Raw genomic sequence first — 55523 nt, 5'->3', positions numbered from 1 at the left:
GGGATCGATGAGGGCCGGCAGCTGGCCGAAGAGTTCGGCCTCCAACATGCCGACATTCTCCATATGGCGGCAGAGCCATTCTCCCTTTTCGGTGGCCGTGCAGGGCGTGCCCCGGACGATGAGGACGGTGCCGAGACGCTCTTCGAGCTGCTTGACACGCTGCGAGATGGCCGAGGGCGTGACATTAAGGATAGCGGCGGCTCGTTCGAAGCTGCCGGTTTGGACGATGGTTGCGACGGCGCGCAGGGCGGGATAGTCGAGCATGGATTAGTTTCACTTAATTCAGATAAGATCGATTAATTAGACTAATTCGACCACCGACGCTATCGCAACCCTCACCGAAAAGTGGGGCATTGCCGAAGCGATGAGTTTTCCGATCTTTTTTACCGGCCTGATGATGGGCCTCAGCCTGATCGTCGCGATCGGGGCGCAGAATGCCTTCATCCTCCGCCAGGGGCTGCGCAACGAACATGTCTTCGCCGTGTGCCTCACCTGCGCGCTTTCCGACGCGGCGCTGATCCTGCTCGGGGTGACCAGCCTCCAGCAGATCGCCAGTCTGCTGCCATGGCTCGATCCGGTCATGCGTTATGGAGGCGCGGCGTTTCTGGCCTGGTACGGAGCCAAGAGCCTCTATTCCGCTCTGCGGTCATCCGCCACTCTCACGGCGGCGGAGGCCAAGACGGCGAGCTTTCGGCAGACGCTTGCGACCTGCCTCGCGCTCACCTGGCTCAATCCGCATGTCTATCTCGATACGGTCGTGCTGCTCGGCACGATTTCGACGCGCTATCCCGGCCAGCAGGCCTCTTTCGCCGCAGGCGCGGTGACCGGCTCCTTCCTGTTCTTCTTCGCCCTCGGCTATGGCGCGACATGGCTGCGGCCGATCTTCTCGAAGCCGGCGTCCTGGCGGACGCTGGAGACGCTCGTCGCCGTGACGATGTGGATCATCGCGTTCAAGCTCATTGGCGGGATGTGATCAGGGCGGGAGGAGTGGGATCACGCAAGACTGGATCGAACGGGCGAGCGCTTAGAGCCACGATACGCAGTCTTGGAAGCCGAAGAGTCGCCGATTGGCGAGCCGCGCCTTAGGCGCGGCTCGGCGATTCCACTATCCTCAGTGCCCGCCGCGGCCGTATGACCGTCTTCAGAGGGGGTAGTTCGATTTCGCGCTGGCAATCCGCCATCAGGTGCGACGGGAATCGCTTCAACTCCCGCAGCGCATGTTCATGGTTCGCGTCCCTGCGCCGGCGTGACTTGAACGCGGAGAGGGCTTGTACGATATTCCATGTGCTTGTTTGTGCCATGTCCGGTCTCCTTTGCTGCATCAGTTGCCGATACGCAAACTATGGGGGCCGATTGACATTCAATCAAACAAAATGATATGGCTTTATAAATCAGAAAAATTGAAAGATGCGACGATGAGCCTACCCTTTCGCCGTCCCATTCCTTTGCTTGACAACGATGTGCTGCGCACCTTCGTCGCCATCGCCGAAACGGGCAATTTTTCCACTGCCGCCGAAGCGGTCTTCCGCACGCCGTCGGCGGTCTCCATGCAGATCAAGAAGCTCGAGGAGCAGCTCGGCGCGACGCTGTTTTTGCGCGACGCCCGCTCGGTGACGCTGACGCGCCATGGCGAGATGCTGCTTTCCTACGCGCGCAACATATTGGCGCTTTCGAACGAGGCGGTGTCGCGCTTCATCATGCCGGAGCTGACCGGCGTCGTCAGGCTCGGCGCGCCCGAGGATATCGGCGAGCGGCTGCTGCCAAGAATCCTGAAGAGTTTTGCCGAAAGCTATCCCGGCATCATGGTCGACGTGACCATCGACATGAGCGTCGGCCTGAAGAAGCGCATGGAGGAGCAGCGGCTGGATCTCGCGCTGATCAACTGCGCGACCCGGCCGTTCCCGACCGGCGGTGAGGTGGTGTTCCGCGAGCGGCTGGTCTGGGCCGGCGCAAGGTGCGGTTCGGCCCACCGGCGCGATCCCCTGCCGATCTCGATCTGGGAGGATGGCTGCATCTGGCGGCAGGAGGCGCTCGCCCAGCTCGAGCGCAACAAGCGGCCTTATCGCGTCGCCTATCTCAGCGGCCACACGATGGCGCAGCGCGCCGCTGTGCTCTCCGATCTGGCCATCGCGCCGCTGCCGCTTTCTTATGTCAGCGAGGACATGGCGATCCTCGGCCTGCAGGAAGGACTGCCTGAACTCGCCTCCTTCGACATCCGGCTGCTGACCGCCTCGCAGATGTCGGGACCGATCGAAACGGTGGCCGACAGCATTCGCGATGCTTTTGCCGAAAGAGCCAAGGCGGTCGCCGCCTGAGGATATCGTCCAGCGGCTGAACCTTTTGTTCGCTTGTGCGTTATCGGCGCGGATGGCATGAGTGCCGTTCGGGGTTGATTTCAAACAAGGATATTCGAAATGACGACAACGGCCAAAATTGCCGCAGCCTTCATGGTTCTTCTTGCTCTTTCCTCCTGCGGCAACACGATCCGCGGCGTGGGAAAGGATACGGCGAACGCCGTCAACGCCACGCAGGATGCCGGGCGCTCGGTTGATCGCGCTGCGAAGAAGTAAGCGGTAGACGTTAGGTCTGAGCCTGAAACCGGACCACTCTGGCAAGTGGCCGGGATCGGGCCGGGGTCCGGACCACTCTAACGAGTGACCGGGGCCGGACCACCTTATCAGGTGGCCGGGGGATGTGCTCTTTCGAGGCCGCCGGATCGGCTGAGGCCGGTCCGGAAGGCCTGGTAGGCCGGGTGCTGGCTGGAGCGGGCCGTTTCCATCAGCCGGATTTGCAGGCGGTCCGGCGCCTGGGTCCCCAGCCACAATCCAAGATTTTCGAGTTTTAGCGAGTTCAGGAAACGCGATCCCGCGGCAAGATCGAGGTGGCGGCGCAGGCCGTCGAGCAGGTTGTCGTCCTGGGCGGCATTTTCCATGAGGAGCGTCAGGTAGGATTTGTCGGGCTCCGACAGCGCGGCGAGCTTTTCCGCAACGGTATCGCGGTCGGGAAAGGGAACGTTGCCAGTCATCTCGAATCGTCCGGTCGTTGATCGTCTCCCGCGTTTATAAGCTCGCCTTGACCTTCTCGGCTACATCGGCCGGCACCCATTTCGTCCAAAGGCTCTCGTAATTGCGCAGGAAGTGGATCGCGGCATTCTCGTTGCTTTCGCGGTTTTCGTCCTGCCAGGCGAGCACCTGGTTGATCGTCGCATTGTCCCATTTGCGGATTTTGAGATAGGCGGTAACAGGCCCGGCGCGGCTGGCGAAGGATCTGGTCATCAGCGTGAATGCACGCGAGACCGGGTAGGAATTGAGCTGCGGCCTGGTGCAGCCGGCAACGGCAGTGCAGCCGTCCCATTCGCTCTTGTCATGGCCGACGCCGAAGCTCAGGCGCGTCATGTCGTATTTGCCGAGGACGGCAGTCGGCGCCCAATAATAGCCGAGCCAGCCGACCTTGTTCTCGAAGGCGCGGGCGATCGATGCGTCGAGCCGTTCGGGACTGCCGGTCTCGACGAGCTCGAAGCCCTTCTTGTCCGCGGCAAGCGCCCGGAAAAGGTTGGTGGTCGATATGTGGCAGCTCCAGTCGGCCGGGCAATTGTAGATTGCGCCCTTGGATGGATCCTCTTCGCCGGGAAAAAGCTCGGGATGCTTCAGCGCATCCTCGACCGAGCGAATGTCGGGATTGGCGTCGGCGATGAATTTCGGAATGAACCAGCCCTCGACGGCGCCATCGGCAAGGATCTCGGCGCCCTGCACCAGCCGGCCGGTTTTGACAGCCTGATCGAGCAGGGCCCTGACGGAATTGATCCAATATTCCGAAGCGATGTCGGGCGTGCCTTTCTCGTTCATCGAGGCGAAGGTCGGCAGCGTGTCGCCATCGACGATGGTGACGGAACAGCCATAGCCCTTTTCCAGGATGATCTTGTCGAAGTTTGCCGCAATGCCGGCCGAGGCCCATTTCATCTCGGCGATCGTCATCTGGCCGCAGTCGGCGGCGGCCGCCGGCGCGGTAATGGAAAAAGCCGCGGCAAAGACGGCCGAAATCAGAAGCGTCTTCATCGTCATTCCCCGAATCTTCGTTGCTCGGACGCGCCGCCTTGTAAAAATCGTCAGCAAAGCTTTGCGGCGCCCGAAAGGGAGGAGGCCTGCCGGGCGATGGCTCAGCAGGCCTTCCTGTTCACGGACGCCGTTCATCCTTGCGGCTTCGCGGCGGGTCGCAGGTCATGTTCAACAATGGCGCATTTTGGCCAAGCCTACGCGTTCGCCCGCAGAAATCAACCGTCTTCTGCTCATGGTTGCGCCACTAAATGATTGAATTCGAAGAATTTATGTCAATAGCCCGAAAATGGAGACACGGATGGGGCTCGCCACCGGCGAGGGGGCTTCGCCAGAAAAATCGACGGAAATGCCGAAAAAGGTCAAAATTAACATTTGCGTAAGCCTTCAATAACTCTCCGGTAAGAATGTGCCGCTATCAGTGAGGTCGCAGCCGGAACAACTGCTGCTTCTCTGGTTCAGGTAGTGCGTACCGGAGAAAGCGAGCTTCGCCGCGTAGAGGGTGAAGACGCCAGAGTTTTCGGCAAACCGCGCAGAGCCAAGGCCATGCGCGGTTTTCGCGTTTTTAGGCCAAGCATTCCCAGCCCCTGCAAGTCTTGACCCGGGATTGGCGCCCATTGTAGGCCTCGCCTCAACGAAAGGCGGCCGCCATGGCAAGAGCGATCATGCTGCAGGGAACCGGCTCGGATGTCGGCAAGACGGTGCTGGTCGCGGGCCTCTGCCGGCTGGCGGCCAATCGCGGGCGCATCGTCCGGCCGTTCAAGCCGCAGAACATGTCGAACAATGCGGCGGTCGCCGATGACGGCGGTGAGATCGGCCGGGCGCAGTGGCTGCAATCGCTTGCTGCCCGCACGCCGTCCTCGGTGCACATGAACCCGGTGCTGCTGAAGCCGCAATCGGAAAACGGCAGCCAGATCATCGTCCAGGGCAAGGTCTTCGGACAGGCAAAAGGGCGGGACTATCAGCGGTTGAAACCTCAACTGCTCGGCGCGGTGCTTGCAAGCTTCGAAAAAGTTGCCGACGGCGCCGATCTCATCATCGTCGAGGGCGCCGGATCGCCGGCCGAAATCAATCTGAGGCCCGGCGACATCGCCAATATGGGCTTTGCGACACGGGCTGATGTGCCGGTCGTGCTGGTCGGCGATATCGACCGGGGCGGCGTCATCGCGTCGCTCGTCGGCACGCATGCGATCCTCAAGGCGGGCGACCGGGCGATGATCGCGGGCTATATCATCAACAAGTTCCGCGGCGACGTTTCGCTCTTCGATGACGGCATCCGCGCCATCGAAGGCTTCACCGGCTGGCCGTGCTTCGGCGTCGTGCCGTGGCTGGCAGGTGCCGCGCGTCTGCCGGCCGAGGATTCGGTCGTGCTCGAACGTCTGGCAAAGGGCGGGGCGGGTGCCTTGAAGATCGCGGTGCCGGTGCTGCCGCGTATCGCCAATTTCGACGATCTCGATCCGTTGCGCGCCGAGCCGGATGTCGAGCTGGTTTTCGTGCGATCGGGCGAGCGGCTGCCAGCCGATGCCGGCCTCGTCATTCTTCCCGGCTCGAAATCGACGATTTCCGATCTTGCCGATTTCAGAGCCGCGGGCTGGGATCGCGATCTCGACATGCATGTGAGACGCGGCGGCCGGGTGATCGGCATTTGCGGCGGCTACCAGATGCTCGGCCGCACCGTGCACGATCCGCTTGGGCTCGAAGGCGGGACGCTGGAGACGCCGGGCCTCGGGCTTCTCGATGTCGAGACCGAGATGGCGCCCGAGAAGACCGTGCGCAACAGCCAGGCCCGCTCGACCGAATATGACGCGCCGCTTTCCGGCTACCAGATCCATCTCGGCATTACCCGCGGCCCGGATTGCACCAGGCCTTCGGCGATCGTCGACGGCGCGCCCGACGGAGCAGTGTCGGCGGACGGCCGGATCATGGGAAGCTACCTGCATGGGCTCTTCGGCAGCGATGCCTACCGGGCCAGGCTGCTGGAAAGCTTCGGCCTGTCGGGCGAGCGGAGGAACTACCGCGAGAGCGTGGAGCGGGCGCTGGATGAGATCGCCGGGGAATTGGAACGTCACCTCGATGCGCGCTGGCTTGCGGGGTTGCTGGAGTAGGGATGGAATGTGGGTCGAGTCGTCTGACTTCGTAGGGTGAGAATGGGCAAGACGCTGCCACTTGTCCCTTCTCCCCGAGGGGAGAAGAGGCACCAAGTCGGGCCTCTATCATCCCACAGATAGCGTTTCATTCCGCTCTTGCCAAATTAGTTGACTGAGTCCATTAATTGCCGTGGCAGGCCCCGTTGAGAGCGATGAATCATGAGCATATTCGATAGATTTTCCCTGGCGGATCAGGTGGCGCTCGTGACCGGCGGCGGGCGTGGTCTCGGTTTCGAGATGGCGCGCGCCCTTGCCGAGGCCGGCGCGCATGTGATCGTTACAGGACGGACCGCCTCAACGCTGGACGATGCCGTGATGGCCATTCGCGCCGCAGGCGGTACGGCGGAGGCTGCCGTGTTCGACGTTGCCGACCGCGAGGCCCAGCGTGCATTGATGGCCGATATCGAAAAGACCTACGGCCGTCTCGATATATTGATCAACAATGTCGGCGCCCGCGACAGGCGGCCGCTCGCCGAATTCGACGACGATGCCATCATCGAGCTGCTGCGCACGGATCTCGCCGCGGCGATGACGCTTTCACGCGACGCCGCCGTGCTGATGAAGCGGCGCAATTACGGCCGTCTGATCGCGGTGACTTCGATCAGCGGTCATGTCGTGATGCCCGGCGATTGCGTTTATCCCGCTGCCAAGCAGGGACTCACCGGCCTTATGCGCGGCATGGCGGTCGAATTCGGCCCGTATGGGATCACCAGCAATGCGATTGCGCCCGGCTGGTTCGCGACTGAGACGAACGCGGCAATGGCTGAGAACGAGGAACTCATGCCCTTCGTGCGCCAGCGCATCCCTGTCCAGCGCTGGGGACGCCCGGATGAAATCGCCGGCGCGGCGCTCTATCTCGCCAGCGCCGCCGCCTCCTTCGTCAACGGCCATGTCCTGACTGTCGATGGCGGAATGACCGTCAGAATGTGAACGGTGATGCCCGCAGGCGTTGTGGCGCCGGCTTGCTGACGAAAGGACTTTCCATCGTCCACGGCTGGGATTATCGGTAGGGCGCGGCTATCAATCGAGATGAAGCCAGCCGGTTCGGCATTGTCGCCGATTTGCCCGATTTTTCAATCATAAGATCGCGCCGGCTCACGCGGAGGTTTCCAAAATTAACGATCATATTCATTGGCTTATAGAGCAGGGAATTACCAGCGAGCATATCGGCGATCTCGTCACCGGCTTGTGTGAACGGCTGATCGCGGCGGGATTTCCTATCTGGCGGGCGAGCATCAGGATGCCGTCGCTGCACCCGATGTATCGCGGCGTATCGGCCAATTTCTCGCGCGGCGGCGTCACGATCATCGAAACCGCCGAACATGGCAGCGAGACGGAACGCAACTTCGAGCAGACGCCGATATTCTACCTTCTGAACCGCGGCGAGAAGACGGGGCGGTGGAACCTGGCGAAGGGCGAGGGCCTGCACTATACCGAGCTGCACGAATTCGCGCTCGACGGGGGCACGGACCACGTGATCAGCATCTTCGAATTCCCGAAGGAAGTTGCGCTGCGCGGGCTCGGCTTCTCGCTGACCAGCGACGCGCCGGACGGATTTTCCGATGAACAGCTGGCGGCCATCCAGGCACTTTTCCCGGCGCTGGGGCTTGCTGCCTACCGGGTCGCGACCTCGAAAACCGCCAGCGATATCCTTGCCGTCTATACTGGCGCCAGGACGAGCGCGCGAATTCTGGCGGGTGAAACCCGCAGAGGAACGGGCGGCTCGATCAATGCTGCGATCCTGCTTGCCGACCTTCGCAATTTCACCGCCTTGACCGAGGTCTATCAGCCGGGGGAGATCGTCGGCTTTCTGAACGATCACTTCGAGCTGATCGACCGGCATGTCGAGGAGAATTCCGGCGAGATCCTGAAATTCATGGGCGACAGCGTGCTGGCCATCTTTCCGACCGACGCGGACGATCCGCAGACGGCCTGCTTGGCCGCGCTGGCATCCGCCAGGAGCCTGCTGAAGGCGAACGAGGAACTCAATCGCGAGCGCACGCTGATCGGCGGCCCCGATATCGGCGTCGATGTCGTGCTGCATCTCGGCGAGGTTTTCTACGGCAATGTCGGCGCCAAGGGCAGGCTCGATTTCACGGTGATCGGCAAGGCGGTCAACGAGGCTTCCCGGCTCGAAAAGCTGTGCGGCATGCTCGAGCAGCATCTGTTGATGTCGGAGAGCTTTGCGACGACCTGCGCCGTACCCTGCGAATATCTCGGATCGTTCGATCTGCGCGGCGTTTCGAAGAAGGCCGAGGTCTTCAGGCTCGCCGAAGCGTCCTAAAAATCAGATCTCACCCGACACCTCGCGGCGGCGGCGGTCGAGTTCCTCGCTGTAGCGGCGCAGCGTGTGGCTTTCGCTGAGCTGGCCGACCACCTTGCGCTCGATCAGATTGTTGACGACGGCGAGCGCTTCGCTTTCGCTCTTGTCGAAGATCGCCGCCGCCTGCCTGGCATTCATCTGCGGCTGCAGGAAATCGTTGCGGTAGCGGATGAAATCGGCAAGCGTCGTGCCTTCGTCCTGGACATCGGTCGGATTGGCGTAGATCTCCGGCACCAGCACGAGGCCCGCATATTTGTCGCTCTCCTCGACGAGGATGACGCGCTGGGTCGAGCCGATTGGAAAGGCCTGCTTGAATTCCTCCAGCGAGATGCCGGCTTTCGCTGTCTTGACGTCGGAGCGCATCAGCTTGTCGACCGTCAGATTGCGGATCCAGCCGACATCATGGGCGCTGCGGATGCTTTCACCGCGCAGATGGAAACGCCATGTGGCGAAAGAGTAACCGAAGGTCGAGCGCACGACGAGCGAGGAGGTGATGACGGCGGCAAGCACCAGCGCCGTGATCGGAAAGTCGCCGGTGATTTCGAGCGCCAGGAACGTCATCGTCAGCGGTCCGCCGATGACGGCGACGGCAAGCGAACTCATGCCGACCACGGCATAGATGACCGGCGTCAGCGTCGCATCGGCGAAATAGGGACCGCAATAGGCAAAGAGCTTGCCGAGCAGGGCGCCCATGAACAGCGAGGCGAAGAACAGGCCGCCCCTGAAGCCGGAGCCGATCGAGATCGCCGAGGCAAGGGATTTCAGGAGGAAAAGGCCGATCAGCGCGGGAATCGCCACCTCGCGCGCGAGGTTGAGATGCAGCGCGCCGTGGCCAGCCGAAAGCACCTGCGGCGAGATCATCGCCAGCAGCCCGACGATGATGCCGCCGAGGGCGGGACGGAAGGGCGGGGCGATCGAGCTCTTGCGGGCCAGTTCCTCGATGAAGGCGACGCCCTGCATGAGGAGGATGCCCACGCCGGCGCAGAAGACCCCGAGCAGCAGTGCCGGAACATAGTCGGCCGGGACGACCGAGCCGAAACTGCCGATATCGATGGTGAAATCGCCCTCCGCGAGCAGCCGTGCCACGAGGGTCGATACGAGGGCGGAGACGACGACCGGGGTCAGCGACACGATCGTATAGGTGCCGATGATCAGCTCGAAGGCATAGAAGGCGCCGGTCAGCGGCGCGTTGAAGGCGGCGGCGATGGCGCCGGCCGCGCCGCAGCCAACGAGGATGCGCAGGTCAGAGCGGCGAAGCTGCAGCTTCAGGCCGAATTTCGAGGCGAGGCCGGCGGCAAGCTGGGTATAACCGGCCTCCAGGCCGACGGAGGCGCCGAAACCGTTGGAGATGAGGTTCTGCACGGCGACGATGATGCTGTCGGTCAGCGACAGGCGGCCGCCATGCAGCGCATTGGCCTCGATCGGATCGACCATCGGCTTCTTGCGCCGTTTGGCCAGGATGAAGAGCAACAGGCCGAGCAGGATGCCGCCCATGACAGGAGCGGTGAGCAGCAGCAGCTTGTCGTCGATCAGCGACGAGCTCAGCCTTTCCTCGTCGGCGATGCCGAAGATCAGCTGGTGCAGCTCGTTGGAAGCAAGGCTCATGCCGGTGACGGCAAGCCCGGAGGCGATGCCGACGACGGCACCCGCCAGCGACAGGCCGACTTCGCTGCGGCGGGTCAGCGCGCGCAGCCGCCCCGGGTCGAAGAAAACACGCAGCGCCCGCAGGCGGCGCCGATCCAATTTCATAAGCATGGCTAGGACAATTAGGCGGGGAGAAGCCCGGTCAAGGGCGGCGGCGCAGTCGGCTTGCAATGCAATTGCGGCGAAAAGCCGGCGCGCCGATCAAATTTTCATGACGTAAATCACTGATAAAAGACGATATTTCCGGTAGGGTCAGTCGTAATGGTCCGGTAGCCCTGAGACGATCCGGCGCGGGGACGGCGGCGAAGGCCGTTGACTTCAATCACCGGCTTGCCTAACCATCTTTCCTATACGGATGGTCGCCTGACCATCCCGCTATAACGGATGGTTCCGGATCGGCGGTGCGCCCTTCCGGATGAAAAGGGAATGTGACGGGGCGGACCCATTCCGGGCGCCTTCATCACAGCCGACCCCGCGACTGTAGAGCGGTCAGGGTCTTCCATCCGGCATTCAGCCCTTTCCGCCGGCAGCCAGCAATGGTGCGGGCGGGTGGAACGGACGAGATGCCGGAAAAGCCACTGGAAATGCATGGTGATCAACCGGGGTCGGACGCCTCTATTTCTACGAATCGTCCACCTCTTCACCGAAGCAGCCGGGAAGGCGAGGCAGATCCGCCGGCACGATCAGGGCGACCGGTTTCCGGTCCGCCCCGATCGCGGCCGATATCCGCGAGCCAGGAGACCTGCCATCCCGTGCCGGGCGAAAAGCCCAACCCTGGGCAAAGAGCCCGCTGCCAGCACGGAGGTTGTTTTGGCTGAACGAATGAATTCGGCGCTGCCTTGTGTGGCGCGACGGTGGGGTCTCCCCTTCTCCCCAGCGGGGAGAAGGTGGCCCGAAGGGTCGGATGAGGGGGCCGCACGGCAACTCCGTTCATTTGCCCTTCGCTTGCGCTCAGTGCATTCGCGGCTTCGCCGCTCACCCCCTCAACCGCCTGCCGGCACCTTCTCCCCGCTGGGGAGAAGGGAAACGTGGCACCGCCTCACCCTCCCTAGCGGGAGCGTCGCGGCATGACCGATCTCCTCTCCAATTCCACTCTTGTGCTCGGCGGCGCGCGCTCCGGCAAATCGCGCTTCGCCGAAAACCTCATCACATCGAGCGGCCTCGAGCGCCATTACATCGCGACCGGCCGGGCGTGGGACGACGAGATGCAGGCGCGGATCGACCAGCACAAGGCCGATCGCGGCGGCTCCTGGACCACGCATGAGGAGCCGCTTGATCTCGCCGAACGACTTAAGGCCATCGATGGCGCGGGCAGGGCGATCATCGTCGATTGTCTGACGCTGTGGCTCACCAATCTGATGATGGAGGGGCGCGATATCGCGCTACAGGCAGCCGCGCTTGCAGCGTGGCTGCCGCAGGCAAAGGCGAAACTTGTCATCGTTTCCAATGAAGTCGGTCTCGGCATCGTGCCGGAGAACCGCATGGCGCGGGAGTTCCGCGACCATGCCGGCCGGCTGCACCAGATGATCGCGGCGAAAGCCGACGAAGTTTATTTCATCGCGGCGGGACTGCCGCTGAAAATGAAGGGTTGAAGTTCCATGAACCAGCAGAAAATTCCCGCAACGGTCATCACCGGCTTCCTCGGCGCCGGCAAGACGACGATGATCCGCAACCTGCTCACCAATGCCGGCGGCAAGAAGATCGCGCTCATCATCAACGAGTTCGGCGATCTCGGCGTCGACGGCGATGTGCTGAAGGGCTGCGGGGCGGAGAACTGCACGGAGGACGATATTATCGAGCTCACCAATGGCTGCATCTGCTGCACGGTGGCCGACGATTTCATTCCGACCATGACCAAGCTTCTGGAGCGCGACCAGCGCCCCGACCATATCGTCATCGAGACCTCGGGCCTTGCGCTGCCGCAGCCGCTGGTCGCCGCCTTCAACTGGCCGGATATCCGCAGCGAAGTCACCGTCGACGGCGTCATCACCGTGGTCGATAGCGCCGCCGTTGCCGCCGGCCGTTTCGCCGACGATCACGATGCCGTCGATGCGCGCCGCGTCGAGGATGAATCGCTCGATCACGAAAGCCCGATCGAGGAGCTCTTCGAGGATCAGCTGACCTGCGCCGATCTGATCGTGCTCAACAAGACCGATCTCATCGACACGGACGGGCTCGGCCGCGTGAAGAGCGAAGTCGCCTCGCGCATCGCCCGCAAGCCGGTGATGATCGAGGCCAGGAACGGCGAGGTGCCGGCCAGCGTGCTGCTCGGCCTCGGTATCGGCACGGAAGACGATATCGTCAACCGCAAGTCCCATCACGAGATGGAACACGAGGCTGGCGAGCCGCACGATCACGACGAATTCGACAGTTTTGTCGTCGAGCTTGGGGCGATTGCCGATACCGCTGCCTTCGTCGAGAAGCTGAAAGGCATCATCGCCGAACATGACGTGCTGCGCCTGAAGGGCTTCATCGACGTCTCCGGCAAGCCGATGCGGCTGCAGCTGCAGGCCGTCGGCAGCCGCATCGACCAGTATTTCGACCGCGCCTGGACGCCTGGTGAAGCGCGGCGCACGCGCCTTGTCGTCATCGGTCTGCACGAGATGGATCAGGATGCGGTGAGGGCGGCGATCGAGGCACTGGCATAAGCCCATGCATCTGCTTCTGGCCCAGCAGGGAACGATCAGCGACGGCGACGAGGCCATCGATCTCGGCCAGTCGCCGGGCGATATCCTGTTCCTGTCTGCCGCTGACACCGAGCTTGCGGCGATCGCCGCGGCCCGTGCCGGCGGGGCGATGGGGCATTCGCTGCGGCTTGCGAGCCTGATGAGCCTAAAGCACCCGATGTCGGTCGATACCTATGTCGAACGCACGGCGCGGCATGCGAAGCTGATCATCGTGCGGGCCCTGGGCGGGGCGAGCTATTTCCACTATGCGCTGGAGGCGCTGCACGCGGCGGCGGCCCGCAGCGGAGCCTTGATTGCGGTGCTACCGGGCGATGCGAAACCGGATGCGGGGCTGACGCCGTTTTCGAATGTCGCGCTGGAGGATCTCAATGCGCTCTGGGCCTATCTAATCGAGGGTGGCGACGCCAATGCGCGGGGCTTTCTCGCCTATGCCTCGGCGATGCTTTCGGGTGAGGAGAAGCCGGCGCCGGCTGCGCCGCTGATGAAGGCGGGGATATGGTGGCCGGGGCGGGGACTGGTTGGAATCGACGGATGGAAGAGGCTTGTCTCGGGGGTTTCTTCCGCAGGCGTCGAGAGTGTGGCACCCCACTCTGTCCTGCCGGACATCTCCCCCACAAGGGGGGAGATCGGCAAGCGGCAGGACCATCGCCCTACATCGGTTGTTTGGGGAGAAGCCCTCCACGATTCAATCTCCCCCCTTGTGGGGGAGATGTCCGGCAGGACAGAGGGGGGTATGGTAGCGGAGGAGGGATTTGAACCCCCGACAGTCGCCATCGCCTTCTATCGCGCCCTAGTGCAAAGCGGCGAAACCCGCCCCGTCGAAGCCATGATCGAAGCTTTGCAGGCTCAGGGTTTTCGCCCGCTGCCGGTCTTTGCCTACAGCCTTAAGGACCCGGTCTCCAAAGGTATTCTCGAATCCATCTTCGCCGAGCTGAAACCCGACGTCGTCATCAACACGACGGGCTTTGCCGTCTCCGCCCCCGGCGCCGATCGTCAGCCGACGGTGCTGGAGGCCAATGACGCCGTCATACTGCAGGCGATCTTTTCCGCTTCGTCGCGGGAAGCCTGGGCGGTCTCTTCGCAAGGGCTGTCGGCCCGCGATCTCGGCATGAATGTAGCCTTGCCGGAGGTGGATGGGCGTGTGCTGTCGCGCGCCGTCTCCTTCAAGGCGGCTGCCCGCTATGACGCTGCGGTCGAGGCCAATATCGTTTCCAGCGAACCGGATGCCGGGCGCATGGCCTATGTCGCAGCCCTTGCCGGCAATTGGGCGCGGCTGCGGCGAAAAACAACTGCCGAGCGGCGCGTCGCGCTGGTCATGGCGAATTATCCGAACCGTGACGGGCGGCTCGGCAATGGCGTCGGTCTCGATACGCCGGCGGGCACGATCGAGGTGATGCGGGCGATGGAGAAGGACGGTTATCCCGTCGCCGACATCCCCACCGATGGCGACGCGCTCATGCGGCATCTGATGGAGGGGCCGACCAATTCCGGCTTCGACGGCAAGGTGGTGCGCGAGACGCTTTCCCTGAGTCGATACAAGAGCTTCTTTGCATCTCTTCACAAACAGATTCAGCATGAGGTGACGGCGCGCTGGGGCGATCCCGAGGCCGATCCCTATCTGCGCGAGGGCGCTTTCGCTCTGCCATTTGCCCGGTTTGGCGGGCTGCTCGTCGGCATCCAGCCGGCGCGGGGCTACAACATAGACCCGAAGGAGAGTTACCATTCGCCGGACCTGGTGCCGCCGCATGGCTATTTCGCTTTCTATGCGTTTCTGCGCCAGGAGTTCGGGGCCGATGCTATCATTCACATGGGAAAGCACGGCAATCTGGAATGGCTACCGGGCAAGGCGCTGGCGCTGTCGGAGAGCTGCTATCCCGAGGCCATCTTTGGACCGCTGCCGCATCTCTACCCCTTCATCGTCAACGATCCCGGCGAGGGCACGCAGGCCAAGCGCCGCACTGCGGCCGTCATCATCGACCATCTGACGCCGCCGCTGACGCGGGCGGAAAGCTATGGGCCGCTCAAGGATCTGGAGGCGCTGGTCGATGAATATTACGAGGCCTCGGGCGGCGATCCCAGGCGCATCCGGCTGCTGTCGCGACAGATCCTCGAACTTGTTGCCGATATCGGGCTGGACCGCGATGCGGGGATTGCGAAAGGGGAGAGCGAAGGCGAGGCGCTGAAGAAGCTCGATGCCTATCTCTGCGACCTCAAGGAAATGCAGATCCGCGATGGGCTGCATGTGTTCGGAGTTTCGCCGGAAGGGCGGTTGCTGACAGATCTCACCGTGGCGCTGGCGCGGGTGCCGCGCGGGCTGGGTGAGGGTGGGGACGCGAGTTTGCAGCGGGCGATTGCTGGGGATGTGTTGAAAAACCCCTCCCCAACCCCTCCCCACAAGGGGGAGGGACTTGCCGTTGAGCGCGCGGTTACCTCTGAGATCAAAATCGATGACGAGACAGCGCGCTCAGCAAGCCCCTCCCACCCGTGGGGAGGGGTTGGGGAGGGGTCTTCTTTCGACCCTCTCGACTGCGACATGGCCGCCCCCTGGACCCGCCCACGACCACCAATCCTGGCCGATCTCCTCGACGCCCCCTGGCGCACCAACGGCGACACGGTCGAGCGCATCGAGCTGCTCGCCGCCAAGCTGGTGTCCGGCGAACTCGCCTGCCCAACCCTCTGGTCCCAAACCAGACGAGTGCTCGACGAGATCGAATCCCGTCTCAAGCCTTCCATCCTCGCTTGCGGCCCGGCAGAGATCGTCGGCCTGCTGCGCGGTCTCGACGGCCGTTTCGTGCCGCCCGGTCCTTCCGGGGCGCCGACGCGGGGGCGGCCGGATGTCTTGCCGACGGGGCGGAATTTCTATTCGGTGGACAGCCGCGCGGTGCCGACACCGGCGGCTTATGAGCTTGGGAAAAAATCTGCGGAGCTGCTGATCCGCCGCTATGTGCAGGATCATGGCGAATGGCCCGTTTCCTTCGGGCTGACGGCCTGGGGCACGTCCAATATGCGCACCGGCGGCGATGACATTGCTCAAGCGCTGGCGCTGATCGGCGTGAAGCCGGTCTGGGACATGGCCTCGCGGCGGGTCACCGGTTACGAGATCATCCCCCCGGCCATGCTGCGGCGGCCGCGCGTGGATGTGACGCTGCGCATATCCGGCTTCTTCCGCGATGCGTTTCCCGAGCAGATTGCGCTGTTCGACAAGGCGATCCGCGCCGTCGGCGCGCTGGATGAGGATGCGGCCGACAACCCGATCGCCGGGCGCATGCGCGGCGAAGCGGCGCGGCTCGCCGCTGCCGGGCTCGACGAGAAGACGGCGGCGAAGCGGGCGGGATATCGCATTTTCGGGTCGAAGCCCGGCGCCTATGGCGCGGGTCTGCAGGCGCTGATCGACGAGAAAGGCTGGGAGCGGCGTGCGGATCTCGCTGAAGCCTATCTCGTCTGGGGCAGCTATGCCTATGGCGCGGGCGAGGAGGGGCAGGCCGAGCGCGGGGTGTTCGAGGAGCGGCTGCGCTCCATCCAGGCCGTGGTGCAGAACCAGGACAATCGCGAGCACGACCTGCTCGACAGCGACGATTACTACCAGTTCGAAGGCGGCATGGCAGCGGCGGCGGAAGCGCTCGCCGGCGAGCGGCCGGCGATCTATCACAATGACCATTCGCGGCCGGAAAAGCCGGTGATCCGCTCACTGGAAGAAGAGATCGGGCGGGTGGTGCGCGGTCGCGTCGTCAATCCGAAATGGATCGATGGCGTCATGCGCCACGGCTACAAGGGCGCTTTCGAGATATCAGCGACGGTCGATTATCTCTTTGCCTTTGCGGCGACGACGGGCGCTGTCGGCAGCCATCACTTCGAGGCGGTCTATCAGGCCTTTGTCGCCGATCCCAAAGTGCGCGATTTCATGGCCGAGAAGAACCCTGCCGCGCTTGCCGAAATGAAGGAGCGGCTGCTGGAGGCGATCGAGCGGCAGCTCTGGACGCCGCGCAGCAACTCCGCGCAATTCGATCTCACGGACATCAACGAAACCAAGAAAAGAGCAGGCAGCCAATCATGAGCGAAGAGCCAATCGCACCCGCCGAAAAGGACGATGCCCGCCATTCCGAGAAGATGGCGAAGAAGAAAGCCGCACGCGACAAGATCATGGCGACCAAGACGGATGAGAAGGGGCTGATCATCGTCCATACCGGCAAGGGCAAGGGCAAGTCGTCTGCCGCTTTCGGCATGATCTTCCGCCATATCGCCCACGGCAAGCCGTCTGCCGTTGTGCAGTTCATCAAGGGCGCGATGTGGACGGGCGAGCGCGATCTGATCGAGAAGCATTTCTCCGACATCTGCCAGTTTCACACGATGGGCGAGGGCTTTACCTGGGAGACGCAGGACCGGGCGCGCGACGTGGCGGCTGCCGGTGCTGCCTGGGAAAAGGCCAAGGAACTGATCCGCGACGAGCGCAATTCCATGGTGCTGCTCGACGAGATCAACATCGCACTGCGCTACGACTATCTCGACGTCAACGAGGTGGTGGCGTTCCTCAAAAACGAGAAGCCTTATATGACGCATGTCGTGCTGACGGGGCGCAATGCCAAGGAAGAGCTGATCGAGATCGCCGATCTCGTGACCGAGATGGAGCTCGTCAAACATCCCTTCCGCTCGGGCATCAAGGGGCAGCCCGGCGTGGAATTTTAAAAGAGTGCGGCGGAATTGCGCGGAAAAGCGTTTAATTCGCCAAATGGCCGCGCAGGATCGCGGCCGTTTCCCCATCGGCCGGGAAGAGCGTTTCGATCGCCAGTTCCGACAGGGTGATATCGACGGGCGTGCCGAAGACGGTCGTCGTCGAGATGAATGACAGCAGGCCGGCTTTCGTCGAAAGCTTCAGCGGAACGGCGATGCCGGCGAGGTCGGCATGGCGCTCGCCGGCGGCTTCGGGGACGGGATAGGAGAGCAGTTCGCTCAACAGCTTTTCCAGCACGGGATCGCCCGAGACCGATATCTGCTGGCGCAGCCGATCCAGAAGATGGGCGCGCCATTCGGCGAGGTTGGCGATATCGCGCGCAAGGCCCTGCGGATGCAGGCTGAGGCGCAGGACGTTGACCGGCGGCTCCAGCAAGGATCGATCGGCAACGGCCTCGAGCAGCGGCGCTATCGCGGCGTTTGCGGCCACCAGCGTCCAATGGCGGTCGATGGCGATGGCGGGGAAGGGCTCATGGCCCTTCAGCACCATATCGATGGCGCGCCGCGCCGGTTCCAGGGCGGGATCGTCAAGCCTGCGTTCGGCAAAGACGGGAGCGAAACCCGCGGCCAGCAGCAGCGGGTTCCGGTCTCGCAGCGGCACGCCGAGGCGCTCGGCCAGATGCAGCAGCATTTCGCGGCTCGGCGTCGAGCGCCCGCTCTCGATGAAGCTCAGGTGCCGTTGCGAGATTTCGGCTTCCAGCGCCAGATCGAGCTGGCTCATGCGGCGGCGCTGGCGCCATTCGCGCAGATGATCTCCGAGAGAGCGGGCGGTCGGCGTCATCAGGCGGCTTCCGGCAATTGATCGATGAAGCCGTGCACCGCTTTGAGCTTGCCGTCTTCGAGTTCGGCAAAATCCGTGCCCTTGATCAGCGCTTCGCCATTTTCCGGGCCAAGACCCCAGGAAAAGCGCAGGTGATCGCCGAAGCCATCGGCCGCGCCGATCAGGGCGAAGCGGAAGCCGGGAAAGCGGCTTTGCACGGCTTCGACCAGCGAATTGATCTGTTCATGGCCTTGTCCGCGCATCAGCGGATCGACATAGGTGGCCGCTTCCGTCCAGCTTTCGGCGATGAGAGCGCGGCGGTGCGTTGCATCCGTCTCGTTCCAGATCGCGATATAGCGTTCGGCGTTGGTCTTTGCGTCGTTCATCGGGTCATCTCCTTTGATCGCCCGGCCGTTCCAGGCAGCACGATCATCGGCGAAGGCGGTGCACCTATCAATTACGCCAGAGGTAATGGAAGGCGTCGAGCTCTAGATTCCGAGCCAGACGCGCAGCGGGTTGGCGGGATCGGCGAGCAGCTTTACCGCGAGAGCGACGCAGACGATGACGAGCAGCGGCTTGATGAGCTTGGCGCCGATGCGCATGGCGAGCCGTGAGCCCAATTGCGCGCCGAGGAACTGGCAGATGCCCATCAGCAGGCCGATCTTCCAGAGGATCGCGCCAAAGCTCGCGAAGACGACCAGCGCGCCGAGGTTGGAGCCGAAATTGAGAAGCTTGGTATGGGCGGTCGCCTTCAGCACGCCGAAGCCGGCGAGGGTGACGAAGGCGAGCATGAAGAAGGAGCCGGTGCCGGGACCGAAGACGCCGTCGTAAAAGCCGATGGCGGGCACCAAGGTCATGCCGAAGACGAAAGGCGTGATGATCCGGTGTTTGTCGAGATCGTTGAGGTTCGGCTTGACGGCAAAGAAGATCGCAATCGCCAGGAGCAGCACCGGCATGATCGCCTGCAGGACCTGTCCGGGCACGATCGTGGCAAGGGCGGCGCCGATCGCACCGCCCATCACGGCCATCAGCGCCATCGGCAGCTGTTCGTGCAGCTGCACATGGCCCTTGCGGGCATAGGCGAGCGTGGCGGAAGCGGCGCCGAAGATCGATTGCACCTTGTTGGTGCCGAGCGTCTGGAGCGGCGGAATGCCGGCAATCAACATGGCGGGGACGGTGATCAGGCCGCCGCCGCCGGCGATGGCATCGACGAAACCGGCGAAGAAGGCAGCCGTGCAGAGCAGCAGAAGCAGATGGAGGGCGATGTCAGGCAAAATACTATTCCAGAAGGGCTTTCAGCCGGTCTTGTTGCATTTCCCCCTCCAAGCTGCAATGGCTGCGAGGACACAGCGCGGGCGCATTCGACGGCTTCCATGAGTGATATTTCTTTCGATAGGGCGAGGCGGCATGTGCTCGGGCTCGGCTGCGAGCGCGGGACGCCGCCTGCGGAGATGCTGGCGCTTGCGAACGCGGCGTTGAAGGCGGCCGGCATCGGCGGAGCGGAGCTTGCGGCCGTCGCTTCCATCGACAGCCGCGGGCAAGAAGCGGCGATCCTCGCCGTTGCGGTGCATTTTGCCGTGCCTGCCGTTTTCTTCGATGCGGCGCGGCTGGAAGAGGAAACGCCGCGGCTTAAAAATCCCTCCGCGATCGTCTTTGCCCGCGTCGGCTGCCATGGCGTGGCGGAATCGGCAGCGCTTGCGGCCACCGGTGCGGATGGCGAATTGGTGCTCGGCAAAATCAAATCCACGCATGCGACGGCGGCGATTGCCCGGATCGGGTTGCAGAAAGCCTGACGGTCGTTATGGTGGCGGCAATTCGCGGCGCCGTCCGGCACGTCAGCGATTCATATCTAGAGGACAATCATGCACAAGGTCATTTATGACACGGATCCCGGCGTCGATGACGCCATGGCGCTTCTTTTCCTGCATCGCCATCCCGAGATCGATCTGATCGGCATCACCACCGTTTTCGGCAATGCCTCGGTCGAGACGACGACGCGCAATGCGCTTTTCCTCAAGCGGGAATGGGATATTCAGGCGCCCGTCGCCAAGGGCGCGAGCGTCACCATCGATGCGGCGCGCGCCGAGCGGGAATGGCCGGCCATGGTGCATGGGGATAACGGCCTCGGCAATATCGAGGTGCCGCACACGATCGACCTGCCGCTCGATCCCCGGCCGGCGCACCGCTTCATCATCGACACGGTACGGGCCAATCCCGGCGAAGTCAGGCTGGTGGCCGTCGGCCGGATGACCAATCTGGCAATGGCGCTGAAGGAAGACCCGGAGATCGCCGGACTGGTCAAGGATGTCGTTATCATGGGCGGCAATTTCTATGTGCCGGGCAATGTCTCGCCGGTCGCCGAAGCCAATATTCACGGCGATCCGGAGGCGGCAGACATCGTCATGACGGCGCCGTGGAAGGTGGTCATCATCGGCCTCGACGTCACCTCGATCACTACGATGAGCCGCAGCTATCTCGGCGCAATGGCGGCAGAAGGCGACGCGGCGGTGAAGCTGCTCGACGGGCTGTCGCAGCACTACATCGATTTCTACAGCCATGCGGTCGATGACGGCATGATGGTGCATGACAGCTGCGCCGCCGTTTACGTCGTGGCGCCCGAGCTTTTCACCACCATCACCGGCGCGGTCCGCGTCGTCTGCGGCGGCATTGCCGATGGCCAGACGGTGATCAAGCCGGACGCCCGCCGCTTCCCGCCGGGCGACTGGGACGGCCTGCCGAGCCAGATTGTCGCCACGGGAATCGAGTCGGAGAAGGTGCTCGGCCTGATCCGCGATACGCTGCTTCAGGCTTGACGGGCTTGAAGGTTGGCTACAGGCTGCTGACAAGGGCCGCCACGCCTCTTTCGTCATGCTCGGGCTTGTCCCGAGCATCTGCCTCCGTTCGATAGGGCAGCAGATCCTCGGCACAAGGCCGAGGATGACGTCGAGGAAAAGGCGAGGCTTGTGAACAAGCTGTGGCTGACCGCGATACGATCGGTCCCTTCTGAATTATTACTATATATTCATAGCCTTGCCCCGTTTTTTCGAGAATCCGAATCCGCTTCCTCGCAAAGTGAGTCACCTCCGTCTCAGCAACTTCAAGTGAGGTGGCGCGGGCGGCGTTGACCTTGCTTCTTGCTGGGCCTAGATCAACACAATGATGAACAGCCCATTCTCACTTTTGCCGGCGCTGGAGCCGGGCAGCGTTTGGCTCGTCGGGGCCGGTCCCGGCGATCCCGGGTTGTTGACGCTGCTCGCCGCCAAGGGATTGGCGGAGGCGGATGTGGTCGTGCACGACGCGCTGGTCAACGAGGACTGTTTGAAGTTCGCACGGCCGGGTGCAGAACTGGAATATGCCGGAAAGCGCGGCGGCAAGCCTTCCGCCAAGCAGCGGGATATTTCGCTTCGGCTGGTGGAGCTGGCGCGCGCCGGCAAGCGGGTGCTGCGGCTGAAGGGCGGCGACCCCTTCGTCTTCGGGCGGGGCGGGGAAGAAGCGCTGACGCTGGTCGAGCACAACATTCCGTTCCGCATCGTGCCCGGCATTACCGCCGGCATCGGCGGGCTTGCCTATGCCGGCATTCCTGTCACGCATCGGGAGATCAATCACGCCGTGACCTTTCTCACCGGTCATGATTCCTCCGGGATCGTGCCCGATGCGATCAATTGGGAGGCGATCGGCAAGGGGTCGCCCGTCATCGTCATGTACATGGCGATGAAGCATATCGCCCAGATCAGCGCCAATCTGATGGCGTCGGGCCGCCCGGCATCCGAGCCCGTGGCTTTCGTCTGCAATGCGGCGACCGGCGCCCAGCAGGTGCTGGAGACGACGCTCGGCGAAGCGACCGATGCCGCTGCCGCCTCGGGGCTCGAGCCGCCGGCGATCGTCGTGGTCGGCGAGGTGGTGCGGCTCAGGGCCTCGCTCGACTGGCTCGGCGCCCTTGCAGGCAGGCGGCTGCAGCCCGATCCGTTCGGGCGCTCCGGCAAGGTGACGGCATGAGCGGCCTCCTGATCGCAGCTCCTTCCTCCGGCGCCGGCAAGACGACGGTGACGCTCGGGCTGCTCAGGGCGCTTCGCCGGCGCGGCGTGGCGATTGCGCCCGGCAAGGCCGGCCCTGACTACATCGATCCCGCCTTCCATGCCGCGGCGAGCGGCTCGCCCTGCCTGAATTTCGACCCCTGGGCGATGCGCCCGGAACTGATCTCGGCCAATGCCGCGCTGCACCGTTCCGGCGACCGTATTCTCGTCATCGAGGCGATGATGGGCCTGTTCGACGGGGCGGCCGACGGGAAGGGGACGGCGGCCGATCTTGCCGCCCAGCTCGGCCTTTCCGTCGTGCTCGTCGTGGATGCCTCGCGCATGTCGCAGTCGGTCGCGCCGCTGGTCTCAGGTTTTGCCGGCTTCCGCGCTGATGTACGTGTTGCCGGCGTCATCCTCAACAAGGTGGGCAGCGAGCGGCACGAGGCGATGCTGCGCCAGGCGCTGGAAGCGATCCGCATGCCTGTGATCGCAGTCATCGGCAGCGACAAGGCGCTTGCCTTGCCGGAGCGCCATCTCGGGCTCGTCCAGGCCGGGGAACATGCGACGCTCGAAAATTTCATCGACCATGCGGCGGATGCCGTCTCCGAAGAGTGCAATTTTGAATTCCTGCTGCGCATCGCAAGGCAGGGGCTCAACCGGCCGTCGGCCGCCAATATCGATCGGCTGATGCCGCTGGGTGCACGCATCGCCGTGGCGCGCGATATCGCCTTTGCCTTTTCCTATGAGCATATGCTGCTCGGCTGGCGCCGCCGGGGTGCTGCGATCTCATTCTTTTCGCCGCTTGCCGACGAGGCGCCAGCGCTGGATGCCGATGCGATCTATCTGCCCGGCGGTTATCCCGAGCTGCATGCCGGACGGCTGGCGGAGGCGCAGAATTTCCGCGCCGGCATGCTCGATGCGGCCGCGCGCGGCGTCAGGATCTACGGCGAGTGCGGCGGCTACATGGTGCTCGGCGACGGATTGATCGATGCGCAGGGCAAGCGCCATCAGATGCTCGGTCTGCTGCCTGTCGTCACCAGCTATGCCGAGCGAAAGCGCCATCTCGGCTATCGCCGTGTCGTGCCGCTCGACGGCGCCTTCTTCGCGCGCATGATGACGGCGCATGAATTCCACTATTCTACTGTCGTCTCCGAGGGTGAGGGGAAGCGGCTGTTTCAGGTACAGGATGCGCTCGGGACCGATCTAGGTGCCGCCGGGCTGAGATGCGGGCAGGTGGCTGGCTCCTATATGCATCTGATCGATCTTGCGAGAGCGGCCGCGTGAGCGCGCCGATCGCCCATGGCGGCGGCGTTACCGCCGCTGCCGCTGCCTTCGGCGGAGCGCCGGAGGATTGGCTTGACCTTTCCACCGGCATCAATCCGTGCCCCGTCGCTCTGCCTGAGATCCCGGCGAGGGTGTGGCACCGTCTTCCGGACAGACATGTTTTCGACGAAGCAAGGCGGGCGGCGGGCGATTATTACGGCTGCCGCGAAATCCTGCCGCTGCCGGTGCCGGGCACGCAATCGGTGATCCAGCTTTTGCCGCGGCTGTTGGTGACGGATGGGAGGGCCGCGGTGACGGACGACAAGGTCGCCGTGACGGACGACAAGGTCGCCGTGGTGGCACCTACCTACGGGGAATATGCACGCGCCTTCGCGTCGTCCGGTCTCGCCGTCGATGCGGTTGGCGATATCGCGGCGATCGGCGAGGAACACAGGCTTGCGGTTGTCGTCAATCCCAACAATCCGGACGGGCGGGCATGGCCAGCTGAAAGGCTGATCGCGCTGCATGAGAAGATGAAATCGCAAAGGGGCTTGCTGGTCGTCGACGAGGCTTTCGGCGATGCCTATCCGGCGCTCAGCCTCGCGCCCCATGCGCAAGAGCTTCCCCATCTGGTGATCTTCCGCTCCTTCGGCAAGTTCTTCGGGCTCGCCGGCCTGCGGCTCGGTTTCGTGATTGCGCGCGGCGATATTCTTCAGCGTTTCGAGGAGTGGCTCGGGCCGTGGGCGGTTTCCGGTCCGGCGCTGTCGCTGGCCGCATCGCTGCTGCGCCAGGACGTTTCCGCCATTCGCGGGCGCATCGAGGAGCGGAGCGCCGGCCTCCAAGCGGTACTGGCCGCATCAGGCCTGCGGATCGCAGGAGGAGCGGCGCTCTTTACCCTGGTTGCCGCCCCTAGGGCCGGCGAGATTTACACGCATCTCTGCCGTCATCATATTCTCGTCCGCAAATTCGATTATGCGCCGGACTGGCTGCGTTTCGGGCTGACGCCCGATCCGGCTGCCGACAGGCGGCTTGGTGAAGCCCTTCAGAGTTTTGAGCGATGACAATCGACGAAAACCTTCTCGTGCTGCTCCTGGCATTGCTGCTCGACCGGATCCTCGGTGATCCGCAATGGCTGTGGTCGCGCCTGCCGCATCCGGTCGTGCTGTTCGGCGAGGCGATCTCCTTTGCCGACCGGCAACTGAACAGCGTGAGCCTGACAGGGTCGCAACGGCGGATGAACGGCGTGGCGGCCATTGTGGCGCTGCTTCTGGTGGCCATTATCGCCGGTTTCGCCTTCGACCGGTTCTTCGCGCTTTTCGGCCTTGCCGGCATCCTGCTCGAAACCGCGCTGGTCGCGATCTTCCTGGCGCAGAAGAGCCTTGCCGACCACGTCTCGGCGGTTGCGGCGGCGCTTCGTCACGAGGGGATTGCCGGCGGGCGGGCGGCCGTTTCGCGCATCGTCGGGCGCGATCCCGAGACATTGGATGAGCCCGCCGTCTGCCGGGCGGCGATCGAAAGCCTTGCGGAAAATTTCTCCGACGGCGTCGTGGCGCCGGCGCTCTGGTACGCCGTCTTCGGCCTGCCGGGGCTGCTGGCCTACAAGATGCTGAACACGGCGGATTCGATGATCGGCCACAAGTCGGAGAAATACATCGATTTCGGCTGGGCCGCCGCCCGGCTCGACGATCTCGCCAACTGGCCGGCCGCCCGGTTCTCCATCCTGCTGATCGCCGCCGGCGCCTGGTTGCGGCGCGGCACCAGCGCCTGCCGCGAGGCCATCCGCGTGGCGATACGCGACGGCGGCCTGCACCGCTCGCCGAATTCCGGCCGCCCGGAAGCGGCCATGGCAGGCGCTCTGAACGTCCAGCTCGCCGGCCCCCGCATCTACGGCGGCGTCATCGTGACCGAGCCGATGATCAACAATGCCGGCCGGGACGTTGCGACATTGCGTGATATCGAGGACGGTGTGTCGGTGTTTCATGCGAGCTGCATGGTGCTGGCGGGGGTGACCTTCGGGTTGTTTCTGTGTTTTCTGTAGGGTGTGCGGTTGGGACACCCCAGTGGACACTCCCGCCTCAAAGGTTTATGCGAGGCGCCTCATATCTCCATCTGACCGGAAAAGAGCGATGACAGTTCAGGTTGAATTACCGTGCCCGAAGTGCAAGAGCACCAAGATGAAGTTCGAGCGGGCCGAGATCCGGGAAACGGATATCATCACCTGTGCGGCCTGCGGGCATAATCTCGGCACTATGGCTTCGATCCGCGAGCGAATGAACAAGGCCTATCAGCAGATGAAGCGGCCTTCCGCGGCGCCGAAGCTTCAGTGAGCGGGTGCCGCTGTCCGGCGGCATTTTGTTGCTGCTTCGGCCCGTTAGAATTGTGATTACCATTCGGGTTAAAGCAATTTAGAAAGTATCGTCGTAGTCTCTTCCTCGTGAGGGCGCAATTATAACTGCGCGGGTGCGAAGAGGGGCTATCATGAAGACGATTTTGGCGGCCGCGGCCGCAAGTTTATTGCTGCAGTTTTTCCCCGTTGCTGCCGAGGCGGCAAATCTGGTTGCCAATATCAGCATCGGCAAGCAGACGATGACCGTCAGCGAGAACGGCTTCGTCAAATATCGCTGGAAGGTTTCGACGGCGCGCCGCGGCTATGTCACGCCGACCGGCTCGTGGAGAGCCAAGTGGCTGTCGCGCGATCACCGCTCGCGCAAATACGACAATGCGCCGATGCCCTATGCCGTGTTCTTCAACGGCGGTTACGCCGTTCACGCCACTTTCGACCTCAAACGGCTAGGCACGCCGGCCTCGCATGGCTGCGTTCGCCTGCATCCCGACAATGCGGCGCAGTTCTTCTCGCTGGCGCGCCAGGCCGGCCTTGCCAATACGCGCGTGGTGATCACGCGGTAATCCGCTCGAGCTCATCCATGTCGGGAACGACGATGTGCCTGGATTTCTCGATCAGGATGACGCCGCGCTTCCGCAATCTTGTCATCTGGCGGCTGACGGTTTCGATCGTCAGCCCGAGGAAATCGGCGATCTCGGCACGCGACAGCGGCAGATCGAAGGCGGTGCTTGTCGACGTCTGCGGTTCGGCATGGGTGGCGATGAGATGGAGCAGGCTTGCGACCTTCTCTTCCGCCGTGCGCCGGCCGAGCGTCAGCATCCATTCGCGCGCCGCGTCCAGCTCCTTCAGCGCCTGATCGTGCAGGCTGCGTTGCAGCTCCGGCGTCTCCGCTATCATGCGGTCGAGCAGATTGCGGGGGAAGACGCAGATTTCGACATTGGTCGCGGCCTCAGCCGACAAGGTGCTCTCGCGCACAAAGGGTCTGCCGACGAAATCGGGCGCAAATTGCAGCCCGACGATCTGCTGGCGCCCATCCGGCATGACCTTGCAGAGCTTCACGACGCCGCGCATGATGTTCGAATAGAAAGACGTCTCCGCGCCTTGCGCAATGATTTCAGCGCCGGCATCGACCTTGCGGCGCAGTGAGTGGCGGCCGAGTTCCTTCAATTGGTGGTCCGACAGGGCGCCGCAGACGACGCCGTGCCGCGCCTGGCAGGAGCTGCAGGCAACAGGCGTGCCGGCATGAAAAACCTCACTGCGTGCGACGTCCATTATCCTGATCCCTTCGAATCCCAACATGCCTGGCATCTCCACCAACGATTACGCCGAGGATGCGGGCTCGGCTATCCCGATTTCTTTCAGCGCGGCTTGATGATTATCAATTTCCTCACTGTCGCGACTTGATCCAGATCAAATCTTTGGGGTTGGCAGCGGGCTGCGGCGGCGTCTGCGGATCTCGATTCGGCCGGGTCGCCGGGTGTTGCAGGCGGGACGCGGCCTCGCCCGCCGCCTCGGCGCTTGTAAATGCTCCGTTCCATTGCTGTTTAGGCAACACCTCATTGCCAAATTGCCGCAACGCCCGGACGAAAGCATTGGCTTTTGAAATGGATTTGCCTATGAGGAGGTTTAAATCGTCATTTCATGAGGTACAGCGCGTGACCGCTACATTCGATAAAGTTGCCGACATTATTGCAGAAACCAGCGAGATCGATCGCGCCACGATCACGCCGGAGAGCCATACGATCGACGACCTCGGTATCGACAGCCTCGATTTCCTCGACATCGTCTTTGCGATCGACAAGGAATTCGGCATCAAGATCCCGCTCGAAAAGTGGACGCAGGAAGTCAACGAAGGCAAGGTTTCCACCGAAGAATATTTCGTGCTGAAGAACCTCTGTGCCAAGATCGACGAGCTCAAAGCAGCCAAGGCCTGAGCACATACCAGTCTTTTTTGAACGCCCTGCCGCCCTTGATATGGCGGCCGGGCGGTTTCGTTCCTAGATCAGTTCAGATTCGCACTTCCGGACGGAAAACCGCTTCGCACTTTTCCTGGAATTGCTCTAAGTAGGCGTCACCGGCGGGCGGATTTTGCCCGTTGGGCCGGAGGATCCGAATGCTGCTGGAATATTTCCAGATGATTGACCGCGTCGAAGCGGTGGACCTGAAGAAGGGCACGCTTACGGCGCGATCCGTCGTGCCGGCCAAGAGCCCCGTCTTCGAGGGCCATTTTCCCGGCATGCCGCTCGTTCCCGGCGTGCTTCTGATCGAAACCATGGCGCAGGCCTCCGGCATGCTCGTGCTTGCCGCCACCAATTTTGCCGCCATGCCCTTCCTGATGTCGGTCGACGGCGCCAAGATGCGCACCTTTGTCGAGCCCGAAGCCGTGCTCGACATCGAGGCGGTGCTGGAGCATGACGGGTCGGGTTTCGCGGTCACCAAGGCCAAGATCACCAGCGGCGCCAAGAAGGTCTGCGATGCGCAGCTGAAACTGCGCACCATGCCCTTCAGCGAGGTGCCGCTCGGCGATATCGTGAAAAAACGCGCCGGCGAGGTCGGGCTTCTCGACGCGATCGCAGCGCAGGGAGTGGTTGGATGAGCAAGGCTGCAAACGACGTCGTCATTTCGGGCGTCGGTATCGTCACCTGTCAGGGCGTCGGCAAGGAGGCGCATATCGCGCTGCTTTCGGCCGAAAGCGCGCCGAAGACGATCGTCGAGACCGAGAAGTTCAAGCCCTATCCGGTGCATCCGCTGCCCGAGATCGACTGGTCGCAGCAGATCGCCAAGCGCGGCGACCAGCGCCAGATGGAAAACTGGCAGCGCATCGGCGTCTTCGCTGCAGGGCTGGCGCTCGACGATGCCGGCTTCAAGGACAATATCGAGGCTTGCGGCACGATGGACATGATCGTGGCGGCCGGCGGCGGCGAGCGCGACATCAATGTCGATACTCTGATCGTCGATGAGGGCCTGAAGCGCAATGACCGCGAGCTGCTGCTCAACGAAAAGCTGACGACGGAGTTGAGGCCGACGCTGTTCCTGGCGCAGCTTTCCAACCTGCTGGCAGGCAACATTTCCATCGTTCACAAGGTCACCGGCTCTTCCCGCACTTTCATGGGCGAGGAAGCCTCAGGCGTTTCCGCCGTCGAGACGGCGTTCTGGCGCATTCGTTCGGGTGAATCCACCCATGCGCTCGTCGGCGGCGCCTTTGCTGCCGAACGGCCCGACATGATCCTGCTCACCGAAGCGATCGGCGCGCATACGCGCGACGAATGGGCGCCGCTCTGGTCGCGCTCCGGCCTCGAGGGCGGCGGCATGATCACCGGTTCGGCCGGCGCCTTCCTGGTGCTCGAATCGCGCAAGCATGCGGAAGAGCGCGGCGCGCATATCTATGCGACGATAAGCGCCGTCGAAGGCGACCGCGGCAATCGCGCTGCGGGTAATTTCGAAGCGCGCATGGAGCGGCTGCTGAAGCCTGCCGCCGAGCTGCCGCCGGAGGCGACGGCGATCTTCTCCGGCTCGACCGGCATGCATGAGATCGCCGCCCGCGAAAAGGCGGTGCTGGAGCATCAGCTTCCCGGTGCTGCGATCCGCGGCTTCGGCGGCGTTTCCGGTCACACGATCGAGGCGCATTTCCCGCTGGGGCTGGCGCTCGCAGCCCTTGCCATCGATGCCAAGGCCAAGGTTCCGCCCTTCGACGCTGCTCATGAAGCGCCGATGAAGGCGGGTACGAAAACCGCCGTCGTAACGACAGTCGGACACCAGCGCGGCGAGGGCGTCGCTGTTCTTTCCGCAGAGGCGTGAGGAGAGAGATATGACAGATTCCGCTTACAAGGATCATCTCGGCCGGCCGATCGTCGCAGTGACCGGCATGGGCATCATCACGTCGCTGGGCCAGGGCCTGAAGGACAATTGGGCGGCGCTTTCTTCCGGCACTTCGGGCATCCATGCGATCAACCGTTTTCCCACGGAAGGCCTGTCGACACGGATCGCCGGCACGGTCGATTTCATCGACATTCCGGTGCCGAACGCCGTCGAGCGCTCCTACGCCTTTGCGCGCGAGACGACCATCGAGGCGCTGGCAGACGCTGGCATTTCAGGCGATTTCAACGGCCCGCTGTTCCTTGCTGCGCCGCCGATCGAGCCGGAATGGAGCGCCCGTTTCGAACTTGCAGACCGTTCGCCGGCTGCCGACCATCCCGGTGATGCCTATGAGCGCTTCCTGACGGCGCTGCGCCAGCGGCCGGACCCGGCCTTCCACGAGGCGGCCCTGTTCGGCGCGATTTCCGAGCGCCTCGCCGACCGGTTCGGCACGCGCGGCCTGCCTGTGACCTTGTCTACGGCCTGTGCTTCTGGTGTGACCGCGATCCAGCTCGGCATCGAGGCGATCCGCCAGGGCCGCACCGACCGCGCATTGACGGTTGCGACGGACGGATCGCTGAGCGCCGAAGCGCTGATCCGCTTCTCGCTGCTGTCGGCCCTTTCGACGCAGAACGACCCGCCGACCAAGGCCTCCAAGCCGTTCAGCAAGGATCGTGACGGCTTCGTCATCGCCGAGGGTGCTGCGACGCTGGTGCTGGAATCGCTGGAATCGGCGGTCGCTCGCGGCGCCAAGGTGCTCGGCATCATGAAAGGCGCCGGCGACAAGGCCGATAGCTTCCACCGCACCCGGTCTTCGCCGGACGGCGGTCCGGCGATCGCGACAATCCGCGCGGCCCTTGCCGATGCGGGCATCGACGAGAGCGGCATCGGCTACATCAACGCGCACGGCACCTCGACGCCTGAAAACGACAAGATGGAATATGGCTCGATGTCCGCCGTCTTCGGCGAGAAGCTGGTCGGCATTCCGGTGTCGTCCAACAAGTCGATGATCGGCCATACGCTGACGGCGGCGGGCGCGGTCGAGGCGGTGTTCTCGCTGCAGACGATGCTGACGGGCACGCTGCCGCCGACGATCAACTACAACAATCCCGATCCGTCGATCGTGCTCGATGTCGTGCCGAACAAGAAGCGGGAAGCCCAGGTTTCGGCCGTGCTTTCCAACTCCTTCGGCTTCGGCGGGCAGAATGCCAGCCTTGTCATGGCGCTCGAACCGGCTTAGAGACCCTCCTTGATTTTGGGACGAAGTGGTTTTTGACGTCATCCTCGGGCTTGTCCCGAGGATCTACTTGCGTCACTCAATGACCGCTGGCAGATGCTCGGAACAAGCCCGAGCATGACGACGATCCACGTAGAAGAAAGAACTATACATCATGCGCGCGCTGCAACTGATCGACGACCGCAAGCTTGAGATCACCGACCTGCCGGAACCTGAGGCGCCTGCCGCCGGCGAGGTGACGTTGCGCGTCAAGGCGGTGGCGCTCAACCATATCGACGTCTGGGGCTGGCGCGGCATGGCGTTTGCCAAGCGCAAGATGCCGCTCGTCATCGGCGCGGAAGCCTCCGGCGTCGTCGAAGCGATCGGGCCTGGTGTCGCCAACGTGCTGCCGGGTCAGCTGGTCTCGATTTACGGCGCGCGCACCTGCGGGCTCTGCCGCCCCTGCCGCGAAGGCCGTGACAATCTCTGTGAACATGTTTCCGGCGTGCACGGCTTCCATCTCGACGGCTTCGCCCAGGAGAAGGTCAATCTGCCGGCGCGCCTGCTCGTTCCGGCCCCTCCCGGCGTCGATGCGATCGGTGCGGCGCTGGCGCCCGTCACCTTCGGCACGGTCGAGCACATGCTGTTCGACAATGCCAAGCTCGAACCCGGCGAAACGATCCTCGTCCATGCCGGCGGCTCCGGCATCGGCACGGCGGCGATCCAGCTGGCCAAGAAGATCGGCTGCACCGTCATCACCACCGTCGGCTCCGACGACAAGATCGAGAAGGCCAAGGCGCTCGGCGCCGATTACGTCATCAACTACCGCACCGACCGTTTCGAAGGCGTAGTGCGCAAGCTCACCAAGAAGAAGGGCGTCGACGTCGTCTTCGAACATGTCGGCAAAGATACCTGGGCCGGTTCGATGCTCTGCATGAAGCGCGGCGGGCGTCTGGTCACCTGCGGCTCGACTTCGGGCGTATCAACCGAAATGAACCTGATGATGCTGTTCCAGCAGCAATTGAAGCTGCTCGGCTCCTTCGGCTGCCGCATGGAGAACATGGCGGATGCCATGCAGAAGATGGGCCGCGGGCTCGTCCATCCGGTCATCGACACCGAAGTCAGCTTCGACGATATCGACCGGGCGCTGGAGCGGATGGAAACGCGCCAGATCTTCGGCAAGATCATCCTGAAGATGGATTGAGCGCACGTGAAGCTGATCATCACCCGGATCGTCCTGGCGCTCAGGAATTTCCAGCAATGGCTGGTGGCGCAGGTGATGTTCGGCTTCCTCAACCTGCTGAAGCTGTTTCCGGCCGATGGCGCGATCCGCTTTGCCGATAAGGTGATGCGCCGCCTCGGCCGGCGGACCCGCCGCCACAGGCTGATGCTGACCAATCTGCGCAATGCCTTTCCCGAGAAGAGCGAGGCCGAGATCGAGGAGATAGCGCTCGCCAGCTGGGGCAATATGGGAAGACTTGCGGCAGAATATGTCTTCCTCGACCAGCTGTTCGATTACGATCCCGAAAAATCGGAGCCGGGCAGGGTGGAGGTGTCGGGCATTCCGATCTTCCTCGACCTGCGCGACAATCCGCGCCCCTTCATCGTGTTCACCGGCCATACCGCCAATTTCGAGCTGCTGCCGGTCGCGGGTGCGGCCTTCGGGCTGACGGTGACGGTGCTCTTCCGGCCGCCGAACAACCCTTACGTCGCCAAGAAGGTGTTCGATTTCCGCAGCGCCCGCATGGGCAAGCTGGTGCCGTCTCATGCCGGCTCCTCCTTCGCGCTGGCGCGCCAGCTGGAAGCGGGCCAGGGGGTGGGCGTGCTCGTCGACCAGAAATTCGGCAAGGGGCTGAAAGGCACCTTCTTCGGGCGCGAGGTGAAGACCAATCCGCTGTTGCCGAAGCTGGTGCGCCAGTTCGATTGCGAGGTCTATCCGGCGCGCTGCATCCGCCTGCCGGGGAATCGCTATCGGCTGGAAATCGAGCCGCGGCTGGAGATGCCGCGCGACGAAAGAGGTAATCTGGACCTGCCGGCGGCCGCACAACTGCTGAACGACAAGGTGGAAAGCTGGGTGCGGGAATATCCCGAACAGTGGCTCTGGTATCACGACCGCTGGCAGATCAAGAAGACGCTCACGTAAGAAAAGATCGACCCCCATTTATCAGCGGTGAAAAGCGGCAGGTGCTCTCGGATTGAAACCGGGTACACTTCATGTTACCCGTCACCACCAATACGCGAATAAAATCAACTGTAGGGCGCATTTGGGAAATGCGGCCACCTCAATTCTGGGCACGCCACTTGGGACAATGGAGTGAGGCGTCTTGCTGGAGCTTTTTCGAGCCTTTTCCTTGCGTTGCACGCAAATAGAAGAAGCCATACGCCTGGGTGACGACCAGCGCGTCATGTCGCTCGACCGGCATGTCGAGCCGCTGGTCGAGGCGATCCTGGCATGCCGGGCAACGAATCTGCTCGAAGTCTATATGCAGCTGCAGTTCGTCAGCCATCTCATCGCCCGGGACGCCGACGACAGCGCCAGCGTCAGGGAACACACGGCAGTGCTTTCCTACCTGCTTGATTGCTACTTCGGCACGCTTGCGCCGGACTGGCGGGTGCCTTCGCCGCAGGATGTGCGCATCGAGCCGCCGGCGGCCTATGTGCCCGACACCGACAACGGCCAGTTCCTCAATGCGGCGATCCTCGAAAGCCTGCCGGATCGGGTGGCGGTGCTGACCAGGGACTACCGCTACCTCTATTCCAACGCCGCCAACAGCGCTTACCTCGACAGGAAGCCGATGGAGCTCATCGGCCGCCATATTTCCGAATTCATCGGCGAGGAACGTTTTGCCGAATGCGCCAGGCATAAGCTGGACGCCTGCTTTGCCGGCGAGCAGATCGACTACAGATATGAGCGGGCGACCGGCGACGGCGCATCGCGGCAGGTGCGCTGTCGCATGTCGCCGTTGCGCGATGCGGGCGGCACGGTGATCGGCGCCCTCATCGTCATGGATCGGTAACCCGACCTATGCAGCCGCCCAGACGGCGAGCTCGTAGCCGTCGCGGTCGAGGAAGTGGAAGCGGCGGCCGCCGGGAAAATCAGTGATCGGCCGGCAGATCGTGCCGCCGGCCCTTTCGACCGAGGTCAGCACCTCTTCCAGATCCGTGGCGTAGACGACGACGAGCGGGCCGCCCGGCCGCACGGGGCCGAAATCGGTAAAGCCGCCCTTCAGCCGTCCGTCGTCGAATTCGCAGTAGTTCGGGCCGTAATCGGTGAAGCGCCAGCCGAAGGCCGAGCCGTAAAAGGCTTTGGCGGCGGCGATGTCGGCGACGTTGAATTCGACGTAGTCAATGCGGCGGTCATTGTGTTCTGATTTGTCGGCCATCTATCTCTCCATCAGGGCTTTCAGCATGACGAGATCCTTCTCTATGTGAGCGGCATCGGCGGCAAACTGCGCATCGGTCATGCCGGGAAGGCGCAGCAGCGTGAACATGACCTCGCAGCCGTCGCCGTTCGGCACGATGCGCAGGGCATTATAAACCCTGAGGCCGGATTCGATCGTCACCGTATGGTCGATCACGCCGAATTCATTGGCCGGAACGAAGCTCACCCTGATGGTACCGAGAGGGCCTTGGGCGACCCAGTCGGCGCCGTCGGCCTCCAGGCCGCTCGCAAGGCCGGAGGCCCAGAGCGGCATGTTCTCCGGCTTGCCGGCGAATTCGTAGACGTCGCGCCAGTCGCGCTCGATCGATTGGTGGATGATTTTTGCGGGCATCGTCGACATGATGTGCAGGTCCTTGATATTGGTCTCGCGAAAATAACAGGCCAACCAGATGCGTCTTGAACAAAACGGTCAGCCGGGCCTTTTCCGCATGCCGAGCTGGTCGAGGATGACGGTAGGGGTCAGCGTCGAGAATTCGCCGACTTCGCGCGTCATGTGGGCCTGGTCGGCAAAACCCGCTTCGAGTGCGAGCCGAGCAAGCGGCATCGCACCCTGCCTGCGGCAGAGGTCTAGGAAACGCTGGAAGCGGCGGATGCGTTCCAGGGTCTTGGCGCCATAGCCGAAATGATGGTGGCAGCGGCGGCGAAGCTGCCTTTCGCTCATGCCGAGCCGGCCAAACAGACCGGAGAGCGGATGGCCGCTGTCGGCCGCGGCAAAGATCACGGCCGCATCCCGGGGTGGTTCCTCCTCATCGCGCGTGGCCTCTTCAAGCAGGCGGCCAAACAGCGTTCTTGCGGCGGCGGGATCGGAACAATCCCGGAGCCGCGCCTCGTATTCGCGCGTGTGCTTGCGGCCAATATCGGCGAGCGGCACCGAAAGGCCGACCAGTGCCGAAAGTGGCGTCTTCAGCCAGGATGCCGCAGCGCCCGGCGCAAAACGCGCGCCGATGACGGTGGAATCCGGCCGAATGAGGGGAAAGGCGGCCGTCCTGTCGGGGCCGGCGATGGCCAGCCGTCCGTCGATCCAGAGAAGATCGCAATAACCGTCCGGCACGACCGCCACCGTTGCGGGCGGCCCGTCACCAAGCCTATGCGACCAGAGGCGGCTGAAATGGCGCCGCAGGGCGGGTGGCGGCGCATATTCGCGGTAGCGGCCGGCGCGGGCCGCAAGCAGCGCCATGTCTTGTCGTGTTTTCGATGCCAAGCGATATCTCCCGGGGTCGCGCATGATACCATGAGATAGGGTCTTGCGGGCGGGCCGCGTGAAAAATTGCGGTTTGCGGATCAGGCCGAAAGGGGCAGGTTGTCGGACAAGTCTGGAAATCAAAGCCGTATTTCATGGGCTTTGCGAACCGATTAGACCCTTGGCAGACTTGCCGTTTGATGAAGACAGTGCCACAACACCGGTCCAAATGACACATCGGAGGTTTGTCGTGGAAAAGGCAGAAATCGGACTGATCGGCCTTGCGGTCATGGGCTCCAACCTGGCGCTCAACATCGCGGAGAAAGGCAATAAAATTGCGGTCTTCAACCGCACGCCGGAAAAAACCGACGAATTCTACGAAAGCGCCGGCGATCTGAAAAAGCAGATCATTCCCTGCAAGACCATCGAGGAGTTCGTCGATGCGATCCGGCCGCCGCGTCCGATCATCATCATGATCAAGGCCGGCGAGGCCGTCGACCAGCAGATGGAAGCGCTACGCCCGCACCTGTCCAAGGGCGATATCATGATCGACGCCGGCAACGCCAATTTCCGCGACACCGTCGCCCGCTTCGACCGCCTGAAGAACACCGATCTCACCTTCATCGGCATGGGTGTTTCCGGCGGTGAGGAAGGTGCGCGCCATGGCCCTTCGATCATGGTCGGCGGCACCGAGGAATCCTGGAAGCGCGTCGAGAAGGTGCTGACCTCGATCGCCGCCCGCTACAATGACGAGCCCTGCGTCGCCTGGCTCGGCAATGACGGCGCGGGCCACTTCGTCAAGACCATCCATAACGGCATCGAATATGCCGACATGCAGATGATCGCCGAAATCTACGGCATCCTCCGCGACGGTCTCGGCAAGAGCGCCTCCGAAATCTCCGGCATCTTCGGCGAATGGAACAAAGGCCGGCTGAACTCCTACCTGATCGAAATTTCCGAGAAGGTGCTGGCAGCGGCCGATCCGATCTCCGGCGGGCCGATGGTCGACATCATCCTCGACAAGGCCGGCCAGAAGGGCACCGGCAAATGGTCGGCGATCGAGGCGCAGAACATGGGCATTCCGGCCACGGCGATCGAAGCCGCGGTCGCTGCCCGCAGCATCTCGTCGATGAAGTCCGAGCGCGAAACGGCCGAAAAGATCTTCGGCAATCTCGGCGGCGCCTTTTCGATCGCCTACGGTCCCGAGTTCAACAAGGATCTGGAACTGGCGCTGTTTGCCGGCAAGATCGGCGCCTATGCGCAGGGCTTCGCGGTGATGGCGGAAGCGTCCAGGGAATTCAACTGGTCGCTGCCGATGCCTGTTATCGCCAAGATCTGGCGCGCCGGCTGCATCATCCGCTCACAGTTTCTCGACGAGATCACCAAAGCCTTCACCGATGCGCCCAATGCGGCGAACCTGATCGTGACGCCGGCCTTCTCTTCCATGGTCAAGGAATCGATCCCGGCGCTGCGCCGCGTCGTGACCGCCGCGCTCGCCGCCGGCCTGCCGGTGCCGGCGCTGACCTCGGCGCTCACCTATTTCGACGCCTACCGCCAGGGCAGGGGAACCGCCAACCTCATCCAGGCCCAGCGCGACTTCTTCGGCGCTCACGGCTTCGATCGCCTGGATGGCAAGGATTTCCACCACGGCCCCTGGGGCAGCGGCGCGGCGACCTTCTAAAGTTTGCGCAGAAGAGATCGAGGAAGCCCGGCCATCGCGCCGGGCTTTTTCGTCGGGTGCGTGCTCTTCCTTGGGTGCAAACGACCAGCGCATAAGCAGGGAAAAATGTAGGATTTAATCGTGCTCTATGCGATGATAGGAAGAAACGAGAGGTAGTTCCATGCGGACAACTCAATCCTTAAGCATCACCTTGCCGATCGAGATGGCGGAGATGGTCAAAGCCAAAGTTGCCTCAGGCGAATACGCCACCGAGAGCGAAGTCATCCGCGACGGGCTGCGTACGCTTGCCGCACGCGATGCGGCGGTCGAACGTTGGCTTCGCGAAGAGGTCGCACCTGTTTACGATGAGATCAAGGCGCATCCAGAAAAGACGGTATCCCTTGAAGACGCCTTCGAGGGTTTCAACAAGCGTATTAAATCGATCGCCAAAACCAGATAATGAAATACACCGTTCGTCTGAGCATCGCCGCCCAACGTGATATCGATGCGCTGGTGGATTATCTCGTGGTACATGCCGGAGAGACAGTCGCTCAAGGTTATGTTGACCGTCTTCGGACCTTTCTGAAAGGCTTCCAGAGCTTTCCAAAGCGAGGAACGGTTCGGAGTGAGATTCGTGACGGTTTGAGGATCGTCGGCTTCGAACGAAGTCTGAGCATTGCCTTCACGGTTAAAGAGGAAACGGTTTATATCCTCAGGGTCATGTCTGGCGGGCAGGAGCTGCGCCTTTACGACGAGTGATCCCATCGGCGCCATAGAGGTGTCTGTGGACGGCAATATCCGGTGCACCTGAGGAATGACGGAGATGCTAATCCGATACGAGACGCCGACGGATATCGATGCGATCCATGAGCTGACGTCGGTTGCCTTCGCGCCCATGCCCTATAGCGAGGGCACGGAGGCGGAAATCATCCGGAGGCTTCGCGCAAGCGGCGATTTGGCGATCTCGCTGGTCGCCGAAGAGGAAGGCGAGATAGTGGGGCATGTCGCGTTTTCGCCGGTGGCGATCGATGGTGCGCATGGCGGCTGGTTCGGGTTGGGTCCGATATCGGTCAAGCCGGAGAGACAGCGGCAGGGCATCGGCAAGGCGCTGATTGCAAAGGGGCTCGCATTGCTGGAGGAGACGGGCGCCAGCGGATGCGCGCTGATCGGCAATCCCGACGTCTATCGCGGAGCGGGTTTCAGCAGCGACGGGAAACTCGGCTATCACGATCTCGACACTCGGCTGGTGCAGCACATCGTCCTTCGCGGGCCGGCGCCGAGCGGCACGCTTCAGTTCGCTCCGGCGTTCGAAAGTTAGATATTCAGCAGAAAGGCGATGACATGTCCGGAACGGGCGTGATTGCTCTCCGAACCGAGCGCCTGAGGCTCCGTATGCCCGAGATCGATGACTTCGCCGCCTATGCGCGGCTGATGGCTTCGCCGCGGTCTGCCGGAATGGGCGGCCCGTTCGATCTCAGGGCCGCGTGGGGGATGTTTTGTCACGACGTGGCGCTCTGGCAGCTTTTCGGGCATGGGGTTTTGATGATCGAGCTGGCCGAAAGCGGCGAATGCGTCGGTCAGGTGGGGATCAATCACGGGCCGCTCTTTCCCGAGAAGGAACTGGGGTAGTTCGTCTACGAAGGCCATGAGGGCCGGGGCTATGCGACGGAGGCGGCGCTGGCGCTGCGGGACTGGGCCTTTTCGACGCTCAAGCTGCCATCGCTCGTCAGCTATATCGCTCCCGGCAATGCAGCATCCGTTGCCGTTGCGGAACGGCTGGGGGCGCGTCTCGATCCGACGGCGCCTCGAACCGATCCTGCCGATCTCGTCTATCGTCACCTTGTCTCCTGAGATTATGGTCGCAGCCAAAAGACGGTTGACGGACGTCTCAATCCTTACATGTTGATGGATCAGGATCGGGCTCTGCAAGAGAATGGGGTGCCGGATGACGGACGCGAAGCGGGAACATTGGAACGAGGTCTATCGCACGAAAGCTGCCGACAGCGTCAGCTGGTATCAGCCGACGCCGGAGCCTTCCCTGCGGGCGCTTGACGAGTTGCAACTGCCGGCCACCGCTGCACTGATCGATGTCGGCGGCGGCGCGTCGAGCCTCGTCGATCGTCTGATCGAGCGCGGCTGGTCCGACCTTTCGGTTCTCGATATCGCCGCACCGGCGCTTGAGGTCGCCAAGGCGCGGCTGCGGGGCGAGGCGGCTCGGGTCGACTGGGTGGTGGCCGATGTCACCATATGGCGACCGGCACGCCATTACGACGTGTGGCACGACCGCGCGGTCTTTCATTTCCTCACCGAGCCGGAGCAACGGCTGGCCTATCGCAACGCCCTTGAAGCCGGCACGGCACCGGGCAGCGTCGTGATCATTGCGACCTTCGCGCCGGACGGGCCGGAGCGCTGCAGCGGTCTGCCCGTCCAGCGCTACGATGCGGCGGCGCTTGCGGCGGAATTCTCATCCGCATTCGTCCTGGAGCGCGAGTGGCGGGAGGAGCATACGACGCCTGCCGGAGGCCGGCAGTCCTTTCAGTGGTGTGTTTTGCGCAGGCGCTGAGTGTGTTTGCGCAAGCGACCCGAGGGGTGCTGGCGCTTGGTTGATGAAGTTCGTTTTCTATTGGTCGTCATCCTCGACCTTGTGTTGAGAATCTGCTGCCCTATCGATCGCGGGCAGATGCCCGGGACAGGCTCAAGCATGACGAAGGAGAAGCGTTTCTCACGCGTTCGAAGCGGCTATTTCGCCGTCAGGCGGTCAAGGATGAAATTGACGCGGTCGGCAACACCGATTTTCGGCAGGATAACGACCTCGTAGCCGAGCGCCGGATAGGTCGCGGCGAGCCGGTCATATTCGGCGACAGCCTCATCGAAACCGTGGCGACGTTCGGGATCGGACGTGTAGATCTCGGGCCATGGCGGCGTCAGGAAGACGGTTTGGTGATAGCGGTGGGCGGTGCTCAATTTTTGGAGCACCGGTTCGCCGGTCAGATGCTGGAGCGCCGAGGCGGCATCGATCAGGCCGCGGTCGAAAAACGTCCTGCCGGCCTGTCCCTTCGCCGCCGCGTGGTCGGCCGTCGACATCTCGATTGCGCGCCGCGCGAAGGCAATCGCGTCGATCCAGGGCAGGGCCGTTCCATTGCTCGCGAGCTCCTGCTTGACGATCCTGCGGCCGGGCTCCTCGACGATCGCGTGACCGCGGCGGCCGAACTCCGCAAGCAGCGTCGATTTTCCGCCGCCGGAACATCCTGAGATCAGGACCGACCTGCTCATGATCTAGCTTGCCCGGCGGGAGCGCGCCATGCCGTGCTCCACCAGCCGGTCGATGACCTCGGCATAGCTGACGCCGCTTGCCGCCATCGCCTTGGAATACATGCTGATGTCGGTGAAGCCGGGAATGGTGTTGAGCTCATTGATGACGAAACGCATGTCGGAGGTCAGGAAAAAGTCGACGCGGGCCATGCCGTCGCAGCCGACGGCCCGGAAGGCCCTGGCGGCCATATCGCGCATGGCGGCCTCGATTTCCGGCGGCAGCTCGGCCGGTACTTTCAGCGCCGCACCGTTCTCATCGATATATTTGGCGTCGTAATTGTAGAAGCCGTGGCTTTCCGCCGGCACGATCTCGCCCGGCCGGGAGACGAAGAGTTCTCCCGCCGTATCCTCCAGCACGCTGAATTCGATCTCGCGGCCGGCAATGAATTCCTCGGCAAGGAGCGTGCGGTCATGGCGGAAGCCTCCAGCAAGGGCTGCGGCAAATTCCTGGCTGGCATGGACCTTGGAGACGCCGACGGATGATCCCTGCCGCGCCGGCTTGATGAAGAGAGGCAGGCCGAGCTCGCTTTCGAGCCTATCCAGCGAAGGGGCCGAACCCTCATGGATCGTCACGGCGCGCGCCACAGGCAGGCCCGCCGCCTTGAGCAGGCGCTTAGTTATATCCTTGTCGAGGGCTGCGGCGGAGCCGAGGATGCCGCAGCCGACGAGCGGCACACGCGCCACCTCAGCTGCGCCCTGCACCGATCCGTCTTCGCCATGCGGGCCGTGCAGAACCGGAAACAGGATGTCGATCCCCGGCAGTTCATGCGGCGCGCCATGGGCTGACATCGCCAGCATCCGGCCCCGGCCGCCCGGCACCAGGCAGATCTCCGTGCCCGAGGAAGGCGTGGCCAGCGCGCCGTTCTCGAAGCTGCTCAGCAGCCATTGTCCCTCTCGGGTGACAAAGACGGGGATTGCGTCGTATTTCGCAGGGTCGAGCGCGCCCATGACATTGGTCGCCGAAAGGATGGAAACCTCATGCTCTGCCGAGCGGCCGCCGAAGAGTACGGCGATGCGCAGCCGGTTTGCGGAAGGGGCCATGAAAATCTCCTGATGATCTGGAGTGAGTGGGATCAGCCGTCGACCGATATGCCGCGATTGGCGAAGAAGCGGTCGAATACGGCAAGCGGCAGTGTGACATCCGCCTGGCTTGCCGTGTCGTGGCCGGACGGATTGTGGAAGCGGATCGTCTGCGGCGAGGCTGCTGTCACCAGCACCAGATGCCCGCCCTTTGCCGGCGGCTCGCGCTCCGGCCAGCGAATCCCGGGATGCACCGAGGCGATGAAGAAGCGCCGCTTCGACAGGATGTCGGGGAGGGCCGTTGTCTGAACACCGGTCATCGTCTCGGCGCCGAGCGCGAAGCGGTCGCTGACGAAGCGGACGAAAGGCGCATAGATCAGCCCCTTGATCGAGGCGTCGACGTCGTTGACGACGTAACCGCCGTAGGCGGTGCAGGCGCGGGCAAGCTCCAGCGTCGGATGGATCTCGCCGCGCGCAGCAAGGATCATCTTCAGGCAGGCCATGCCGCAGACGTTGACGGCCCAGCGCACATATTCCTCGATCGTCGCGGCTCCCGAATGATGCCAGAGCGGATCGCCGAGCAGGGCCTGCGCGCCTTCGGCAACCACCGGCAGCGTCATATCAGGCGTTTCCCACTGACTGAAATACGGCACGCCGCTCTGCTGCATATGATCGAGATCCCCCGTGGCTCCTCTGCGGGATGGCCGCCAATCAAGGCTTTTTCGAGCCGTTGCGCCGTTTTCCGAAGGCGGGAGGAAAATTGACATCGTGGTGATTTGGCCGCGAGGGCGCCTTCGCCATCGGCAACGGAGTGGGCGGTCGGATATTCTGCCGAGAGATGAACGCGCCGCTCAGTGTGAATTCTTCGCGATGATCACAAATTCCGTTTTCCGTCCTCCTCGCTTGTGGCCGGAGATGAGCCGGATAACGAACCCAGTCGACTCGTATAGCCAGTAGAGCGGCGGCATTCGCTTCCGCAGCGCGTCGACATGGGTTGAAATATACTCGCCGACGAAGACGACCTCCATTCCGAGCTGCCGCAAGGTGGCGGCGATTTCCGAGTGGGAGGCATCGACGGAATGTTCGACCGGGAAGGGAGCATAGCCCGGCTTGCCGGCGTTCGGCTGCTTCAGGATGAGACGATAGAACATGATGTGCACCCAGCGGGGCGTCATGGTGGTGACCATGCCCTTGATCGAGGTCGAGATCGGCCCCTTGACCACGACCACGCCTCCCGGAGAGAGCGTATTGGCGGCCTTCGAGAGCGCTGATTTCGGGCTTTCGACATGCTCCAGAACATCCCAGAAGACGCAGGCGTCGAAGACGCGCCCGCCGTAATCGACGGTCTGGGCGTCGCCCAAGATCTTCTCGCTTGCATATCTGTTTTTGTCGAGCTGCTCCTTGGAAATATCCAGAGCAGTATATTCGGCGCCCTCGACATAGACGTAAGTCCTGCTGCCTCCGCCGACCTCAAGAATTTTCGGGTGCGGTTTGGTTAAAAGAGCCGGACCGGCATGGGCTAAAACATCATTCTCCCAAGGTGACGGCATGTTTCTCCTCCAAGAATGTTGCCGCTACACTTGGTAAAATACTCATGAATTACATGTCTATGCAACCGCTAATCATTAATGGTGGGTGATATCGACTGTCGGCTTGATATGGATGCTGTCATTCCCGGAGGGAATTCTGTGCCAAATCAAGACGATGGAGCGTTCCTGGCGTGCCCTTTCGAGCGCGCCTCAGGCTCCGGTGTACGGAAGCAGGGGTCCTACTTCTCGCCCTGCGGCCAGATCGGCTGGCTGATGCTCTGCAGCAGTTCCGGTTCGACGCCGTCGATGCGGGCGATGACGGCCTTGGCCATTTCGCGGCCGGCCTGGCGCACGTCTTCCTGGGCGGTGATGATCTCGGGGCGGATCCAGTTGAGGATCGGCACGGATTGCTTGGAGACCATGTCGAGATCGCGGCCGAGCGCCTTGCCGGCGGCCTCGATGCCGGCATTGACGGCGATCGCCGCGCTGCCGGCCGAACAGACGATCCCGTCGGGGGCGTTGGCCGAACGCATCATCACCTCGATGATGTCGCGGATATCGGCAAGCGGCGCATCGGTGTTGATGCGCAGCGGCACCTCCTCGGCGCCGTAATCATGCAGGCCGGTCTGGAAGCCGATCCGGATATGGGCGTAGTAGGTGAGCTTGCTCGGCGGCTGCAGCAGGGCGATGCGCCGCCGGCCGCGCCTGACGAGCCGCTCCACCGCCTGATGGGCGAAGGCCTCGTTGTCGAAATCGTGGAAGGGATGCGTGAGACCGGCATCGGTGCGCCCATGCGTGGCAAAGGGCATGCCGCGCTCGGTCAGAAGCCGCACGCGCGGATCGTCCGGCTCGATGCGCGAGATGATGACGCCGTCGGCCGAGCCGGTCTCGAGGATATAGCGGACCGGCAGCATCGGGTCCTTGCTGTGGGAGTGCGGCGTGACGACGATATGATAGGGCGTGCCGGACAGCACCTCCGATATGCCGAAGACCATCTGGCTTGAGAAGCCCATGATCTCCTCATCGATGCTGAGGACGAGGGCGATGACGTTGGTTTTGCCGGTGCGCAGGCGCACGCCCGCCCTGTTCGGCTGGTAGCCGAGCTGGCGGGCGACCATGCGCACCCGCTCCTTGGTTTCGGCCCCGATATCCGGCGCATCCTTCAGTGCGCGCGATACCGTCGTTACGCCGAGGCCGGTCATGAAGGCGATCGTCTTCAACGTCGGGCGCTCGCGCGTCACCGCCGTCGATGCCGCTTGTCCGAAATTTCCCTTGTTTTCCATCCCTGTAGGCCGCCTCACGCGAATTTGTCTCGCTTATAGAGGCTTTTTCAGGCGCCGTAAGCCCGCCGCCTGCCAAAATCGCGCCTCCCTGAGGAATGCAATCTGTAACGATACAGTAGAAATGTCGAGCGCTTTTTCTTGTGTGCGTCGCAATATCATTCGCATAGGTTGAATCGATGATTTGCTCGCGATTTTTCCGCATCTGCGAAAGGGGCGATGCGAGAGCTGAGGTTATAGATTTAAATTATAGCTTGATTTTCAACTATATAAATAGGCAGCGCATATGCGAAAAAGCCGAAGGATCTTCCGATTTAAAGAGTGTAGGGAGGTGATTTGGAACAGTCAGAAGTGGCAATCCGGATCTTTAAGGAAAAATTTATAGGCGGGCAGTTGCGTGGGGAAATCGATTGATCTAAGTTTTTCCGGCAACGTTTCAGTGAGGGAGGAGAACTCATGAAAATTCGTATGATGGCGGCACTGCTTGCCGCTTCGGCCGCGCTTCCGATCAGCGCAAGCGCCACCGATCTCGAAGTCACGCATTGGTGGACATCAGGCGGTGAGTCCGCGGCCGTCGCCGAGCTGGCCAAGGCCTTCGACGCAACCGGCAACCACTGGGTCGACGGCGCTATCGCCGGTTCCGGCGGTACGGCCCGTCCGATCATGATCAGCCGCATCACCGGCGGCGATCCGATGGGCGCCACACAGTTCAACCATGGCCGCCAGGCCGAGGAACTCGTTCAGGCCGGCCTGATGCGCGATCTGACCGACGTCGCCACCGCCGAGAAGTGGAAGGACATCATTCGTCCGTCGAGCCTGCTCGACTCCTGCACCATCGACGGCAAGATCTATTGCGCTCCCGTCAACATCCACTCCTGGCAGTGGCTGTGGCTTTCGAACGCCGCCTTCAAGAAGGCCGGCGTCGAAGTGCCGAAGAACTGGGATGAGTTCGTTGCCGCCGCTCCGGCTCTGGAAAAGGCCGGCATCCTTCCGCTCGCCGTCGGCGGTCAGCCGTGGCAGGCCGCAGGCGCCTTCGACGTTCTGATGGTCGCGATCGCCGGCAAGGATACGTTCAACAAGGTCTTCAAGGACAAGGACGCGGAAGCCGCGGCCGGGCCCGAGATCGCCAAGGTCTTCAAGGCTGCCGACGATGCGCGCCGCATGTCCAAGGGCACCAACGTCCAGGATTGGAACCAGGCGACCAACCTCGTCATCACAGGCAAGGCCGGCGGCCAGATCATGGGTGACTGGGCGCAGGGCGAATTCGCGCTCGCCGGTCAGAAGGCCGGCACTGACTATACCTGCCTGCCGGGCCTCGGCGTGAACGAGATCATCTCGACCGGCGGCGACGCCTTCTACTTCCCGCTCCTGAAGGACGAGGAAAAGTCCAAGGCACAAGCCGTGCTCGCCAAGACCCTGCTCGACCCAAAGACCCAGGTTGCCTTCAATCTGAAGAAGGGTTCGCTGCCGGTGCGCGCCGACGTCGATCTCGCCGCCGCAAACGACTGCATGAAGAAGGGTCTCGATATCCTGGCGAAGGGCAATGTGATCGAAGGCACCGACCAGCTGCTTTCGGCCGACAGCCAGAAGCAGAAGGAAGACCTCTTCTCCGAATTCTTCGCCAATCCGTCGATGACGCCGGAAGACGCCCAGAAGCGTTTCGCCGAAATCATCTCTTCGGCTGACTGATCAGCGAATTTGCTGCCCTTGCGATCCGGCTCTTTCGGGAGCCGGATCGTCCCGGATGGTTATGGTCTTGCCGGCGCGTCCGGCAGGTTGCGGGGCAGGGGACGAAAGACGGCCGTCATGGGCCGCAGCTGCAAGTTGAGGAGAGTGTTCATGACGGGTCAAGCGCAAGCAGGCCGGCCAAACAAGCTACTGCGCAATCTGAATGCCAAGATTGCGTCCATTCCGATGATCCTGACAGCGCTGGTGATTTTTGTCGGCGGCACGGTCTGGACGGTGTTCTATTCCTTCACCAATTCGAAGCTCCTTCCCCGGCTGAGCTTTGTCGGTTTCGACCAGTATGAGCGCCTCTGGGCGGCACCCCGCTGGGTGACGGCCATCGAGAACCTCGCGCTTTACGGTATTCTCTCGCTGATCTTCAGCCTGGTGATCGGCTTTCTACTTGCCGCCCTCATGGACCAGAAGATCCGGTTCGAGAATACTTTCCGCACCATTTTTCTCTACCCCTTTGCGCTGTCCTTCATCGTGACGGGCCTTGTCTGGCAATGGGTTCTCAATCCTGATTTCGGCGTTCAGTCTGTGGTGCGTTCGTTCGGCTGGACGAGCTTCACGTTCAACCCGCTCTACACGCCTGAAATCGTCATCTACGGCATTCTGATCGCCGCACTCTGGCAGGGGACGGGCCTTGTCATGTGCTTGATGCTCGCTGGTCTGCGCGGCATCGACGAGGATATCTGGAAAGCGGCGCGCGTCGACGGAATACCGATGTGGAGGACCTATCTCTTCATCGTGATACCGATGATGCGGCCGGTCTTCATCACGACGATCGTCATCATCGCCTCCGGCATCGTCAAGGTCTACGATCTTGTCGTGGCGCAGACGTCGGGCGGTCCCGGCATCTCGTCGGAAGTCCCGGCCAAGTACGTCTACGACTACATGTTCCAGGCGCAGAACCTGGGGCAGGGTTTCGCCGCATCGACGATGATGCTGGTCACGGTCGCGATCATCATCGTTCCGTGGGCCTATCTGGAATTCGGAGGAGGGCGCAAGCGTGGCTAATATCGGAACCCTCAATAGCACAGCAGCCGGCATCGACGCCGTTGCCCCGAGACTTGGCGAAGGCCCGAGCGGCCCGAAGCCGCGCCCAAGGCTGTCTACGCGCAATATCGTCCTCTACGGCACGCTCACGGTTGCAGCGCTTTATTACCTGCTGCCCCTCTATGTGATGGTCGTCACCTCGCTGAAGGGCATGCCGGAAATCCGCCTCGGCAATATCTTTTCGCCGCCGATGGAAATCACCTTCCAGCCCTGGGTAAAGGCCTGGGCGGAGGCCTGCACGGGCTTGAACTGCGACGGCCTGTCACGCGGCTTCTGGAACTCGGTGCGCATCACGGTGCCGTCGGTCATCATCTCGATCGCGATCGCCTCGGTGAATGGTTATGCGTTGGCGAACTGGCGCTTCAAGGGATCCGAGCTCTTCTTCTCGATCCTGATCATCGGCGCCTTCATTCCCTATCAGGTGATGATCTATCCGATCGTTATTATCCTGCGCGAAATCGGCATTTACGGAACCCTGACGGGCCTCGTCATCGTCCATTCGATCTTCGGCATGCCGATCCTGACGCTGCTCTTCCGCAACTATTTCGTTTCTCTGCCGGAGGAGCTGTTCAAAGCTGCACGTGTGGATGGGGCGGGCTTCTGGCAGATCTTCCTGAAGATCATGCTGCCCATGTCGCTGCCGATCTTCGTCGTGGCGATGATCCTGCAGGTGACCGGCATTTGGAACGACTTCCTGTTCGGCGTCGTCTTCACCCGGCCGGACACCTATCCGATGACCGTGCAGCTCAACAACATCGTCAACTCAGTCCAGGGCGTGAAGGAATACAACGTCAATATGGCAGCAACGATCCTGACCGGCCTGGTGCCGCTCGTCGTCTATTTCGTCTCCGGGCGGCTTTTCGTTCGCGGCATCGCCGCAGGCGCAGTGAAGGGGTGATCACATGAACATGAATTCAACTGTCTCCAATTCGAGCGTCTCCATCAAGGATCTGTCGCTGAATTTCGGCGCCGTCAGCGTGCTCAAGGATCTCAACCTCGAAATCAATGACGGCGAATTCCTGGTGCTGCTCGGCTCGTCCGGCTGCGGCAAGTCGACCTTGCTGAACTGCATCGCCGGCCTGCTCGACGCTTCGGAAGGGCAGATCTTCATCAAGGGCAAGAACGTCACCTGGGAAGAACCGAAGGACCGCGGCATCGGCATGGTCTTCCAGTCCTACGCGCTCTACCCACAGATGACCGTCGAGAAGAACCTCTCCTTCGGCCTGCGCGTCGCCAAGGTGCCGCAGGCCGAGATCGACAAACGCGTGGCGCGCGCCGCCGAAATCCTGCAGATCCAGCCGCTCCTGAAGCGCAAGCCCGCCGAGCTTTCCGGCGGCCAGCGTCAGCGTGTGGCGATCGGTCGGGCGCTGGTTCGCGATGTCGATGTCTTCCTGTTCGACGAGCCACTCTCCAACCTCGACGCCAAGCTGCGCTCGGAGCTGCGTGTCGAGATCAAGCGCCTGCACCAGTCGCTTGAGAATACGATGATCTACGTCACGCACGACCAGATCGAGGCGCTGACGCTTGCCGACCGCATTGCCATCATGAAGAGCGGCATCATTCAGCAGCTCGACGATCCGACGACGATCTACAACCGGCCGCGCAATCTCTTCGTCGCTGGCTTCATCGGCTCGCCGTCGATGAACTTCCTGCGCGGCGAGCTGGTCAAGTCAGGGGACGGCATCGCCTTCGTGGCGAACGGGGTAACGTTCTCGCTCGCCGGCTACGAGGCCAACGAACCACTGCAGCCCGGCCGCAAGGTGGTGCTCGGTGTTCGCCCCGAGCACATCAAGGTCAACGAGAATACCGGCGGCGAGGAACATGACGCCACCGTCGATATCGAGGAGCCGATGGGCGCGGACAATCTTCTGTGGCTGAAACATGCCGGCCACACGATGTCGGTCCGCGTCAACGGCGCCCGCCGCTTCAATGTCGGAGCCAAAGTGAAGCTGAGTTTCGATATGGCGCTGGCTTCGGTGTTCGATGCGGAGAGCGAGCTGCGGCTCTAGACGGTTCTGCGGGCGGGGCCGGATGGCGCCGCCTGCTGCTGCAAGGCTATGAGTATGAATTCGGCGGATATTCCACTCTCCCTCATTCCTGTGCTTGTCACAGGAATCCAGCGCGCCCAAGTCCTTGGGCGCGGGAGACTCTCTTGTTTGGATAAGATTCATTCACCGCGCAGACGCGCGGTGGCTGGATTCCTGTGACAAGCACAGGAATGAGGGAGGAAAGGTTGAGCGTCTCTCGTGAGCAATAAGAGCGCGAGACTAATCAAGCCTCCCGAACGACAACGTGGCGGATAGCGACCATGTGCCGTCTTTTAAAATGCAAATCGGAAATGAAATCGTGACCCAACAACAGCCCCCCTCCAGCATCGACCTTTCCGGATCGTGGCAGCTTAACTCCGTCGACGGTGAAATCCGGACATCAATCGTGCTGCCAGGCGACGTGCACACCGCGCTTCACCGGGCCGGTCTGATCCCCGATCCCTATTTCGGCCGCAACGAGGAGAAGGTGCAGTGGGTCGCGCAGCGTGAATGGGCGGTCGAGCGCAGCTTTACGCTGCAGGAGGCCGAGGGTGATTGGTATCTCGATGTCGATTATCTCGACACCGTCGCCAGCATTTACGTTAACGGGTTCCTGGCGCTCGAAGCCGATAACAGCTTCCGCCGCTACCGGCCTGATGTTTCGAGCATGCTGAAATCGGGTGACAACGTCATCCGCATCGTCTTCGCCTCCAACCCCGGTGTCGGCGCCGAGCGGCAGAAGCAGCAGCCCTTCTACATTCCCTACAGCACCGGCAATTCGCCGATCCCCGACGGCAACATGCTGCGCAAGCCGCAATGCCATTTCGGCTGGGACTGGAATATCGCCATTGCTCCATTCGGCCTCTACGGCACGATCGCGCTGAAGAAGCTCGAGACGGCGCGCATCGAACATGTGGTCACCCGCCAGACGCATAACAGTGACGGCTCCGTCGATCTGACGGTGACGGCGAGCCTCTACGCCAAGCAGACCGGCGTCGCCCAGGTCTATTTCGATCTCGACGGCGAGCGCGTGCGCCTCGATGTCGGGGTCAAGGGCGAGACTGATGTCAACTATCTCTTCCATATCGACACGCCGCGCCTGTGGTGGCCGTCCGGCAGCGGCGAGCAGGCGCTTTATACGCTTTCCGTCGAGCTGTCCGACGAAGTGGTGACGAAGCAGATCGGCCTTCGCACCATCGAGCTGATCACCACGCCTGATGCTTCAGGCGCCCGTTTCGCCTTCAAGGTCAACGACCGCGAGATCTTCTGCCGCGGCGCCAACTGGATCCCCGCCGACGCGCTCTATTCGCTGTCTTCGCCCGAGAAGACGGAAGATCTGCTGCAATCGGCGAAAGCCGCCAATATGAACATGATCCGCGTCTGGGGCGGCGGCTTCTACGAGCAGGATCATTTCTACGACATCTGCGACCGGCTGGGCCTGATGGTCTGGCAGGACTTCATGTTCGCCTGCAACCTCTATCCCTCGACCGAAGACTTTCTCGAGAATGTGGCGATCGAAGTCGATTACCAGGTGCGCCGGCTCTCTTCGCATCCCTCGATCGCGCTCTGGTGCGGCGACAACGAGCTTGTCGGTGCGCTGACCTGGTTCGAGGAATCCAGGAAGGATCGCGACCGCTATCTCGTCTCTTACGACCGGCTGAACCGGACGATCGAGCAGGCGGTGAAGAAGGCATTGCCCGGCGCGCTCTGGTGGCCGTCGAGCCCGGCTTCCGGCTATCTCGATTTCGGCGATGCCTGGCATGCCGATGGCTCCGGCGACATGCATTACTGGTCGGTCTGGCACGAGAACAAGTCGTTCGACAATTACCGCTCGGTGCGTCCGCGCTTCTGCTCGGAATTCGGCTTCCAGTCCTATACCTCGCTGCCTGTCATCAAGACCTATGCCGAGCAGAAGGATATGAATATCGCTTCTCCTGTCATGGAGCTGCACCAGAAGAATGCCGGCGGCAACGAGCGCATCGCCGGCACGATGTTCCGCTATTTCCGCTTCCCGAAGGACTTTCCGAACTTCGTCTATCTCTCCCAGATCCAGCAGGGCCTGGCGATCAAGACGGCGGTGGAATATTGGCGCTCGCTGAAGCCCCATTGCATGGGCACGATCTACTGGCAGCTCAACGACACCTGGCCTGTCGCTTCCTGGTCGAGCCTGGATTACGGCGGGCGCTGGAAGGCGATGCATTATCTCGTCAAGCGCTTCTTCCAGCCGGTGGCGGTCGCCGCCATTCCCTCCGAAGACGGCAAGACGATCCGCTTCTCGCTTGTTAATGACACGCTTGCCGATGTCAGCGTCGATCTTTCGATCTCGCTGCTGACGATGAAGGGCGAGCGGAAGCATCTGAAAGACGTGCAGGCGGTCTGCTCGCCGGATGCGGCGGTGACGGCTGCGACCGTCGACATTTCTGAAATCGGCGAGGGGACGCTGCTTGCCTGGCGTTTCACCGCGTCGAACGGCATGGGCGGTGAGGGGCACCATGTCAATGGCACTTACAAGGCGCTGGAACTGGAGCCGTCAGGGCTTGTTGTCACCCATGAATATGTCGAGGCGAGCGGCGCCGTCGACATCAACGTCACCGCTAGGGGACTTGCTCTCTTCGTGATGATCGAGAGCGAGACGGACGGCAAATATTCCGACAACGCCTTCGATCTTGCGGCCGGCGAAAGTCGCCGCATCACCTTCACCCCGGCACATCAGCTCGAACGCGACAAGCTGCCGGATTTCCGGTTCTACGACCTGCATTCCTGCCAATCGGCGGATTGATCTTCCCAAGCATGGGCACGAGGCCCAAGGAGAACATGATGACGAAACTCAGCTACCAGCTCTACAGTGCGCGTAATTTCCAGCCCTATTCGGCGATTTTCGAGAAGCTCGGCAAGGCGGGCTATGCCGAAGTCGAGGGCTTCGGCGGCATTTATGCCGATCTCGACGATGCCGGCCTGAAGAGCCTTCGCGCCGAGCTCGACAAGAACGGTCTGGTCATGGCGAGCGGCCACTTCAGCCCCGATTTCCTGGAGAAGGAAGTCCAGAAGTCGCTCAATATCGCCAAGATCCTCGGCATGGACTCGATCTATGCGCCGCATCTGGCGGCTGAACAGCGCCCCTCCGACGCTGCCGGCTGGACCGCCTTCGGCAAGCGGCTGCAGGAGATGAGCAAGCCTTACAAGGAGACGGGCTACGAGTTCGGCTGGCACAATCATGATTTCGAGTTCGTCAAGCTGGCCGACGGCTCTCTGCCGATCGAGCGCATTTTCGAAGGCGCGCCTGACATTTCCTGGGAAGCCGATATCGCCTGGGTCATCCGCGGCGACGCCGATCCCTTCGCCTGGGTCGAGAAGCTAGGCTCGCGCATCACTTCGGTTCACGTCAAGGATATCGCGCCGGCAGGCGAAGCGAAGGACGAGGACGGCTGGGCCGATGTCGGCCATGGCAAGGTCGAGTGGGCCAAGCTGATTGCGGCGCTTCGCGGCACCAAGGCCAAGCACTTCGTCGTCGAACATGACAACCCGAAAGACATCGACCGCAACATCAGCCGTTCGATCGCATCCTTCAAGACTTATTGAGGCACATCATGACCAGGGAACTTGGCGTCGGCATCATCGGATGCGGCAACATCTCCACCACCTATTTCTCGCTCGCACCGCTCTTCAAGGGGCTGAAGGTGCTGGCCTGCGCCGATATCAACGTGCAGGCCGCAGAGGCCCGCGCCAAGGAATATGGCGTGAAGGCACAGACGATCGACGCGCTTCTCGCCAATGACGAGATCGACGTCGTCGTCAACCTGACCATTCCGGATGCGCATTTTCCGGTATCGAAGGCGATCCTCGAAGCCGGAAAACATGTCTATTCGGAAAAGCCGCTGGTGCTTACGCTGGAGCAGGGCGAAGAGCTTCGCCGCATCGCCAAGGCGAAAAACCTCGCCGTCGGCTGCGCGCCGGACACCTTCCTCGGCGGCGCCCATCAGCTCGCCCGCAAGTTCATCGATGATGGCGGCATCGGCCGGGTCACCTCCGGCGCCTGCTATGTCATGAGCCCCGGCATGGAGATGTGGCATCCGAACCCGGATTTCTTCTTCCTGCCGGGAGGCGGCCCGATCCTTGATCTCGGCCCGTACTACATCGCCAACCTGATCAACCTGATCGGCCCGGTCAAACGCGTCGGTGCCATGACCTCGATGGCATCGCCGACCCGCACCATCACCAGTGAGCCGCGCAACGGCGAGATCATCCCGGTCAAAACGCCGACGACGATCCAGGCGCTGCTCGAATTCGTAAACGGCGCTACGGTGACGCTGTCGGCAAGCTGGGACGTGTGGTCGCATCGTCATGCCAATATGGAACTCTACGGCACCGACGGCTCGCTCTACGTGCCGGATCCGAACTTCTTCGGCGGCACCGTCGAGGCAAGCGGCCGCGACAAGGACATCAAGCCGCTGGAAGAATGGGACCATCCCTTCGGCAAGATCAACCAGGAAAGCCCGAGCGGCTCGCGCGCCAACTACCGCACTGCCGGCCTTGCCGACATGGCGATGGCGCTGATCGAAGGCCGTGACGCGCGCTGCTCGCTCGACCGCACGCTGCACGGTGTCGACGTGATGACCTCGATCCTGAAGTCGGGCGAGGAGGGTCGGTTCATCGATCTCACCACGACCTGCACCCAGCCGGCGGCACTCGGCATCGAAGAGGCGCAGGCGCTGTTGAAGTAAAGTGAGGGCGCGCGTCGGTGCGCTTTTGCCCGGCGCGCGCTCCCACGCTTCCGTCATCCTCGGGCTTGTCCCGAGGATCTGCCGCGCTGTCAGTAGATCCTCGGGACAAGCCCGAGGATGACGACGTTGGAAGGTGGAGATGTTTTTAGCTTTCGGCCGCCGCTCAGGACGGATACGAAAGGGAAGCAATTTAGACAGGTTCAGGAGACCTCCATATGAGCTGGCAACCGGCCGCAGACCGTTATTCGAAGATGAAATATAACCGCGTCGGGCGTTCGGGCCTGAAGCTGCCGGCGGTTTCCCTCGGCCTCTGGCACAATTTCGGCGGCGACACGCCGCATGAGCGCAAGATCGACATGTGCCGCACGGCCTTCGATCTCGGCATCACGCATTTCGACCTCGCCAACAATTACGGCCCGCCTCCCGGCAGCGCCGAGACCGCTTTCGGCGAAATCCTGCGGACCGAATTTTCCGGGCTTCGCGACGAACTGATCATCTCTTCGAAAGCCGGCTACGACATGTGGCCGGGTCCCTATGGCGAATGGGGCAGCCGCAAGTATCTGATCGCCTCTTGCGACCAGAGCCTGAAGCGGATGGGTCTCGACTATGTCGATATCTTTTATTCGCATCGTTTCGACCCGGACACGCCGCTCGAGGAAACCTGCGGGGCGCTCGACCATATCGTCCGCTCCGGCCGGGCGCTTTATGTCGGCATCTCCTCCTATAATTCGCAGCGCACCCGCGAAGCCGCCGCGATCCTGAAGAGCCTCGGCACGCCTTGCCTGATCCACCAGCCGAGCTATTCGATGCTCAACCGCTGGGTCGAAGACGACAAGCTGCTCGACGCGCTCGACGAGACCGGCATGGGCTCGATCGTGTTCTCGCCGCTGGCTCAGGGCATGCTGACGACGAAATATCTCGGCGGCATTCCGGCCGATAGCCGCGCCGCCCAGAACCATTTCCTGAAGCGCGACTTCATCCGTCCCTCGATCATCGATAATATCAAAAAGCTGAACGAGATCGCCGAAAGGCGCGGCCAGACGCTGGCGCAGATGGCGATCGCCTGGGTGCTGCGCGGCGGACGCGTGACCTCGGCGCTGATCGGCGCCAGCCGCTCGTCGCAGATCGTCGACTGCGTCAAGGCGCTGGATAATCTTGAATTTTCGGCCGAGGAGCTTGCAGAGATCGACGTCTACGCCCGTGAGGCGGATATCAATCTTTGGGCGAAGTCGGCGGAGCGGGAGTAGGGAAGGCGAGAGAGCGATCCACAGGAGAGTGGAGACTGAGGGTTGCCACCATCTCCCTCATCTCTGTGCTCGTCACAGAGATCCAGCCAGCCCAAGTCCTTGGGCTGGAAAGACTCTTCTCGCCGCGCGGACGCGCGGCGGCTGGATTCCTGTGACGAGCACAGGAATGAGCGACTATCTGGGTTGTCAAGTTGCATATTCGAATTCTCTTCGCGCATCTCGTGCTTTTGCATTGAGAATGACCAGGAGTTTTCGGGCGAGTGCGATGCGGATGACCATTTTGGGC

At 62.5% G+C, this 55523-nt stretch carries 55 protein-coding genes, 2 pseudogenes and 1 riboswitch (1 of these 58 running past the window's edge); of the genes and pseudogenes, 39 read left to right on the top strand and 18 right to left on the bottom strand.

What is annotated here, in order from left to right; all coding sequences use genetic code 11:
- Positions 1–264, bottom strand: partial view of a LysR family transcriptional regulator ArgP gene (locus tag ATY77_RS12680; RefSeq protein ID WP_088687607.1) — the start only. The gene continues 630 nt to the left of window position 1, outside the view; the window shows 264 of its 894 coding nt (coding positions 1–264); the start codon lies at positions 262–264; its stop codon lies beyond the left edge, outside the window.
- A gap of 100 nt (positions 265–364) precedes the next feature.
- Here ATY77_RS12680 and ATY77_RS12675 point away from each other — a divergent pair, with 100 nt between their 5' ends.
- Complete coding sequence (locus ATY77_RS12675) at positions 365–973, top strand: LysE/ArgO family amino acid transporter (RefSeq protein ID WP_088687606.1); 609 nt, start codon at positions 365–367, stop codon at positions 971–973.
- 109 nt (positions 974–1082) lie between these two features.
- Here the strand turns inward: ATY77_RS12675 and ATY77_RS33155 are convergent, their stop codons facing one another.
- Entirely contained in the window at positions 1083–1301 is a 219-nt protein-coding gene (locus tag ATY77_RS33155) for a hypothetical protein (RefSeq protein WP_088673647.1), read from the bottom strand.
- Positions 1302–1373: 72 nt separating this feature from the next.
- On the opposite strand from ATY77_RS33155, the gene ATY77_RS12665 reads away from it, so the two are divergent.
- Both ATY77_RS12665 and ATY77_RS12660 read left to right on the top strand, forming a co-directional pair.
- Positions 1374–2315, top strand: a complete 942-nt coding sequence (locus tag ATY77_RS12665; protein WP_190237625.1) for a LysR substrate-binding domain-containing protein — start codon at positions 1374–1376, stop codon at positions 2313–2315.
- Between the two features lie 99 nt (positions 2316–2414).
- Positions 2415–2570, top strand: coding sequence for an entericidin A/B family lipoprotein (locus ATY77_RS12660; RefSeq protein ID WP_088673648.1), 156 nt, complete (start codon positions 2415–2417; stop codon positions 2568–2570).
- Between the two features lie 107 nt (positions 2571–2677).
- Here the strand turns inward: ATY77_RS12660 and ATY77_RS12655 are convergent, their stop codons facing one another.
- Together ATY77_RS12655 and ATY77_RS12650 are read right to left on the bottom strand one after the other, a co-directional pair.
- Positions 2678–3025, bottom strand: a complete 348-nt coding sequence (locus tag ATY77_RS12655; RefSeq protein WP_088673649.1) for a hypothetical protein — start codon at positions 3023–3025, stop codon at positions 2678–2680.
- 34 nt (positions 3026–3059) lie between these two features.
- Complete coding sequence (locus ATY77_RS12650; protein ID WP_190237624.1) at positions 3060–4061, bottom strand: glycine betaine ABC transporter substrate-binding protein; 1002 nt, start codon at positions 4059–4061, stop codon at positions 3060–3062.
- A 641-nt stretch (positions 4062–4702) separates the two neighbouring features.
- Between ATY77_RS12650 and ATY77_RS12645 the strand changes: the two genes are divergently transcribed.
- From ATY77_RS12645 to ATY77_RS12635, 3 genes are all read left to right on the top strand, one after another.
- Positions 4703–6157 (top strand): cobyric acid synthase, encoded by a 1455-nt coding sequence (locus tag ATY77_RS12645; protein WP_088687605.1) that lies wholly within the window; start codon positions 4703–4705, stop codon positions 6155–6157.
- Between the two features lie 201 nt (positions 6158–6358).
- A complete protein-coding gene (locus ATY77_RS12640; protein ID WP_088687604.1) occupies positions 6359–7129 on the top strand; it encodes an SDR family oxidoreductase in 771 nt (256 codons plus the stop codon).
- Positions 7130–7397: 268 nt separating this feature from the next.
- Positions 7398–8483, top strand: a complete 1086-nt coding sequence (locus tag ATY77_RS12635) for an adenylate/guanylate cyclase domain-containing protein (protein WP_088687661.1) — start codon at positions 7398–7400, stop codon at positions 8481–8483.
- Between the two features lie 3 nt (positions 8484–8486).
- Here ATY77_RS12635 and ATY77_RS12630 read toward each other — a convergent pair whose 3' ends face one another.
- Positions 8487–10277 (bottom strand): chloride channel protein, encoded by a 1791-nt coding sequence (locus ATY77_RS12630; protein WP_088687603.1) that lies wholly within the window; start codon positions 10275–10277, stop codon positions 8487–8489.
- A gap of 257 nt (positions 10278–10534) precedes the next feature.
- Positions 10535–10931: riboswitch (cobalamin riboswitch) on the top strand.
- 302 nt (positions 10932–11233) lie between these two features.
- Here ATY77_RS12630 and cobU point away from each other — a divergent pair.
- From cobU to cobO, 4 genes are read left to right on the top strand one after another with little or no spacing between them, the layout of a single operon-like run.
- Entirely contained in the window at positions 11234–11758 is a 525-nt protein-coding gene (cobU, locus tag ATY77_RS12625; protein WP_088687602.1) for a bifunctional adenosylcobinamide kinase/adenosylcobinamide-phosphate guanylyltransferase, read from the top strand.
- A 6-nt stretch (positions 11759–11764) separates the two neighbouring features.
- Positions 11765–12814 (top strand): cobalamin biosynthesis protein CobW, encoded by a 1050-nt coding sequence (gene cobW, locus ATY77_RS12620; RefSeq protein ID WP_088673656.1) that lies wholly within the window; start codon positions 11765–11767, stop codon positions 12812–12814.
- Between the two features lie 4 nt (positions 12815–12818).
- Positions 12819–16907: a cobaltochelatase subunit CobN gene (cobN, locus tag ATY77_RS12615; protein WP_088687601.1), complete on the top strand. Its 4089-nt coding sequence runs from the start codon at positions 12819–12821 to the stop codon at positions 16905–16907.
- Positions 16904–17536 (top strand): cob(I)yrinic acid a,c-diamide adenosyltransferase, encoded by a 633-nt coding sequence (cobO, locus tag ATY77_RS12610; protein WP_088687600.1) that lies wholly within the window; start codon positions 16904–16906, stop codon positions 17534–17536. The genes cobN and cobO overlap by 4 nt, the downstream gene beginning before the upstream one ends.
- Before the next feature lie 31 nt (positions 17537–17567).
- On the opposite strand, the gene ATY77_RS12605 is transcribed toward cobO, so the two are convergent.
- From ATY77_RS12605 to ATY77_RS12595, 3 genes are all read right to left on the bottom strand, one after another.
- Positions 17568–18362: a helix-turn-helix transcriptional regulator gene (locus tag ATY77_RS12605; protein WP_088687599.1), complete on the bottom strand. Its 795-nt coding sequence runs from the start codon at positions 18360–18362 to the stop codon at positions 17568–17570.
- Positions 18362–18727 (bottom strand): nuclear transport factor 2 family protein, encoded by a 366-nt coding sequence (locus ATY77_RS12600; protein WP_088687598.1) that lies wholly within the window; start codon positions 18725–18727, stop codon positions 18362–18364. The genes ATY77_RS12605 and ATY77_RS12600 overlap by 1 nt, the downstream gene beginning before the upstream one ends.
- A 102-nt stretch (positions 18728–18829) precedes the next feature.
- A complete protein-coding gene (locus ATY77_RS12595; protein ID WP_088687597.1) occupies positions 18830–19615 on the bottom strand; it encodes a TSUP family transporter in 786 nt (261 codons plus the stop codon).
- Between the two features lie 99 nt (positions 19616–19714).
- On the opposite strand from ATY77_RS12595, the gene ATY77_RS12590 reads away from it, so the two are divergent.
- From ATY77_RS12590 to ATY77_RS12555, 8 genes are all read left to right on the top strand, one after another.
- Positions 19715–20134: a cobalamin biosynthesis protein gene (locus ATY77_RS12590; protein WP_088687596.1), complete on the top strand. Its 420-nt coding sequence runs from the start codon at positions 19715–19717 to the stop codon at positions 20132–20134.
- Positions 20135–20203: 69 nt separating this feature from the next.
- Positions 20204–21154: a nucleoside hydrolase gene (locus tag ATY77_RS12585; RefSeq protein ID WP_088687595.1), complete on the top strand. Its 951-nt coding sequence runs from the start codon at positions 20204–20206 to the stop codon at positions 21152–21154.
- A 343-nt stretch (positions 21155–21497) separates the two neighbouring features.
- The gene (gene cobA / locus ATY77_RS12580; protein WP_088687594.1) at positions 21498–22337 is read left to right on the top strand and encodes a uroporphyrinogen-III C-methyltransferase; all 840 of its coding nucleotides are present in this window, start codon (positions 21498–21500) and stop codon (positions 22335–22337) included.
- On the top strand, positions 22334–23641 hold the full coding sequence (locus ATY77_RS12575; RefSeq protein WP_088687593.1) for a cobyrinate a,c-diamide synthase: 1308 nt from the start codon (positions 22334–22336) through the stop codon (positions 23639–23641). Before cobA ends, ATY77_RS12575 begins: the two co-directional genes overlap by 4 nt.
- Complete coding sequence (cobD, locus tag ATY77_RS12570) at positions 23638–24681, top strand: threonine-phosphate decarboxylase CobD (RefSeq protein ID WP_088687592.1); 1044 nt, start codon at positions 23638–23640, stop codon at positions 24679–24681. The genes ATY77_RS12575 and cobD overlap by 4 nt, the downstream gene beginning before the upstream one ends.
- Positions 24678–25658: an adenosylcobinamide-phosphate synthase CbiB gene (cbiB, locus tag ATY77_RS12565; RefSeq protein WP_088673667.1), complete on the top strand. Its 981-nt coding sequence runs from the start codon at positions 24678–24680 to the stop codon at positions 25656–25658. The genes cobD and cbiB overlap by 4 nt, the downstream gene beginning before the upstream one ends.
- An 88-nt stretch (positions 25659–25746) precedes the next feature.
- A complete protein-coding gene (locus ATY77_RS12560; RefSeq protein WP_088687591.1) occupies positions 25747–25947 on the top strand; it encodes a hypothetical protein in 201 nt (66 codons plus the stop codon).
- A 151-nt stretch (positions 25948–26098) separates the two neighbouring features.
- Positions 26099–26527, top strand: coding sequence for a L,D-transpeptidase (locus ATY77_RS12555; RefSeq protein WP_088687590.1), 429 nt, complete (start codon positions 26099–26101; stop codon positions 26525–26527).
- Here ATY77_RS12555 and ATY77_RS12550 read toward each other — a convergent pair.
- On the bottom strand, positions 26517–27236 hold the full coding sequence (locus ATY77_RS12550; RefSeq protein WP_088687589.1) for a Crp/Fnr family transcriptional regulator: 720 nt from the start codon (positions 27234–27236) through the stop codon (positions 26517–26519). The genes ATY77_RS12555 and ATY77_RS12550 overlap by 11 nt on opposite strands.
- 383 nt (positions 27237–27619) lie before the next feature.
- On the opposite strand from ATY77_RS12550, the gene ATY77_RS12545 reads away from it, so the two are divergent.
- From ATY77_RS12545 to ATY77_RS12515, 7 genes are all read left to right on the top strand, one after another.
- Positions 27620–27898, top strand: coding sequence for an acyl carrier protein (locus ATY77_RS12545; RefSeq protein WP_003540486.1), 279 nt, complete (start codon positions 27620–27622; stop codon positions 27896–27898).
- Positions 27899–28077: 179 nt separating this feature from the next.
- Positions 28078–28560 carry a 3-hydroxyacyl-ACP dehydratase FabZ family protein gene (locus ATY77_RS12540; protein WP_088687588.1) on the top strand — a complete coding sequence of 161 codons (483 nt, stop codon included), beginning with the start codon at positions 28078–28080 and terminating at the stop codon, positions 28558–28560.
- Complete coding sequence (locus ATY77_RS12535; protein ID WP_088687587.1) at positions 28557–29762, top strand: beta-ketoacyl-ACP synthase; 1206 nt, start codon at positions 28557–28559, stop codon at positions 29760–29762. Before ATY77_RS12540 ends, ATY77_RS12535 begins: the two co-directional genes overlap by 4 nt.
- Positions 29763–29772: 10 nt before the next feature.
- Positions 29773–31059 carry a beta-ketoacyl-ACP synthase gene (locus ATY77_RS12530; RefSeq protein WP_088687586.1) on the top strand — a complete coding sequence of 429 codons (1287 nt, stop codon included), beginning with the start codon at positions 29773–29775 and terminating at the stop codon, positions 31057–31059.
- 151 nt (positions 31060–31210) lie between these two features.
- Positions 31211–32239 (top strand): zinc-binding dehydrogenase, encoded by a 1029-nt coding sequence (locus tag ATY77_RS12525; RefSeq protein ID WP_088687585.1) that lies wholly within the window; start codon positions 31211–31213, stop codon positions 32237–32239.
- Positions 32240–32245: 6 nt separating this feature from the next.
- Positions 32246–33178, top strand: coding sequence for a lipid A biosynthesis lauroyl acyltransferase (locus ATY77_RS12520; RefSeq protein WP_088687584.1), 933 nt, complete (start codon positions 32246–32248; stop codon positions 33176–33178).
- Positions 33179–33359: 181 nt separating this feature from the next.
- Positions 33360–34052 (top strand): PAS domain-containing protein, encoded by a 693-nt coding sequence (locus ATY77_RS12515; RefSeq protein WP_088687583.1) that lies wholly within the window; start codon positions 33360–33362, stop codon positions 34050–34052.
- Positions 34053–34058: 6 nt separating this feature from the next.
- On the opposite strand, the gene ATY77_RS12510 is transcribed toward ATY77_RS12515, so the two are convergent.
- The 3 genes from ATY77_RS12510 to ATY77_RS12500 form a co-directional block, all read right to left on the bottom strand.
- The gene (locus tag ATY77_RS12510) at positions 34059–34418 is read right to left on the bottom strand and encodes a VOC family protein (RefSeq protein ID WP_088687582.1); all 360 of its coding nucleotides are present in this window, start codon (positions 34416–34418) and stop codon (positions 34059–34061) included.
- Entirely contained in the window at positions 34419–34817 is a 399-nt protein-coding gene (locus ATY77_RS12505) for a polyketide cyclase (protein WP_088687660.1), read from the bottom strand.
- 69 nt (positions 34818–34886) lie between these two features.
- A complete protein-coding gene (locus ATY77_RS12500; RefSeq protein ID WP_088687581.1) occupies positions 34887–35678 on the bottom strand; it encodes a helix-turn-helix domain-containing protein in 792 nt (263 codons plus the stop codon).
- A 208-nt stretch (positions 35679–35886) separates the two neighbouring features.
- On the opposite strand from ATY77_RS12500, the gene gndA reads away from it, so the two are divergent.
- From gndA to ATY77_RS12470, 6 genes and pseudogenes are all read left to right on the top strand, one after another.
- Complete coding sequence (gene gndA, locus ATY77_RS12495; protein WP_190237623.1) at positions 35887–37338, top strand: NADP-dependent phosphogluconate dehydrogenase; 1452 nt, start codon at positions 35887–35889, stop codon at positions 37336–37338.
- A 160-nt stretch (positions 37339–37498) separates the two neighbouring features.
- A complete protein-coding gene (locus ATY77_RS12490) occupies positions 37499–37777 on the top strand; it encodes a type II toxin-antitoxin system ParD family antitoxin (RefSeq protein ID WP_088687579.1) in 279 nt (92 codons plus the stop codon).
- Positions 37777–38076 (top strand): type II toxin-antitoxin system RelE/ParE family toxin, encoded by a 300-nt coding sequence (locus ATY77_RS12485; RefSeq protein WP_088687578.1) that lies wholly within the window; start codon positions 37777–37779, stop codon positions 38074–38076. The genes ATY77_RS12490 and ATY77_RS12485 overlap by 1 nt, the downstream gene beginning before the upstream one ends.
- 64 nt (positions 38077–38140) lie before the next feature.
- A complete protein-coding gene (locus tag ATY77_RS12480; protein ID WP_088687659.1) occupies positions 38141–38635 on the top strand; it encodes an N-acetyltransferase in 495 nt (164 codons plus the stop codon).
- Positions 38636–38658: 23 nt separating this feature from the next.
- Positions 38659–39168, top strand: a pseudogene (locus tag ATY77_RS12475) (GNAT family N-acetyltransferase).
- A 94-nt stretch (positions 39169–39262) separates the two neighbouring features.
- Positions 39263–39880: a class I SAM-dependent methyltransferase gene (locus tag ATY77_RS12470; RefSeq protein WP_088687577.1), complete on the top strand. Its 618-nt coding sequence runs from the start codon at positions 39263–39265 to the stop codon at positions 39878–39880.
- A 176-nt stretch (positions 39881–40056) separates the two neighbouring features.
- Here ATY77_RS12470 and ATY77_RS12465 read toward each other — a convergent pair whose 3' ends face one another.
- The 5 genes from ATY77_RS12465 to ATY77_RS12445 all read right to left on the bottom strand — a co-directional run bounded on the left by ATY77_RS12465 (position 40057) and on the right by ATY77_RS12445 (position 44461).
- Positions 40057–40590, bottom strand: coding sequence for an AAA family ATPase (locus ATY77_RS12465; protein WP_088687576.1), 534 nt, complete (start codon positions 40588–40590; stop codon positions 40057–40059).
- 3 nt (positions 40591–40593) lie between these two features.
- Positions 40594–41670, bottom strand: coding sequence for a D-alanine--D-alanine ligase family protein (locus ATY77_RS12460; protein ID WP_088687575.1), 1077 nt, complete (start codon positions 41668–41670; stop codon positions 40594–40596).
- Positions 41671–41702: 32 nt separating this feature from the next.
- On the bottom strand, positions 41703–42317 hold the full coding sequence (locus ATY77_RS12455; protein ID WP_088687574.1) for a hypothetical protein: 615 nt from the start codon (positions 42315–42317) through the stop codon (positions 41703–41705).
- 183 nt (positions 42318–42500) lie between these two features.
- Positions 42501–43199, bottom strand: coding sequence for a class I SAM-dependent methyltransferase (locus tag ATY77_RS12450; protein ID WP_088687573.1), 699 nt, complete (start codon positions 43197–43199; stop codon positions 42501–42503).
- A 218-nt stretch (positions 43200–43417) separates the two neighbouring features.
- Entirely contained in the window at positions 43418–44461 is a 1044-nt protein-coding gene (locus ATY77_RS12445; protein WP_088687572.1) for a LacI family transcriptional regulator, read from the bottom strand.
- A 453-nt stretch (positions 44462–44914) separates the two neighbouring features.
- Between ATY77_RS12445 and ATY77_RS12440 the strand changes: the two genes are divergently transcribed.
- From ATY77_RS12440 to mgrA, 8 genes are all read left to right on the top strand, one after another.
- Complete coding sequence (locus ATY77_RS12440) at positions 44915–46147, top strand: ABC transporter substrate-binding protein (RefSeq protein ID WP_088687571.1); 1233 nt, start codon at positions 44915–44917, stop codon at positions 46145–46147.
- Positions 46148–46297: 150 nt separating this feature from the next.
- Positions 46298–47203 (top strand): sugar ABC transporter permease, encoded by a 906-nt coding sequence (locus ATY77_RS12435; protein WP_088687570.1) that lies wholly within the window; start codon positions 46298–46300, stop codon positions 47201–47203.
- Entirely contained in the window at positions 47196–48140 is a 945-nt protein-coding gene (locus tag ATY77_RS12430) for a carbohydrate ABC transporter permease (protein WP_088673689.1), read from the top strand. The genes ATY77_RS12435 and ATY77_RS12430 overlap by 8 nt, the downstream gene beginning before the upstream one ends.
- Positions 48141–48144: 4 nt before the next feature.
- Complete coding sequence (locus tag ATY77_RS12425; protein WP_088673690.1) at positions 48145–49251, top strand: ABC transporter ATP-binding protein; 1107 nt, start codon at positions 48145–48147, stop codon at positions 49249–49251.
- 337 nt (positions 49252–49588) lie between these two features.
- Entirely contained in the window at positions 49589–52048 is a 2460-nt protein-coding gene (locus tag ATY77_RS12415; RefSeq protein WP_245314325.1) for a glycoside hydrolase family 2 protein, read from the top strand.
- A gap of 38 nt (positions 52049–52086) precedes the next feature.
- Positions 52087–52848 carry a sugar phosphate isomerase/epimerase gene (locus ATY77_RS12410; protein WP_088687568.1) on the top strand — a complete coding sequence of 254 codons (762 nt, stop codon included), beginning with the start codon at positions 52087–52089 and terminating at the stop codon, positions 52846–52848.
- An 8-nt stretch (positions 52849–52856) separates the two neighbouring features.
- Complete coding sequence (locus ATY77_RS12405) at positions 52857–53990, top strand: Gfo/Idh/MocA family oxidoreductase (protein ID WP_088687567.1); 1134 nt, start codon at positions 52857–52859, stop codon at positions 53988–53990.
- Between the two features lie 215 nt (positions 53991–54205).
- Positions 54206–55237, top strand: a complete 1032-nt coding sequence (mgrA, locus tag ATY77_RS12400) for an L-glyceraldehyde 3-phosphate reductase (RefSeq protein ID WP_088687566.1) — start codon at positions 54206–54208, stop codon at positions 55235–55237.
- 186 nt (positions 55238–55423) lie between these two features.
- On the opposite strand, the pseudogene ATY77_RS33440 reads toward mgrA, so the two are convergent.
- Positions 55424–55523: pseudogene (locus ATY77_RS33440) on the bottom strand (IS110 family transposase); the annotation flags it as partial.

Origin of the sequence: Rhizobium sp. R634, assembly GCF_002211305.1 — a bacterium.
In the GTDB taxonomy this organism is placed as follows: Bacteria; Pseudomonadota; Alphaproteobacteria; order Rhizobiales; family Rhizobiaceae; genus Rhizobium.
The sequence above is the reverse complement of the archived record's forward strand: the minus strand, read 5'-3'. Positions and strand labels throughout refer to the sequence as shown.

What these genes read in the sequence shown, in the direction of transcription:
- ATY77_RS12425 (WP_088673690.1), top strand. Translation starts at nt 48,145, where the DNA reads ATGAACATGAATTCAACTGTCTCCAATTCGAGCGTCTCCATCAAGGAT.
- cbiB (WP_088673667.1), top strand. Translation starts at nt 24,678, where the DNA reads ATGACAATCGACGAAAACCTTCTCGTGCTGCTCCTGGCATTGCTGCTC.
- ATY77_RS12490 (WP_088687579.1), top strand. Translation starts at nt 37,499, where the DNA reads ATGCGGACAACTCAATCCTTAAGCATCACCTTGCCGATCGAGATGGCG.
- ATY77_RS12630 (WP_088687603.1), bottom strand. Translation starts at nt 10,277, where the DNA reads ATGCTTATGAAATTGGATCGGCGCCGCCTGCGGGCGCTGCGTGTTTTC.
- ATY77_RS12555 (WP_088687590.1), top strand. Translation starts at nt 26,099, where the DNA reads ATGAAGACGATTTTGGCGGCCGCGGCCGCAAGTTTATTGCTGCAGTTT.
- ATY77_RS12525 (WP_088687585.1), top strand. Translation starts at nt 31,211, where the DNA reads ATGCGCGCGCTGCAACTGATCGACGACCGCAAGCTTGAGATCACCGAC.
- cobO (WP_088687600.1), top strand. Translation starts at nt 16,904, where the DNA reads ATGAGCGAAGAGCCAATCGCACCCGCCGAAAAGGACGATGCCCGCCAT.
- ATY77_RS12460 (WP_088687575.1), bottom strand. Translation starts at nt 41,670, where the DNA reads ATGGCCCCTTCCGCAAACCGGCTGCGCATCGCCGTACTCTTCGGCGGC.
- ATY77_RS12470 (WP_088687577.1), top strand. Translation starts at nt 39,263, where the DNA reads ATGACGGACGCGAAGCGGGAACATTGGAACGAGGTCTATCGCACGAAA.
- ATY77_RS12660 (WP_088673648.1), top strand. Translation starts at nt 2,415, where the DNA reads ATGACGACAACGGCCAAAATTGCCGCAGCCTTCATGGTTCTTCTTGCT.
- ATY77_RS12505 (WP_088687660.1), bottom strand. Translation starts at nt 34,817, where the DNA reads ATGTCGACGATGCCCGCAAAAATCATCCACCAATCGATCGAGCGCGAC.
- ATY77_RS12655 (WP_088673649.1), bottom strand. Translation starts at nt 3,025, where the DNA reads ATGACTGGCAACGTTCCCTTTCCCGACCGCGATACCGTTGCGGAAAAG.
- ATY77_RS12665 (WP_190237625.1), top strand. Translation starts at nt 1,374, where the DNA reads ATGATATGGCTTTATAAATCAGAAAAATTGAAAGATGCGACGATGAGC.
- ATY77_RS12510 (WP_088687582.1), bottom strand. Translation starts at nt 34,418, where the DNA reads ATGGCCGACAAATCAGAACACAATGACCGCCGCATTGACTACGTCGAA.
- cobA (WP_088687594.1), top strand. Translation starts at nt 21,498, where the DNA reads ATGATGAACAGCCCATTCTCACTTTTGCCGGCGCTGGAGCCGGGCAGC.
- ATY77_RS33155 (WP_088673647.1), bottom strand. Translation starts at nt 1,301, where the DNA reads ATGGCACAAACAAGCACATGGAATATCGTACAAGCCCTCTCCGCGTTC.
- ATY77_RS12440 (WP_088687571.1), top strand. Translation starts at nt 44,915, where the DNA reads ATGAAAATTCGTATGATGGCGGCACTGCTTGCCGCTTCGGCCGCGCTT.
- ATY77_RS12650 (WP_190237624.1), bottom strand. Translation starts at nt 4,061, where the DNA reads ATGACGATGAAGACGCTTCTGATTTCGGCCGTCTTTGCCGCGGCTTTT.
- ATY77_RS12405 (WP_088687567.1), top strand. Translation starts at nt 52,857, where the DNA reads ATGACCAGGGAACTTGGCGTCGGCATCATCGGATGCGGCAACATCTCC.
- ATY77_RS12445 (WP_088687572.1), bottom strand. Translation starts at nt 44,461, where the DNA reads ATGGAAAACAAGGGAAATTTCGGACAAGCGGCATCGACGGCGGTGACG.
- ATY77_RS12455 (WP_088687574.1), bottom strand. Translation starts at nt 42,317, where the DNA reads ATGCAGCAGAGCGGCGTGCCGTATTTCAGTCAGTGGGAAACGCCTGAT.
- ATY77_RS12675 (WP_088687606.1), top strand. Translation starts at nt 365, where the DNA reads ATGAGTTTTCCGATCTTTTTTACCGGCCTGATGATGGGCCTCAGCCTG.
- ATY77_RS12535 (WP_088687587.1), top strand. Translation starts at nt 28,557, where the DNA reads ATGAGCAAGGCTGCAAACGACGTCGTCATTTCGGGCGTCGGTATCGTC.
- ATY77_RS12550 (WP_088687589.1), bottom strand. Translation starts at nt 27,236, where the DNA reads ATGGACGTCGCACGCAGTGAGGTTTTTCATGCCGGCACGCCTGTTGCC.
- ATY77_RS12485 (WP_088687578.1), top strand. Translation starts at nt 37,777, where the DNA reads ATGAAATACACCGTTCGTCTGAGCATCGCCGCCCAACGTGATATCGAT.
- ATY77_RS12410 (WP_088687568.1), top strand. Translation starts at nt 52,087, where the DNA reads ATGACGAAACTCAGCTACCAGCTCTACAGTGCGCGTAATTTCCAGCCC.
- cobN (WP_088687601.1), top strand. Translation starts at nt 12,819, where the DNA reads ATGCATCTGCTTCTGGCCCAGCAGGGAACGATCAGCGACGGCGACGAG.
- ATY77_RS12640 (WP_088687604.1), top strand. Translation starts at nt 6,359, where the DNA reads ATGAGCATATTCGATAGATTTTCCCTGGCGGATCAGGTGGCGCTCGTG.
- cobW (WP_088673656.1), top strand. Translation starts at nt 11,765, where the DNA reads ATGAACCAGCAGAAAATTCCCGCAACGGTCATCACCGGCTTCCTCGGC.
- ATY77_RS12645 (WP_088687605.1), top strand. Translation starts at nt 4,703, where the DNA reads ATGGCAAGAGCGATCATGCTGCAGGGAACCGGCTCGGATGTCGGCAAG.
- ATY77_RS12530 (WP_088687586.1), top strand. Translation starts at nt 29,773, where the DNA reads ATGACAGATTCCGCTTACAAGGATCATCTCGGCCGGCCGATCGTCGCA.
- ATY77_RS12575 (WP_088687593.1), top strand. Translation starts at nt 22,334, where the DNA reads ATGAGCGGCCTCCTGATCGCAGCTCCTTCCTCCGGCGCCGGCAAGACG.
- gndA (WP_190237623.1), top strand. Translation starts at nt 35,887, where the DNA reads ATGACACATCGGAGGTTTGTCGTGGAAAAGGCAGAAATCGGACTGATC.
- ATY77_RS12605 (WP_088687599.1), bottom strand. Translation starts at nt 18,362, where the DNA reads ATGACGCCGACCGCCCGCTCTCTCGGAGATCATCTGCGCGAATGGCGC.
- ATY77_RS12435 (WP_088687570.1), top strand. Translation starts at nt 46,298, where the DNA reads ATGACGGGTCAAGCGCAAGCAGGCCGGCCAAACAAGCTACTGCGCAAT.
- ATY77_RS12480 (WP_088687659.1), top strand. Translation starts at nt 38,141, where the DNA reads ATGCTAATCCGATACGAGACGCCGACGGATATCGATGCGATCCATGAG.
- ATY77_RS12585 (WP_088687595.1), top strand. Translation starts at nt 20,204, where the DNA reads ATGCACAAGGTCATTTATGACACGGATCCCGGCGTCGATGACGCCATG.
- ATY77_RS12600 (WP_088687598.1), bottom strand. Translation starts at nt 18,727, where the DNA reads ATGAACGACGCAAAGACCAACGCCGAACGCTATATCGCGATCTGGAAC.
- ATY77_RS12465 (WP_088687576.1), bottom strand. Translation starts at nt 40,590, where the DNA reads ATGAGCAGGTCGGTCCTGATCTCAGGATGTTCCGGCGGCGGAAAATCG.
- cobU (WP_088687602.1), top strand. Translation starts at nt 11,234, where the DNA reads ATGACCGATCTCCTCTCCAATTCCACTCTTGTGCTCGGCGGCGCGCGC.
- mgrA (WP_088687566.1), top strand. Translation starts at nt 54,206, where the DNA reads ATGAGCTGGCAACCGGCCGCAGACCGTTATTCGAAGATGAAATATAAC.
- ATY77_RS12450 (WP_088687573.1), bottom strand. Translation starts at nt 43,199, where the DNA reads ATGCCGTCACCTTGGGAGAATGATGTTTTAGCCCATGCCGGTCCGGCT.
- ATY77_RS12590 (WP_088687596.1), top strand. Translation starts at nt 19,715, where the DNA reads ATGAGTGATATTTCTTTCGATAGGGCGAGGCGGCATGTGCTCGGGCTC.
- ATY77_RS12540 (WP_088687588.1), top strand. Translation starts at nt 28,078, where the DNA reads ATGCTGCTGGAATATTTCCAGATGATTGACCGCGTCGAAGCGGTGGAC.
- ATY77_RS12560 (WP_088687591.1), top strand. Translation starts at nt 25,747, where the DNA reads ATGACAGTTCAGGTTGAATTACCGTGCCCGAAGTGCAAGAGCACCAAG.